This window comes from Paraburkholderia sp. NMBU_R16 (genome assembly GCF_013282575.1).
In the GTDB taxonomy this organism is placed as follows: domain Bacteria; phylum Pseudomonadota; class Gammaproteobacteria; order Burkholderiales; family Burkholderiaceae; genus Trinickia.
Genome location: NZ_JAAAYE010000006.1, coordinates 1 through 56,211, shown reverse-complemented (window position 1 = coordinate 56,211; position 56,211 = coordinate 1). Strand labels below are relative to the sequence as shown.

At 61.6% G+C, this 56,211-nt stretch carries 54 protein-coding genes and 2 pseudogenes; 22 read left to right on the top strand and 34 right to left on the bottom strand.

What is annotated here, in order from left to right; genetic code table 11:
• The first annotated feature begins 247 nt into the window (after window positions 1-247).
• Genes GWC77_RS04470 through GWC77_RS04460 form a run of 3 tightly spaced genes read left to right on the top strand, consistent with a single transcriptional unit; the run spans window position 248 to window position 1,590 of the window.
• The gene (locus tag GWC77_RS04470) at window positions 248-628 is read left to right on the top strand and encodes a hypothetical protein (RefSeq protein ID WP_254366802.1); all 381 of its coding nucleotides are present in this window, start codon (window positions 248-250) and stop codon (window positions 626-628) included.
• 13 nt (window positions 629-641) lie between these two features.
• Complete coding sequence (locus tag GWC77_RS04465) at window positions 642-1,076, top strand: hypothetical protein (protein ID WP_173255650.1); 435 nt, start codon at window positions 642-644, stop codon at window positions 1,074-1,076.
• A gap of 34 nt (window positions 1,077-1,110) precedes the next feature.
• Window positions 1,111-1,590: a lytic transglycosylase domain-containing protein gene (locus GWC77_RS04460; protein ID WP_173255649.1), complete on the top strand. Its 480-nt coding sequence runs from the start codon at window positions 1,111-1,113 to the stop codon at window positions 1,588-1,590.
• Between the two features lie 10 nt (window positions 1,591-1,600).
• On the opposite strand, the gene GWC77_RS04455 is transcribed toward GWC77_RS04460, so the two are convergent.
• The 3 genes from GWC77_RS04455 to GWC77_RS04445 form a co-directional block, all read right to left on the bottom strand.
• Window positions 1,601-2,593, bottom strand: coding sequence for a LysR family transcriptional regulator (locus GWC77_RS04455; protein ID WP_173255648.1), 993 nt, complete (start codon window positions 2,591-2,593; stop codon window positions 1,601-1,603).
• An 83-nt stretch (window positions 2,594-2,676) separates the two neighbouring features.
• Window positions 2,677-3,174: a hypothetical protein gene (locus GWC77_RS04450; RefSeq protein ID WP_173255647.1), complete on the bottom strand. Its 498-nt coding sequence runs from the start codon at window positions 3,172-3,174 to the stop codon at window positions 2,677-2,679.
• 360 nt (window positions 3,175-3,534) lie between these two features.
• Window positions 3,535-4,938 (bottom strand): PLP-dependent aminotransferase family protein, encoded by a 1,404-nt coding sequence (locus GWC77_RS04445; protein WP_173255646.1) that lies wholly within the window; start codon window positions 4,936-4,938, stop codon window positions 3,535-3,537.
• Window positions 4,939-5,052: 114 nt separating this feature from the next.
• Here GWC77_RS04445 and GWC77_RS04440 point away from each other — a divergent pair, with 114 nt between their 5' ends.
• Entirely contained in the window at window positions 5,053-6,378 is a 1,326-nt protein-coding gene (locus tag GWC77_RS04440; RefSeq protein ID WP_173255645.1) for an aspartate aminotransferase family protein, read from the top strand.
• 50 nt (window positions 6,379-6,428) lie between these two features.
• Here the strand turns inward: GWC77_RS04440 and GWC77_RS04435 are convergent, their stop codons facing one another.
• Window positions 6,429-7,883, bottom strand: a complete 1,455-nt coding sequence (locus tag GWC77_RS04435) for an FAD-binding oxidoreductase (protein WP_217283165.1) — start codon at window positions 7,881-7,883, stop codon at window positions 6,429-6,431.
• Complete coding sequence (locus tag GWC77_RS04430; protein ID WP_217283164.1) at window positions 7,880-8,890, bottom strand: cytochrome P450; 1,011 nt, start codon at window positions 8,888-8,890, stop codon at window positions 7,880-7,882. Before GWC77_RS04430 ends, GWC77_RS04435 begins: the two co-directional genes overlap by 4 nt.
• Before the next feature lie 339 nt (window positions 8,891-9,229).
• Between GWC77_RS04430 and GWC77_RS04425 the strand changes: the two genes are divergently transcribed.
• Together GWC77_RS04425 and GWC77_RS04420 are read left to right on the top strand one after the other, a co-directional pair.
• A complete protein-coding gene (locus tag GWC77_RS04425; protein WP_173255644.1) occupies window positions 9,230-10,324 on the top strand; it encodes a terpene synthase family protein in 1,095 nt (364 codons plus the stop codon).
• Window positions 10,325-10,328: 4 nt separating this feature from the next.
• Window positions 10,329-11,690, top strand: coding sequence for an NAD(P)/FAD-dependent oxidoreductase (locus GWC77_RS04420; protein ID WP_173255643.1), 1,362 nt, complete (start codon window positions 10,329-10,331; stop codon window positions 11,688-11,690).
• On the opposite strand, the gene GWC77_RS04415 is transcribed toward GWC77_RS04420, so the two are convergent.
• The 4 genes from GWC77_RS04415 to GWC77_RS04400 all read right to left on the bottom strand — a co-directional run bounded on the left by GWC77_RS04415 (window position 11,644) and on the right by GWC77_RS04400 (window position 17,748).
• On the bottom strand, window positions 11,644-12,018 hold the full coding sequence (locus tag GWC77_RS04415) for a glyoxalase (RefSeq protein WP_173255642.1): 375 nt from the start codon (window positions 12,016-12,018) through the stop codon (window positions 11,644-11,646). The two genes, GWC77_RS04420 and GWC77_RS04415, sit on opposite strands and share 47 nt — an antisense overlap.
• A 135-nt stretch (window positions 12,019-12,153) precedes the next feature.
• The gene (locus GWC77_RS04410; RefSeq protein WP_173255641.1) at window positions 12,154-14,649 is read right to left on the bottom strand and encodes a penicillin-binding protein 1A; all 2,496 of its coding nucleotides are present in this window, start codon (window positions 14,647-14,649) and stop codon (window positions 12,154-12,156) included.
• Window positions 14,650-14,721: 72 nt separating this feature from the next.
• On the bottom strand, window positions 14,722-16,065 hold the full coding sequence (locus tag GWC77_RS04405; RefSeq protein WP_173255640.1) for an RNA polymerase sigma factor: 1,344 nt from the start codon (window positions 16,063-16,065) through the stop codon (window positions 14,722-14,724).
• A gap of 441 nt (window positions 16,066-16,506) precedes the next feature.
• Window positions 16,507-17,748: an MFS transporter gene (locus tag GWC77_RS04400; RefSeq protein ID WP_173255639.1), complete on the bottom strand. Its 1,242-nt coding sequence runs from the start codon at window positions 17,746-17,748 to the stop codon at window positions 16,507-16,509.
• A 122-nt stretch (window positions 17,749-17,870) separates the two neighbouring features.
• Between GWC77_RS04400 and GWC77_RS04395 the strand changes: the two genes are divergently transcribed.
• Window positions 17,871-18,125, top strand: a complete 255-nt coding sequence (locus tag GWC77_RS04395) for a GlsB/YeaQ/YmgE family stress response membrane protein (RefSeq protein WP_173255638.1) — start codon at window positions 17,871-17,873, stop codon at window positions 18,123-18,125.
• Between the two features lie 72 nt (window positions 18,126-18,197).
• Here GWC77_RS04395 and GWC77_RS04390 read toward each other — a convergent pair whose 3' ends face one another.
• Window positions 18,198-19,082, bottom strand: coding sequence for a LysR family transcriptional regulator (locus GWC77_RS04390; protein ID WP_254366801.1), 885 nt, complete (start codon window positions 19,080-19,082; stop codon window positions 18,198-18,200).
• A 196-nt stretch (window positions 19,083-19,278) separates the two neighbouring features.
• On the opposite strand from GWC77_RS04390, the gene GWC77_RS04385 reads away from it, so the two are divergent.
• Complete coding sequence (locus tag GWC77_RS04385) at window positions 19,279-20,514, top strand: MFS transporter (protein WP_173255636.1); 1,236 nt, start codon at window positions 19,279-19,281, stop codon at window positions 20,512-20,514.
• Between the two features lie 27 nt (window positions 20,515-20,541).
• Here GWC77_RS04385 and GWC77_RS04380 read toward each other — a convergent pair whose 3' ends face one another.
• Complete coding sequence (locus GWC77_RS04380; RefSeq protein WP_173255738.1) at window positions 20,542-21,228, bottom strand: MgtC/SapB family protein; 687 nt, start codon at window positions 21,226-21,228, stop codon at window positions 20,542-20,544.
• A gap of 209 nt (window positions 21,229-21,437) precedes the next feature.
• Window positions 21,438-22,250, bottom strand: a complete 813-nt coding sequence (locus tag GWC77_RS04375; RefSeq protein WP_173255635.1) for an alpha/beta fold hydrolase — start codon at window positions 22,248-22,250, stop codon at window positions 21,438-21,440.
• A 137-nt stretch (window positions 22,251-22,387) separates the two neighbouring features.
• Here GWC77_RS04375 and GWC77_RS04370 point away from each other — a divergent pair, with 137 nt between their 5' ends.
• On the top strand, window positions 22,388-22,939 hold the full coding sequence (locus GWC77_RS04370) for a CGNR zinc finger domain-containing protein (RefSeq protein WP_254366800.1): 552 nt from the start codon (window positions 22,388-22,390) through the stop codon (window positions 22,937-22,939).
• 311 nt (window positions 22,940-23,250) lie between these two features.
• Here the strand turns inward: GWC77_RS04370 and GWC77_RS04365 are convergent, their stop codons facing one another.
• Window positions 23,251-24,918, bottom strand: a complete 1,668-nt coding sequence (locus GWC77_RS04365; RefSeq protein ID WP_217283163.1) for a glycoside hydrolase family 28 protein — start codon at window positions 24,916-24,918, stop codon at window positions 23,251-23,253.
• Window positions 24,919-25,302: 384 nt separating this feature from the next.
• On the opposite strand from GWC77_RS04365, the gene GWC77_RS04360 reads away from it, so the two are divergent.
• Window positions 25,303-26,379 (top strand): TIGR03118 family protein, encoded by a 1,077-nt coding sequence (locus tag GWC77_RS04360; protein ID WP_173255736.1) that lies wholly within the window; start codon window positions 25,303-25,305, stop codon window positions 26,377-26,379.
• A gap of 71 nt (window positions 26,380-26,450) precedes the next feature.
• Here GWC77_RS04360 and GWC77_RS04355 read toward each other — a convergent pair.
• Window positions 26,451-26,739: pseudogene (locus GWC77_RS04355) on the bottom strand (IS3 family transposase); the annotation flags it as partial.
• 304 nt (window positions 26,740-27,043) lie between these two features.
• Window positions 27,044-27,160 (bottom strand): annotated as a pseudogene (locus GWC77_RS04350) (IS110 family transposase); the annotation flags it as partial.
• Between the two features lie 168 nt (window positions 27,161-27,328).
• On the opposite strand from GWC77_RS04350, the gene GWC77_RS04345 reads away from it, so the two are divergent.
• The 3 genes from GWC77_RS04345 to GWC77_RS04335 all read left to right on the top strand — a co-directional run bounded on the left by GWC77_RS04345 (window position 27,329) and on the right by GWC77_RS04335 (window position 29,702).
• Window positions 27,329-28,594, top strand: coding sequence for an IS256 family transposase (locus GWC77_RS04345; RefSeq protein WP_173255735.1), 1,266 nt, complete (start codon window positions 27,329-27,331; stop codon window positions 28,592-28,594).
• Window positions 28,595-28,663: 69 nt separating this feature from the next.
• Window positions 28,664-28,882 carry a hypothetical protein gene (locus tag GWC77_RS04340; RefSeq protein WP_173255633.1) on the top strand — a complete coding sequence of 73 codons (219 nt, stop codon included), beginning with the start codon at window positions 28,664-28,666 and terminating at the stop codon, window positions 28,880-28,882.
• A 22-nt stretch (window positions 28,883-28,904) separates the two neighbouring features.
• Complete coding sequence (locus tag GWC77_RS04335; RefSeq protein ID WP_173255632.1) at window positions 28,905-29,702, top strand: hypothetical protein; 798 nt, start codon at window positions 28,905-28,907, stop codon at window positions 29,700-29,702.
• A gap of 205 nt (window positions 29,703-29,907) precedes the next feature.
• On the opposite strand, the gene GWC77_RS04330 is transcribed toward GWC77_RS04335, so the two are convergent.
• Window positions 29,908-30,099 carry a hypothetical protein gene (locus GWC77_RS04330; RefSeq protein WP_254366799.1) on the bottom strand — a complete coding sequence of 64 codons (192 nt, stop codon included), beginning with the start codon at window positions 30,097-30,099 and terminating at the stop codon, window positions 29,908-29,910.
• A 409-nt stretch (window positions 30,100-30,508) separates the two neighbouring features.
• On the opposite strand from GWC77_RS04330, the gene GWC77_RS04325 reads away from it, so the two are divergent.
• Window positions 30,509-31,387: a hypothetical protein gene (locus tag GWC77_RS04325; RefSeq protein ID WP_173255631.1), complete on the top strand. Its 879-nt coding sequence runs from the start codon at window positions 30,509-30,511 to the stop codon at window positions 31,385-31,387.
• A gap of 136 nt (window positions 31,388-31,523) precedes the next feature.
• On the opposite strand, the gene corA is transcribed toward GWC77_RS04325, so the two are convergent.
• From corA to phnG, 8 genes are all read right to left on the bottom strand, one after another.
• The gene (gene corA / locus GWC77_RS04320; protein ID WP_173255630.1) at window positions 31,524-32,501 is read right to left on the bottom strand and encodes a magnesium/cobalt transporter CorA; all 978 of its coding nucleotides are present in this window, start codon (window positions 32,499-32,501) and stop codon (window positions 31,524-31,526) included.
• 67 nt (window positions 32,502-32,568) lie between these two features.
• On the bottom strand, window positions 32,569-33,702 hold the full coding sequence (locus tag GWC77_RS04315) for an alpha-D-ribose 1-methylphosphonate 5-triphosphate diphosphatase (protein ID WP_173255629.1): 1,134 nt from the start codon (window positions 33,700-33,702) through the stop codon (window positions 32,569-32,571).
• A 72-nt stretch (window positions 33,703-33,774) separates the two neighbouring features.
• Window positions 33,775-34,527, bottom strand: a complete 753-nt coding sequence (gene phnL / locus GWC77_RS04310; protein ID WP_173255628.1) for a phosphonate C-P lyase system protein PhnL — start codon at window positions 34,525-34,527, stop codon at window positions 33,775-33,777.
• A gap of 61 nt (window positions 34,528-34,588) precedes the next feature.
• Entirely contained in the window at window positions 34,589-35,359 is a 771-nt protein-coding gene (gene phnK / locus GWC77_RS04305; RefSeq protein ID WP_173255627.1) for a phosphonate C-P lyase system protein PhnK, read from the bottom strand.
• The gene (locus GWC77_RS04300) at window positions 35,356-36,288 is read right to left on the bottom strand and encodes an alpha-D-ribose 1-methylphosphonate 5-phosphate C-P-lyase PhnJ (RefSeq protein WP_173255626.1); all 933 of its coding nucleotides are present in this window, start codon (window positions 36,286-36,288) and stop codon (window positions 35,356-35,358) included. Before GWC77_RS04300 ends, phnK begins: the two co-directional genes overlap by 4 nt.
• Entirely contained in the window at window positions 36,285-37,451 is a 1,167-nt protein-coding gene (locus tag GWC77_RS04295) for a carbon-phosphorus lyase complex subunit PhnI (protein WP_173255625.1), read from the bottom strand. The genes GWC77_RS04300 and GWC77_RS04295 overlap by 4 nt, the downstream gene beginning before the upstream one ends.
• Window positions 37,451-38,065: a phosphonate C-P lyase system protein PhnH gene (gene phnH / locus GWC77_RS04290; RefSeq protein ID WP_173255624.1), complete on the bottom strand. Its 615-nt coding sequence runs from the start codon at window positions 38,063-38,065 to the stop codon at window positions 37,451-37,453. The genes GWC77_RS04295 and phnH overlap by 1 nt, the downstream gene beginning before the upstream one ends.
• A complete protein-coding gene (gene phnG / locus GWC77_RS04285; protein ID WP_173255623.1) occupies window positions 38,062-38,541 on the bottom strand; it encodes a phosphonate C-P lyase system protein PhnG in 480 nt (159 codons plus the stop codon). Before phnG ends, phnH begins: the two co-directional genes overlap by 4 nt.
• Window positions 38,542-38,806: 265 nt before the next feature.
• Between phnG and phnF the strand changes: the two genes are divergently transcribed.
• The gene (gene phnF, locus GWC77_RS04280; protein WP_173255734.1) at window positions 38,807-39,553 is read left to right on the top strand and encodes a phosphonate metabolism transcriptional regulator PhnF; all 747 of its coding nucleotides are present in this window, start codon (window positions 38,807-38,809) and stop codon (window positions 39,551-39,553) included.
• The gene (locus tag GWC77_RS04275) at window positions 39,550-40,287 is read left to right on the top strand and encodes a DUF1045 domain-containing protein (RefSeq protein ID WP_173255622.1); all 738 of its coding nucleotides are present in this window, start codon (window positions 39,550-39,552) and stop codon (window positions 40,285-40,287) included. The genes phnF and GWC77_RS04275 overlap by 4 nt, the downstream gene beginning before the upstream one ends.
• Before the next feature lie 83 nt (window positions 40,288-40,370).
• Here the strand turns inward: GWC77_RS04275 and GWC77_RS04270 are convergent, their stop codons facing one another.
• The 4 genes from GWC77_RS04270 to GWC77_RS04255 form a co-directional block, all read right to left on the bottom strand.
• Window positions 40,371-41,339, bottom strand: a complete 969-nt coding sequence (locus GWC77_RS04270) for a threo-3-hydroxy-L-aspartate ammonia-lyase (protein ID WP_173255621.1) — start codon at window positions 41,337-41,339, stop codon at window positions 40,371-40,373.
• Window positions 41,340-41,363: 24 nt separating this feature from the next.
• A complete protein-coding gene (locus tag GWC77_RS04265; RefSeq protein WP_173255620.1) occupies window positions 41,364-42,335 on the bottom strand; it encodes an ornithine cyclodeaminase family protein in 972 nt (323 codons plus the stop codon).
• 105 nt (window positions 42,336-42,440) lie between these two features.
• The gene (locus GWC77_RS04260; RefSeq protein ID WP_367948994.1) at window positions 42,441-43,754 is read right to left on the bottom strand and encodes a dicarboxylate/amino acid:cation symporter; all 1,314 of its coding nucleotides are present in this window, start codon (window positions 43,752-43,754) and stop codon (window positions 42,441-42,443) included.
• 170 nt (window positions 43,755-43,924) lie between these two features.
• A complete protein-coding gene (locus GWC77_RS04255; RefSeq protein WP_173255619.1) occupies window positions 43,925-45,037 on the bottom strand; it encodes an asparaginase in 1,113 nt (370 codons plus the stop codon).
• Between the two features lie 189 nt (window positions 45,038-45,226).
• Here GWC77_RS04255 and GWC77_RS04250 point away from each other — a divergent pair, with 189 nt between their 5' ends.
• The 5 genes from GWC77_RS04250 (at window position 45,227) to GWC77_RS04230 (ending at window position 49,003) form a co-directional block, all read left to right on the top strand.
• Complete coding sequence (locus tag GWC77_RS04250; protein WP_173255732.1) at window positions 45,227-45,859, top strand: transcriptional regulator; 633 nt, start codon at window positions 45,227-45,229, stop codon at window positions 45,857-45,859.
• Between the two features lie 408 nt (window positions 45,860-46,267).
• Window positions 46,268-47,167 carry a phosphate/phosphite/phosphonate ABC transporter substrate-binding protein gene (locus tag GWC77_RS04245; protein ID WP_173255618.1) on the top strand — a complete coding sequence of 300 codons (900 nt, stop codon included), beginning with the start codon at window positions 46,268-46,270 and terminating at the stop codon, window positions 47,165-47,167.
• Window positions 47,164-48,006, top strand: a complete 843-nt coding sequence (gene phnC, locus GWC77_RS04240; protein ID WP_367948993.1) for a phosphonate ABC transporter ATP-binding protein — start codon at window positions 47,164-47,166, stop codon at window positions 48,004-48,006. Before GWC77_RS04245 ends, phnC begins: the two co-directional genes overlap by 4 nt.
• On the top strand, window positions 48,003-48,806 hold the full coding sequence (gene phnE, locus GWC77_RS04235) for a phosphonate ABC transporter, permease protein PhnE (protein ID WP_254366798.1): 804 nt from the start codon (window positions 48,003-48,005) through the stop codon (window positions 48,804-48,806). The genes phnC and phnE overlap by 4 nt, the downstream gene beginning before the upstream one ends.
• Before the next feature lie 35 nt (window positions 48,807-48,841).
• On the top strand, window positions 48,842-49,003 hold the full coding sequence (locus GWC77_RS04230; RefSeq protein WP_254366797.1) for a hypothetical protein: 162 nt from the start codon (window positions 48,842-48,844) through the stop codon (window positions 49,001-49,003).
• A 13-nt stretch (window positions 49,004-49,016) separates the two neighbouring features.
• Here the strand turns inward: GWC77_RS04230 and GWC77_RS04225 are convergent, their stop codons facing one another.
• Entirely contained in the window at window positions 49,017-49,877 is an 861-nt protein-coding gene (locus GWC77_RS04225) for an aldo/keto reductase family oxidoreductase (RefSeq protein WP_173255617.1), read from the bottom strand.
• A 101-nt stretch (window positions 49,878-49,978) separates the two neighbouring features.
• On the opposite strand from GWC77_RS04225, the gene GWC77_RS04220 reads away from it, so the two are divergent.
• A complete protein-coding gene (locus GWC77_RS04220) occupies window positions 49,979-50,875 on the top strand; it encodes a LysR family transcriptional regulator (protein ID WP_173255616.1) in 897 nt (298 codons plus the stop codon).
• 112 nt (window positions 50,876-50,987) lie between these two features.
• Here the strand turns inward: GWC77_RS04220 and GWC77_RS04215 are convergent, their stop codons facing one another.
• From GWC77_RS04215 to GWC77_RS04195, 5 genes are all read right to left on the bottom strand, one after another.
• Window positions 50,988-51,251 carry a DUF2249 domain-containing protein gene (locus GWC77_RS04215; RefSeq protein WP_173255615.1) on the bottom strand — a complete coding sequence of 88 codons (264 nt, stop codon included), beginning with the start codon at window positions 51,249-51,251 and terminating at the stop codon, window positions 50,988-50,990.
• A 521-nt stretch (window positions 51,252-51,772) separates the two neighbouring features.
• Window positions 51,773-51,973, bottom strand: coding sequence for a copper chaperone (locus GWC77_RS04210; RefSeq protein ID WP_173255729.1), 201 nt, complete (start codon window positions 51,971-51,973; stop codon window positions 51,773-51,775).
• Window positions 51,974-52,258: 285 nt separating this feature from the next.
• The gene (locus tag GWC77_RS04205; RefSeq protein WP_173255728.1) at window positions 52,259-54,253 is read right to left on the bottom strand and encodes a beta-galactosidase; all 1,995 of its coding nucleotides are present in this window, start codon (window positions 54,251-54,253) and stop codon (window positions 52,259-52,261) included.
• An 83-nt stretch (window positions 54,254-54,336) separates the two neighbouring features.
• Window positions 54,337-55,188 carry a carbohydrate ABC transporter permease gene (locus tag GWC77_RS04200; protein ID WP_173255614.1) on the bottom strand — a complete coding sequence of 284 codons (852 nt, stop codon included), beginning with the start codon at window positions 55,186-55,188 and terminating at the stop codon, window positions 54,337-54,339.
• Between the two features lie 13 nt (window positions 55,189-55,201).
• Complete coding sequence (locus tag GWC77_RS04195; RefSeq protein ID WP_254366808.1) at window positions 55,202-56,098, bottom strand: carbohydrate ABC transporter permease; 897 nt, start codon at window positions 56,096-56,098, stop codon at window positions 55,202-55,204.
• Window positions 56,099-56,211: the final 113 nt, after the last annotated feature.

The window sequence follows — 56,211 nt, the reverse complement described above, 5'->3', positions numbered from 1 at the left end:
GATGCGGATTTCCTCCACGATGCGATCGAAGAAGCCCCTTTCCTATTTGGCTTTTGTAATATGAATTGGCGAAACCCTCTGCACCGCTGAAAGGTGAGGAGATGCTATTCAGCGTTCGTGGAATTCCGCGATCCGGCTTCACACCGACGAGCCCCGTGGATTGGGGCTTTCGACGCCTTTCGACGCTAGAGGGCTAAATCATTTCTCCGCGCTGCCGATAAGGCATTCCTTAGCGTGGAGAAGAATCTTGAGACTGCTCGCCAGCGTTTTCGTCGTGGCCGCTTTTGCCGGTTGCGCCCAGTTGCAGGCAATGCACCCCGATGCCGGCAATGCCGACGCCAAAACGCAGCCTGCTTCGGTGAGCGTCGTCGACCTCGTCATTCCGCCGGATGCGCTCGGGGCGCGCGATCCGCAATTGAGCGAGGTGCTTGCCAAGGTTGGCGCCGTGGCCGCAAAGCAGCCACAGCCGACGACGATCGTCGTCGCCGCGCTGGCGCAGGATTTCGGCTACCTCGATCAGGCAGTGCGACGAGGCATCCCGCTTCAGCGCGCAGGGATCGTTCGCATCGACAACGTGGCGACGGGAAGTTGCCAACCCTATAGCGTCAGGGTCAAGCCGACCGAGTGACAGGAGACGATTCATGTTTCGATTCACGATTGCTCTTGCGCTTCTGCACGCCTCGCAATGCGCATTCGCAACACCGGGGAGCACGGACGCTACGCCCGTCGCTACGACGGCGGGCGCACCGGCGATGAAATTCGTCGCGCCTGCCGATCCCGACAAACTGCTGCCGCCCTTGCCGCCGCTCGCGTCGTTGCCCACTTTGGCCGCGCAGGATGTCGAGGATCTGAAGGACGACGTTCCAGTCCCGCGTGGTACTCATCGTTCCAAAAAGGCGTTGCGTGCACGCGCTCATTCCGCCAAGCCCGCCGAGATCGTCGTGCGCACGGTGGTCAGCCCCGAGTCGCGCGCCTACCTCACGTCGATGTCGAGCAAGCTCGATGCGGTATTGCGCGGGACCGCGAACGATGCGCGTTCGGCGGCCGATGCCGTATCCGTTGCCATGACGCGATGATTCGCCGCCGCCAGCGCAAGGGGAGCCTATTGCGATGAAGAACCTTTCACCGGCCGGCCGTCGTTGCCGAAACTCGATATGGATGCGCCTTGCGCTCGCGCTTGCCTGCACCGTCGCATTGAACGGCGCTGTCCACGCCGAGGCGGACTGCTATGAGCAGGCCGGCGCGTATCAGGGCGTCAATCCGCTGATCCTGCGGGCGATCGTTTGGTTCGAATCGAAAGGCAATCCGGACGCCGTGCACCGCAACGCGGACGGCAGCGTCGACATCGGACAGGCGCAGATCAACTCGATTCACTTCAACGAACTGCGCCGCAATGGCGTTCCGCCCGGGGCGCTGAGGAATGCCTGCGTGAATGTCTATGTAGCCGCGTGGATGCTGAAGCAGAAGATGCTGCGTCACGGCAATACGTGGCGAGCCATCGGCGCTTATCACTCCGAAACGCCGCGCCTGCGCGATCAATATGCGCGCGACATTCACGCCGTACTCGTTTCGTGGGGCGCTTCCGAATAACGGCGGCGTCTCAGTCGCGCGAGCGCACGCGCCGTGCCCCCGCTTTCGGCGTTTTCGCCGCTTTCGATGTGTCGGACGCTTCGGTCTGCCGATCCTGCGTGAACGATCGCGCATGCTCGATGAACGCTCGTAGCTTTGGCAGCACCTGTTTCCTGTCAGGGAAATAGAGGAATAAACCCGATGTGAGCGGCGCGTGTCGGGCCAGCACTTCTTCGAGCCGCCTCGAGGCCAGGTGCTCCGCGGCGACGGGCTCCGGTACTTGCGCCAACGCCGCACCGCTTAGCGCGGCCTCCAGCATCGTCGGGAAATCGTGAACGATCAACGAGCCCGACACGCTCAGATCGACCGTTTCATTCCCTTCTTTCAGCCGCCACGTCGCAAGCGCACCGTTGGTGCGCCGTAGCCGAATGCACGAATGCGCGGCGAGCTCGGCCGGTGTGCGCGGACGACCACGCCGTGCGAAATAGGCGGGACTTCCCACCACGATGAATCGAAACGGCGGCGTGAGCCGGATGGCAACCATATCGCTGGCGATCAGCTCGCCCATCCGTATCCCCGCATCGAAGCCTTCCTTCGCCAGATCGACGAGCTTTTCGCTGGCGGCAATCTCGACGGCGATATCGGGGTAGGCGGCGCTGAACGAGGCCAGAAGCGGCTGCAATACGAGCGGTACTGCCGCGCGCGGTACAGCGATACGAAGCAGGCCCGACGGTTTTGCGCCGAGTTCGCGGGCGGCATTGCTTGCGGCAAGGATTTCCTGGAACGCGGGCAGGGCGCGTTCGAGAAAGCGCTCACCGGCTTCGGTCAGGCCCACGCTGCGCGTCGTGCGCGTGAAAAGCGCGATGCCCACGCGCGCTTCGAGTGCCCGGACGGCTTGGCTCACGGCCGATGGGGTCACGCCAAGATCGGCCGCTGCGCCTCGAAAGCTGCGGCGTTCGGCGACACGTACGAATGCCTCGACGCCGTCGAGTGTGCCCCGCTGGACCGCGTAGTCACGCTTCATGGTCTGCTCGTATTCATTCGATTTGCCGAACGCCAACTGGACGTAGCTTACCCGCAGCGCGGCAAATGGGGGAGCGTGCGACCCTACAGGCCCTGCCGCTTGACCCAGTTGGGGTCGAAGGTTTCGGCACGCTCACCCAGCAGCGTCAGATCCATGTCGGGATGTATGGCGATCGGCTCGAACTCGGCGCCCTTCGCGTCATAGCTAACGGTGACGTGCGCGATATAACCGCCGCCGTATGCCCAGCCAGCGCCTTTGTCTCTCGCGGCTTCCCATCTCTGCTCGAGGGCGGGCGCGTTGAAGCGCAATGCGATGCCATCGCCCAGTCGTACCAGATGACAGCCGGTTCGCAGATTGATCGTCACCGGCTCGGTGAGCGGATCGAGCGTCTCGCCAGTCCGCAGTGGATTGGGGCTGCGTACGACCGTAACGTGCATCTTGTCCGGCGGTACCAAGACCATATCGCTGGTGGATATACCCTGCCCACGCAGTGTCTCGTCGGCCAAGTCGAGCAAACGCTGCGCACTGCCATGTTCGACCTGGCGCGAGATGTATAGACCCTGCTCGGCGGCCTTTCGCAACCCTGCGCCGGCTTGACCATCGGCGGCGTCGGCGACGGCGGGTGAACCGGGATGGCCGCGTCGTGGCAGTTGCCGCAAGCGGTCGAGGAGGGGATGAGACGCAGACGCGGACGTCGGCGTCCCGGAATCGCTCGACGTCGTCTCGTTGTTATCGCGCGGCGGCGTCCGTTCCGGCCGGGAAGCCCTGTTCCAAGGTAACCAAGACGTCAAGTGGCGGTCCATAACCGTAGTGGGAAGCCCTGATCCTATCGGCGAGAACCGGCCACTCGCGCGAGCGATGCGAAGCGCGGCGGCGCCCAACGAAGCCTCGACACACCCCTTCGCGCGGGAGGCTAGCAGCGTCATGCGAAGCGCTCGTATCTATGCCGCGAGCCCGCGTATGAATTCCCAAAGCTCGGGCACGTCCGATGTGGCCGCATTGAATCTGAACCAGGCCGATTCCAGCTCGCCCGGGCGGAAATACGACCCGGGCGCGAGCCAGATGCCTTTCGTCAGTGCTTCCGTGGCAACGGCCAAACTATCTTCCGGCCGGATCGGCAGTTTCGCCCAGAGGAAAAGGCCGGCGTTGGGAGTATGAAAGATTTCGAGCCCTGAGCGCAGCATCGATTCGGCGACGCGCGCATGCGCATTGAAGAGGCGCTCACGGATATGCGCGGTATGGCGGTCGTAATGCCCTTCGATCAGTACATTGGCCACCATCCTTTCCGTGACTTCCGAGGAAGTCAGCCCCACGACCATCTTGGTGAGCGCGAGCTTTGAAATGAGTTCTCGGTTGGCGGCGATATAGCCGACCCGTGCGGCCGGCGTGATCGTCTTCGAAAATCCCGACAGATAGATGACCCGCCTCAATCCTTCCATCGCAGCGAGGCACGGCGCGCCGGGCGGTGCGAGTTCGCGCGAGATGTCGTCTTCGACGACCCACAAACCTTCGCGGTCGGCGATCTGCAGCAAGCGGAACGCGGATGCCGCGCTGAGCGACGTGCCCGATGGGTTCTGCAGCGCCGTGTTGACGAATATGCCTTTGGGGCGATGCTCGCGGATAACGGTTTCGAGCTCTTCCGTGTCGATGCCTTCCACCGTGCGAGTCACGCTGACCACATTGATGAACGCGACCTTCAGGATCTGCAGCAGATTGCAGTAGCAAGGATCCTCGACGACGACGGTATCGCCCGGCTGCAGCAACGTCCGCACGATCAGGTCCAGCCCCTGTGTGACGCCTTGCGTCAGCAGGACGTCCGCGGTGCCGACGGACAGCGAATAGCGACGCAACGATCCGCCAATGTATTCGCGAAGCGCGCCCAGGCCATAGGGATGCCCGTAACCGCCGATGCGCGGCCCCGGTGTGCGGCTCACGACGCGCAGCGCATGTTGCAGGCCGCTCTCGTTGACCCAGTCGTTGGGCATCCAGCCGCTGCCCGCTTTGATCGGTATCGATTGATCCGCGAAGACATCCGAGAGCAGCCAGGCTCCATTCAGACTCGGCGCGTGCCACGCCGGCGCGGCGGGCGCCTGGCCCACCGGTGTCGCGACGCGATAGCCGGCGCCCGCGCGGGCCACGATCAATCCGAGGGAGACGAGCCGCTGGTAAGCCTCGGAAACGGTATAGGTGCTGAGGTTGTACGATTTTGCGAGCGCGCGTACCGAAGGTAGTGCGGTGCCGGCGGGATAGGTGGCGTTCTTGAGCTCCTGCTTCACGGACGACACGATTTGCTCGACCAGCGTACCTTCGTTTTTCCGGGACCGGGACAGATTCAGCTTGAACATTTCAATACAGTCGGGAAGAAAAAACCAGTACGGTCTGGGCATTCGTTTTTTGCCGTCCAGTGATTGTAGCCTGCACAGTCGCTAAAGTCGGTCGCACATTGATGGAGATACGCGATGAGCACGATGGAGAACCCGAATCTGTCCAACTTTTGGATGCCCTTTACGGCCAATCGCCAATTCAAGGCCGCGCCGCGTCTGTTCAAGTCCGCCAAGGGCATGTACTACACGACGGTCGACGATCGCTCCGTGCTGGACGCAACGGCGGGGCTGTGGTGCGTGAATGCGGGGCATGGTCGCGCCGAAATCACCGAAGCGGTCTCCCGGCAGTTGGCGACGATGGACTACGCGCCGACGTTCCAGATGGGGCACCCACTGGCATTCGAAGCGGCATCGAAAGTGGCCGAGTTCATGCCGGCCGGGCTGGACCGGATTTTCTTCACCAATTCGGGTTCGGAGTCGGTCGATACGGCCCTGAAAATCGCGCTCGCCTATCACCGTGCGCGCGGCGAAGGTCAGCGCACCCGCTTCATCGGGCGCGAACGCGGTTATCACGGCGTCGGCTTCGGCGGCATTTCGGTTGGGGGTATCGTGACCAACCGCAAGGCGTTCTCCGGCAATCTGATGCCGCATGTCGATCATTTGCCGCACACGCTCAATATCGCCGAATGCGCCTTTACCCGCGGCCAGCCGACCTGGGGTGCGCATCTCGCCGACGAACTGGAGCGGCTCGTTACGCTGCACGATGCCTCGACGATTGCGGCTGTCATCGTGGAGCCGCTCGCCGGATCGACCGGCGTGCTCGTGCCGCCCAAAGGCTACCTGCAACGGCTGCGCGACATTTGTACCAAGCACGGAATCCTGCTCATTTTCGACGAGGTCATCACGGGTTTCGGCCGGCTTGGCGCGCCAACCGCGAGCGAATACTTCGGCGTGACACCGGACCTGCTGACGATGGCCAAGGCGATCAACAATGCAGCGATCCCGATGGGTGCCGTTGCCGCAAGCCGTGCCGTTCACGATACGGTGATCGATGCGGGTCCCGCGAACGCGATCGAGTTTTTCCACGGCTACACCTACTCGGCCCATCCCTCGGCGGCGGCCGCTGCGATCGCTACCCTGGACATTTACAAGCGTGAGCGGCTCTTCGAGCGCGCGAAGGAATTGTCGGGCGCATTCGAGGATGCGGTTCACGAATTGCGCAACTCGCCGCACGTCAAGGACATCCGCAACCTTGGGCTGGTCGCCGGAATCGAACTCGAGCCGCGGGCGGATGCGCCAGGGGTACGCGCTTACGAGGTCTTCCTGAAGTGCTTCGAAGCGGGTGTGCTCGTCCGTTATACAGGCGATATTCTGGCTTTCTCGCCGCCGTTGATCGTCGACGAGCGGCAGATCGATCAGATCTTCTCGACGGTTGGTGACGCGCTGCGCCAGATCGGCTGACCGGAATGGGCCGCCGCGCGCGGCCCGTATCGTCGCTATCTATCCCGGAACTAGGCAACGCCAGCTGCGCGCAGCGATGCGGCAGCCGCTTGAGCCCGGGCGATGTTCTTGTTGTACGACAGCAGGTTGCGCGGATCGAATTCGGCCTTGAGCGCGCACAGGCGTTGCCATTTCTCGGGGGCGCCGTAGAGGTTGCGTAACCATTCGGCGCCACGGTCGGTCGACAAATTGACGTACCCGGTTCGCAGCGAATACGGGTTCAGTGCGTTCATCACACCGTCGACCCAACCTTCGTACTCCGCGTCTTTATCCGGCGCGTCCCATTGACCTAGCACCTCCCAGAGCCAATAGGCACCTTCGCGCGAGTACGCCATCGCATCCTCGCCAACGTCGAAGTTCGCGCCACCCAGACAAGGAAATGCAATCGCGACGCTCGGACCCGGCCCGGTCGGTGCCGGCGCGCGCGATACGAGATCGACGGCAGTCCGGGCGATCTCGGGGGTGATCGCCGCCAGGTACCCGCCGCGGCTATGCTGGCGGCGACCCGGAGGGGCCAACACATCGAGGAGCGAATTCGCTTCCAGCCACGAGGATGGGCGAACCATGTCGGCGAGCGGGCGTGCCAACGGGCGCACGCCTGCGATCGCTTCTTCATACTTCGCCGATTCGCCGGAGTAGACCACGATCAGCACGAAGATCGGTACTCCGATCATGTGCGGGGGCAGTGCCGGCAGCGGTGGCGCCGGCAGAATCACGGGGTACAGCGTTAGCTCGCGCGGGGCGGCGAGCATGACTTCGTCGATTCGGCTGAGGACGGGCACAGCAGCCTCGATGGGATAGACGATCAGCCCGCTCACGATGTCGGGTCCCACCTTGTGCGCTCGATAGGTGAACGACGTCGCGATGGCAAGATTATGGCCGGCGCCGCGCAGTCCCCAGAACAGTTCCGAGTTTTCTTTCGCCGATGCGCTCAGCCTGCGGCCGTCGACGGTTACGACATCGACCGAGAGAAGATTGTCGACTGTCATGCCGTATCGCCGCGTCAGGTAGCCGATACCTCCGCCTAGCGTCAAGCCCGCCGCGCCGGTGCTGGAAACGGTACCTGAGGGCACGACGTACCCGTGTTGTTGCGTCGCCGCGTCCATCTCGCCGAGCAGCACCCCCGCTTCGATCGTCGTGACGCCCGTCCGTGGATCGACCTGGATGCGCTTCATCAACGACATATCGATGACAAACGCATCGTGCGGCATCGCATGCCCGTCGATCGCATGCCCGCCGCTGCGAATGGCGATCGGTTCGCCGCGCCCGGCACAGTACTCGACCGCCATCACGATGTCCTCGATATCGCGGCAGCGCGCGATCAGGGCGGGCTGGCGCGTCGCATATCGCGCGTTGGGAAGGGCTCGAGCCTCCGCATAGCCGGGGTCGCCCGGACGCAAGACGACACCTTTGAAGCCCGCGGGAGGGAAGTCTGAGAACGTCTTCGACGGCATGGCTTGAGTCATTGAACGATCCGAGCGGGCAGCGATTTGATCAGGGCGGTCTCCGAACCGGCAAATTCGTGCTTGACCGCATCGGGTGCTACGAGTTCGATGTCCGGGAGCCTCCGCAACAGCGCACCTAGCGCCACGTTCATCTCCATGCGAGCCATCGGCTGGCCCATGCAGGCGTGTATCCCGAAACCGAAGGTCAGCAATCGGTTACTGCCGAGGTCGCGATCGAGATCGAACGTATCGGGGTCCCGGAACACCTTCGGATCGCGATTGGCGGCCGCCCACATCAGTTGCACCGAGCTACCGGCCGGGATATCGACGCCACCTACCGTCACATCTCGGGCGGTCATCCGATAGATACCGAAAAAAGGCGTATGCAGCCGCATCGATTCCTCGACCGCGAATGGGATGAGGAAGGGATCTTCGGTCAACCGCCTTCGTATGGCAGGGGCGCGCAATACTTCCCATAAAAGACTTGTCAGCCCACTGACCGTCGTGCCGTGGCCCGCGTTCAGAAGACTGTTCATCGTCGCGCCCACTTCCATCGCGGTCAGCGGCCGGTTGCCCAGCCGCGCATGCGCCAGCTTGGTCAGGAAGTCATCGCGCGGTTCCTGGAGCCGCGCACGAACTTCTTCGAGACCAAACTCGGCAAACGCCTGGAAGGCCGCGGCTGCTCTCTGAGGGTCTCCCGAAGCAGCATGCAGTTCGACCGTATAGCGTCGGACTTCGCTGCGCTTGGACTTGTCGAAGCCGATCAGATGACACAGCGCGAGCAACGGAACCTGCTCCGCGAAATCCGCCTGCAGATCGAATGTCCCGCGCCGAGCGACGTCGTCGAGTAACTCTTCCACGTCCTCTCGTACAGCCGCTTCGTGAAGCGTTGCCGTATCGGGGTTCAATACTTCCGCAAATAATTTGCGCCACGACGCATGCTCGGGCGGATCGTATTCGATCGGCGGAAACCTTGGCCGCTCGGCCAGCGGGCGCAGCACCTGTGGGCCGGAACGGTAGGTTTCCAATCGATGTGCGCCGCCTTGACGTCGGCGTGGTCGAGAAACACAAAGTGGCCGCCTTGCGTGTCGCTCCAGAACACCGAGCGCCCGGACGCCCGCGCTTCACGAAATAATGCCAATGCTTCGTCGGGCGTCGTTTCATACGTGCTGAAGCCCGCGAGGCGCCGATCGAGGCTATATGACGATGTCTGCGCCATGGAACCGCTCCTGTCCAGTCGACTTGCACTGTATCTTCATGGTCGGGAATTGCACGCACGCGCAATCGTAGCTTGCGGTTCGCCACGGGGATTCACCTACGGCTTTGATTCGTTCGCAGTCCTAACCCTCGAAGCATACTGAGCACGCGTGAATTCAGGGACGGTGGCAAACGTGCGTGACGAAATGCAGGCGGCTCGAACGCTTCTCGAAGCGCTGGGCACAGATCCATCGCCGGTCAGTGTATGGACTGGACCAGCCGAAGCCTGGGTTCGGGAATGGGCCGTTACATTCGGGCTCACCCGCTCGAAAGTTGCCCGGGACCGATTCGGCAAGACTGCTGCCGGTGCCCTGGCGGGCCGCGTTTATTCCACCGCGATCGATCAGGATCGGCTTCAGACGGCAACCGCCTGGATTGGCTGGCTCTTTCTGATCGACGATCAATTGGATGAGGGCGAAACGGGAAGAGAGCTGCAACTCGTCAGAGAGCGCTTGCGGCCCTTCATTGCGATCGCGGGCGAGATGACGGGAAGGACAGCGGTGCGCCTCGAAGACGGCGCGCGGTCGGCAGGTCCGTCCCGAGAATTGTCATCGTGCCTGCCCCTCGTCAGCGCGCTGCGGGACATCTGGTACCGGCTGGCCGGGCGAATGACGGAGCATTGGCGCGCTGTTTTCGCGCGACATTATTTGGGCTACCTTTCGGGCTGCGAGTGGGAAGCGGCAAATCGAGGGCGTGGCCGCATACCGCCGATCCACGAGTTCGTGCCGAACCGTCGTCATGCGGGCGCGATCTGGCCGTCGCTCGATCTGCTCGAATATGTGGCCGATGCGCCGCTGCCGGACGATGTTCGCAGCCATCCGCTGCTGCTGGAAGCTCGGACCGCATGTGCCGATGTCGTCTGCTGGAGCGACGATTTGCTCACAGTTGCCAAAGAGCGCGCGCATGGCGATGTGCACAATCTCGTCATCGTTCTCGAACACCAGACAGGATGCGATGAACCAACGGCATTGCAGAAAGTGATCGAGCGGATTGCATCGCGTATCGCCGATTTCGATGCGTCCCGCCAAAGAATATTCGCAACGGATTTCGGCGGTCACTCACGCGATGCCGTCGACCGGTATGTCCACGGATTGCATCACTGGATGCAAGGTCATCTGGATTGGGGCTTACAAACGATACGATACGATGCCGAGGCTGCACTGGGGCTGCCCTACCTCGAAGATCTCCTGAGCGCAGGCGAGTAGCGCGGTGATCACGGGCGAACGTGTCATCGTCGTGGGCGCCGGCGTAGCTGGCCTCGCCGCGGCCTACCGGTTGAACAAGGCGGGGCTTCGCGTGACGGTGCTGGAGCGCATGGGCGAGGTCGGTGGCCGCATGTCGACGCATCTTCGGGACGGCTACCGCATCGACATTGGTGCGAGTCTTTTGCCGACGAGCTATCGGCACATGTTGGCGTTGATCGAGGAAGCGGGTCTTGCCGATCAGATCGTGCCCACGTCGAGCCTTTTCGGTCTCGTGCGCGACGGCAACGTGCACCGCTTCGAGGCGGGCAATCTCAAGGATATGCTCGGAATTCCGCTTTCCACTCGCAGCAAGGTGACGCTGTTGCGCGCGGTATGGGATTGCATACGGCTCGGAGACAAACTCGACTGGTTCGATCTTTCGCGCGCGCATGCCGCCGACCGTGAAAGCGCTCCCGAGTACGCAATGCGGCGCCTCAATCGCGAAATTCGCGACTACCTCGTCGAACCGACCTGCGCGAGTATGACGCTCAATACCGCCGAGGACAATTCGGCGGCCAGTTTTCTGTTTTTCATTCGCCGCGTGCTCGCGACACGGGGGCTCTTCAATTCTCCGTCCGGCGTGGGCTTCCTGCCGAGGGGGCTGGCGCGCCATCTCGACGATGTGCGGCTGGGAGCGACCGCACTCGAGGTTGAGCGCACGCGAGCGGGAGTCACCGTCACGTGGCGCGATGCCCGCGGGACGCTGCACGGCACGGAGGCCGCCGCGTGCGTCATTGCATTGCCTGCGCGCCAGGCAGCGCAGCTTTATCGAAACTGGACGCCGGATCAGCGCGCGTTTCTCGAGAGCGTGCGCTATGGCAGGTGCGTCAATGTCTCGTTCGCGCTATCGGTCCCGCCCGCGGAGTCGGCGTGCTTTCTGCTCGTACCCCGCGTCGAACAGCCCGACCTCGGGGCGGTTGTCCTCGAACACAACAAGGCACCGGGTCGAGCGCCCGCCGGCCGCGGCTTGGTCACGACGTACTGGCGGCAGACCTGGAGCGACCCGCGGGCCGATCTCGACGATGACGCGATCGGCAAAGCCGCGCTCGATACGCTCGTCAGCGCACTGCCGCATCTGGTGACAGACGTGCAATGGATCCATGTACAACGGTGGAGCCCATCGATCGCGGTGAATGCTCCCGGACACCTGTCGGCGCTGCGGCGCTTCGTTCATTCGGTCGATGCCGGCTCGCCGGTGCAACTGGCCGGGGACTACTTTTCCGGTTCGACGACGAACTCGAGTCTTTGCTCTGGAGAGAGGGCGGCGGCAAGTGTGCTGGCTAGCCTCGCGAAGGGGGGCGCAGGCGCGTCGGCCACCCCACTCTGACCAACACGTCATCGGGGGCGTTCAGCGCGAACTCGTACATTCCCCACGGTTTGTCGCTCGGGTCGCCGCTTCCAAGGATTTCGCGACCGAACAGGGCGGCGAGTTCGTCTACATCCTCGCGGTAGAGGTAAAGCCCGAACGGATTGCGACCGGGCAGGAGCCACCCTTCGACAGCCGGATTGAGATGGACTTGCCCACCGAGACCGTCGGCGAGCATTCGATAGTCGCCGAGACTGCCCGTCTCGCGCTTGAACCCCAGCCGTGCGAAAAACGCCTCGGTGCGGTCAAGGTCGTTGCAGGGCAGTATGGCGGTGAGGGTCGGTTGCATGTCGTCAATCTCGCGTGAAGAACTGGTAATAGCTCTGCATCAAGCAACGGAACAAGAACGAAACAAGCTTGCCAGCCCATCGAGCTGAGCGGGGGTCCGTGTACTCGCGGCTACCCCGAAATCGCGCAGCGCCGATCACTGCTGTTGAGGGCCGCTTTCACGCTCCATATCCGCCGGTTCGGACGGCACCGTTTGCGCCGGTTCCGACGCCGCGCCGCCCGCATCGGGCACCGCGGGGAAGGGCGGCGCGGACGCTGCTTGCGACGTACTCGCCGGCGCCGACGCAGCGGCAGCCGCAGCCGGCTGTGCCGGCGTCTCGATAGTATCCAGCGCCGCGGCGCTGGCGGATTCGTTGCCGTTCGTTGCAGCGCTCGCCTCTTCGGTCGCACTGGCGGACGGCGGCCGCGAAGCCTCGGGAGTCCGAACCGCGCCGGTTGCGGCTCGTTGCCGCGGTGCGCCGCCGAAGAGCGCCTCGCGCCATCCTTGCAGCCGTTCGCTCAAGCGCGAGCGGAATTGTTCGAACGCAGAAGGCTCCGCTGCCGTATCGAATCGCACGCGCGCATCGACGATTCGCGCACGCAACGCCCGCTGAAAGAATTCGCCGACGATCGGTAATGCCGTATGCGCGCCTTGCGCCCAATAATCGCTGCGCAGGGTGACGCGCCCGTCGTCGAACCCTACCCACGCGCCCGCGACCAATTCCGGATGCATGAGAATGAACCATCCATCCGCGCCGTCTTGCGTCGTGCCCGTCTTACCGGCAACGTCAGCGCGAATGCCGAAGCGGCTGCGAATCGATGAACCGGTGCCGTAGTTCACGACATCTCGCATTGCATCGACGAGCGTACGATCGACATCCGGGGCAAGCGCACGCTCGGCTTGTGCCGGAGCGAATTCGGCGAGCACGTTACCGTTCGCATCGTCGATTCGCGTGACCATCTGCGGTGCGCGGTACACGCCGTCGTCGGCGATGGTGCCATAGGCCGCAACCATTTCTTTCAGCGTCACGGGACTGGTGCCGAGCGCGAGCGAGGGCACCTCTTCGAGTGGACTCTCGCGCACGCCCATCGCGCGGGCCAGCCGGGCGACCTTTGCGGGGCCGATGCGTTCGATCACCTGCGCGGTGATCCGGTTGCGCGAAAGGGCGAGCGCTCGTCGGAGCGTGAACGCGTCGCCATTCGCGGGTGTTTCGTCGGCAGGGCGCCAGATTTCCCCGCCTTTGAGCGCGATTGCGACGGGTTGGTCGACGAGCTTGTCGTCGGCTTTCGCGCCGGCCGCAAAGGCGGCGCCGTAGACGAACGGTTTGAACGTCGAGCCAGGTTGCCGCCGCGCTTGTTGAACGTGATCGAACGGCTCGTGCGAGAAGTCGCGGCTACCCACCCACGCGCGGATTTGCCCGGTACGCGGGTCGATCGCGAGAAAACCCGCCTGAATGTCGGTCTTCGCAGTGCAGAGGGCGCGCGTGAAGGATGGGTCGCGCGCCAGTTGCTTTACGGTATCCGGCTCGCTTTGGCCCGCCGCGCGGGCGGCGCGGTATAGATCGGTCTCGCGCATGAACGCGACGAAAGTCGGACTGGCCGCGGAGCAGCCGTCTCTTCCCGACCAGGCGCGGTTCGCTATGCTCTGCAACTGACTCGTCTGCCATGCGACTGCCTGCGTTGCCATCGTCTGCAGTCTGGCGTCGATCGTCGTGTGCACGACCAAGCCATCCGCATAGATGTTGTAGTCGTTGCGATCGGCCCAAACGATCAGCCATTTGCGCAACTGCTGCGCGAAGTGAGGCGCGGGTCCGGGCGGCTCGGTCTGCCGCTCGAAATCGATGCCCAGCGGACGCGCTTGCAGCGACGCGTACTGGGCCGGCTTGAGCCGCCCGTATTTGACCATCTGAGCAAGCACCGTATTGCGCCGCTGCAGCGCTCGCGCGGGGTTGAGCCTCGGATTGTAGTAGGCATTGCCTTTGAGCATTCCGACGAGCGTCGCGGCCTGGCGCGCGTCGAGTTCGGCGGCCGACGTGTCGAAATACGTGCGCGCGGCCATTTCTATTCCGTACGCGTTATAGAGGAATGGCACCGTATTGAGGTACGTTTCGAGAATCTCGTTCTTGCGGTAGACAGCCTCGATCTTCAGCGCGGTAATCGCTTCCTTGAGCTTGCGCGTGAGCGTTGGCGCACGTCCGATTTCATCGGGATAGAGATTGCGGGCGAGCTGTTGGGTGATCGTAGAGCCGCCTTGGCGGTCGCCCGAGAACGTATGGAGCGCCGCACCGATCGTGCGCCGCCAATCGATACCGTGATGCTCGTAGAAGCGATGGTCCTCGGTGGAGATCAGCGCATCGATGACGCGCGGTGAGATATCGGCCAGCTTGACCCATTCGCGATTCGACGGCTTGAATTCGGCCAGCAGCTTTCCGTCGGAGGAAAGAATCTGCGCGGGTCGGTCGACGCGTGCCTTGCGGATATCGCCAATACCGGGAGTGAACGGGATCAGCGCCAATACGTAGAGCACAAACAGCACGGGGACCGCCGCGAGCGCGAGCGCGATGCCCCGCCGCGTGGGGCGCCGCAGGCGTGCGCATCCGGCAAGCGCCAGTTTGCGCGCTGAGAGAAACAAGTGCTGGACGGACTCGATCATCTATCGGTACGCGGCAAAACGAGAACGAAAGCCGCGATCGTACCAAAAGAGGAGCAGAGCATCGCCGCCCGGTTAGTGACCGAGGGTCGACATCGCACGCCGCAAACTGTTTCGGGCGCGGTGCAGGATTGCTTTGACGGTGGCTGGCGGCCTATCGATGATGTCGGCGATCTCCGTCATGGAGTGGCCTAGCACATAAGCGAGCGACATGACCAGGCGCTGTTCGTCCGGCAGCAGGTTGAGTGCTTTGGAAATGAGATCGCTCGATTCGTAGTCGTGCCAGTAGTGCATCAGTGCGTACGAATCGTCGAGCGGTACGAGCAGCCGGGTGTGACGCTCCCGGCGCAATGCGCTCAGCGCGCAGCGGTACGCGATACTCATGATCCAGGTCGACGCGGCGCAGTCATAGCGGAATTGCGCAGCCTTGTTCCAGACAACCAGGAACGTGTCGTTGATCACCTCCTCGATCAACTGCTCGTTCCAGCTCATGCGATTGAGAAAACGCGTCAAACGGCGGTGATAAATCCTGTAAAGCTGCGCGAGCGCAGCCGCGTTGCGTTGCGCGATGCGCTCGACGAGGGGCGCGTCGGGGTCGATTGCCGGAGCGGTCCCGTGTGCGCCGCCGAGTTCGGCGTTGATTTCGCGGGCGACCGATTGAAACTCGGCATGCGTATCGCGCAGGCCGCGCACATCGGCAATATCGTGCATGGCGCCGACGATGCCGGCGATGCGGCCGGCGCCGTCGCGAATCGCGCTTTTGAAAAAGCGGACCATGCGAATCTTGCCGCTGGCGTGCCGCACGCCGGTGGCATAGCTTTGGAGCCCACCCGAGGACACGAGGTCCAAATCGGCACGATGGTAGGTCAGTGCAAGCTCCGACGGCGCGACGTCATACACAGTCTTGCCCTGAATGGCCTCGCGTCCGAAGCCGAGAAAATTCTCGAATCGATCGTTGCAGCCGATATAGGTGCCATTGGCGTCCTTCATGAAGACGGGCGAACCCATGGCATTCGCGTGAGCCTGCATCTGAGCGAACCCGGCGCGCGCGTCGAGTGCGAGATCAATCAAGCCAGCATGCCCTTTCGCGTCCCGAATGATGCCTTCGGGGTGTTCGATGTCCCGTTCAGTGACTGCATCGTTGGCGCCGTGCGCGACGAGAGAAACGACACTCTCCGGCGTGAGCTGGCGCACGACGGGAATGAGATAAGGTTTGGGGCCGGTCTCGACCCGCATCTTCGCCAGCTCGATTGCTGCATCGGCCTCACGGCAATCGAGGAGAACGACGGCAGGCTCGCTGTTGTTGAGCTCGCACGGCGATGCAAGCGCAACGGCTCCATACGCTTGAACGTTGGCAGGTGCGGCGTGTGCGCGCGGACTGAACCAGAACAGGTGGGGTTCGTCAGTACAACTCATCATGACTCGTTCTCGTTTTGCGATGCAATGGTTCAGGGTATTCAACAACTCAAAAGATGTAGATCAGTGGATTGTTTGATATGCGATTGATTGAATTGAATTCGCGGACAGTGGCCGCAATGCCCCATTTGGCGTTTCGCCGACAGATTCGAGTCAGACCGGGAGACATCGGGCAGCGGTCGTTAAACGATACGGCGCTTTGCGAGAAATAGTAAGAATTGGTGCCGTAGGGATTTCCGTATTGTTGCGTCATCCACACTGAAACCGGGAAGATTCCCTCTATCGCGGTCAAATATTGAGACAAGGGGAAAATGTACCGATGCGCGAGTGGGCGGCTATGTGACGAATCGATGACACAGCTTGCGGCGAATGCAATGTCGCACGCGCGCGTTCAGGCATTCGCGCGCGGACTCGATTTTTCGGCGGACAGCGGTTTCGAGACTGTCAGTGCGGCGATGCTCCGGTTCGGACGTGCACGCGCCGGCCCGCGGCATAACCGAATCCCGCCGATACGGAACAGACGGCGGCGCACAAGGCTGCGAGACTGTAGAGCGAGCCCGTTGCATGCAGGAGCGAACCTGCGATGAACGGGCCGCTCGACGCGATCAGATAGCCGACGCCTTGCGCCATACTCGAGAGCTGAGCGGCAACATGCGAATCGCCCGAGCGCAACCCGATGGCCGTGAGGGCGAGTGTGAAGGCGCCTCCCTGCGCGATGCCGAGCAACACTGCCCAGCCCCACATCGTCGAGATCGGCGCGAAGAAACAACCCACGAGGCTCAGCCCGGTCAGCAACAATGCGCCGACGTTCACCCAGCGCTGGTCCGGTAGCCGCGCGATCAGAAATGGCAGCAGCAGCGAAGCTGCAGCCTGAGCCATCACGCTGAGCGAAAGCATGAGCCCCGCATCGACCGCGCTCATGCCCCGCATGCGCAAAACGGTCGGAAGCCAGCCGAATACGATGTACGCCAATGACGATTGCGAGCCCATGAACAGCGTGACCCGCCAGGCGAGCGGGTCTCGCCATAAACCTCGCACGACTCGTGAAGTCCTTTCGATGCGCGTGCCGGCGGGAGGGAGTTGAGCGCTCCACATGAGTATCGCGAAAACAGCGGGCAGGGCCCACATCGCCAACGCCCATGCCCACGCATTGCCGCTCGCGTTGCCGAATAGCTGCCCGATCGCGTTTGCGGCTGGTGCCGTGACTGCCGCGGCGGTCGCTGCGCCCGCGCACATTGCGGCACTGTAGAACCCGGTCATGAGCGCGACGTGATGCGGAAAGTCGCGCTTGACGACGCCGGGAAGCAGCACGTTCATCAAGCCGATCGAAAAACAGGCCACCACTTGACCGAGATACAAAAGCTGCCAGGACGGTATCGCCCGCAATGCCGTGCCCGCGGCAAGCAGCGTCAGCAGTAGAAGCAACGCCCGTTCGCTGCCCATACGACGAGACAGCATCGGCGCAATCGGTCCGAACAACCCGAAGCAGAGCGATGGAAGGGTAGTCAGCAAGCTCGCGCCGGTGGTCGTCAGCCCTGTTGCGCGAACCGCTTCCAGCAGGATCGGGCCCACGCTCGTAATCGGCGTGCGAAGCGAGAAGGCGATCAAAGCGAGGCTCGCCGCCAGGGCGATGCTGCGCGTGCCGGTGCGGTTTCGCGCCGTATCGGGGGTGTCGGTTGCTTTCATCTGGCTCCTGCGGTGCTAACAATTTTTGACAGATTTCTTCGTTTCAAGCCGCTACCCTACATCGCCCGACACAGCGAGGGCATACCGGGGAGTGCCACGGTGACGACAAAAGGAGAATGTAAATGGCAGCACATGGAATTATCGTTTGGCTCGTGATCGGCGCCATCGCAGGCTGGCTGGCAGGCTTGATCGTGGGCGGCGGAGGCTTCGGGCTACTGGGCGATATCGTCGTCGGTATCATCGGCGCGTTCGCAGGCGGCTGGCTCGCGGGGGTGCTGGGCATTCACATTGGCGGTGGGTTCATCGCATCGATCATAACGGCGACGGCCGGCGCGGTCGTGCTGCTCGTACTTTGGAAACTGATCCGTCGGGCGTAGATCCGGCCTCGACGGGCGTGGCCGACGGCCGGCAATTGTCGTGGCCGTCGGTGCGCGGATTGCCTGAATCCGCTATAGCCCGCCTATCGCAAGCGGGACGGCCTCACGCATCAGCGCGACAAACCGCAGCAACCGGGATGGATAAAACTGTGCGTGCGGATAGATGATGTAAACGGGGAGTGCCGCGGCCTGCCACTTTGGCGCGAGGTGGATGAGGCGCTGCGCGGCGAGATCGTCTGCAAGCAGCCAAGCCGAACTCGCGCATGCACCGATGCCGAGCAGTGCCGCGCTGCGAAGCGCGTACAAGTTATCCGTGCTCATGCGCGGATTGATCGAGATGCGGCGCGTCTCGCCCGTTTCTTCATGTGTCAGCGTCAACTCGGTTCGGTAATACGTCCGCAACGCGAGCCACGGTAGAGACATCAGTTGTTCCGGTTCTTCGGGCACCCCGCCGTATTCGAGCAACGACGGCGAAGCCGCCACGATCCTCGAGACGTTCGACAGCCGGACTGCCACCACGGCCGGATCGCTGGGCTCGCCCACCTGGATCGCGCAATCGATGCCGTTGGCGATGAAATCCCGCACGTCGTCGCGCAGCAACCACTCGACCGATACGCGCGGGTGATCGTTCAAATACGTCGCCAGCGGTTCGACCAATCTGTGTTGACCGAATGCATGCGGCACCGCCACTCGCAGCAATCCCTCTGGCTCCTCTTGCGCTCCGCGTACGTCGGCCTCGAACGATGCCCAACTCGCCAGCAACGCCTTGGCGCGCTTGAAGCACCGTTCGCCGTCGACCGTCAGCCGCATGGCGTGCGTCGTGCGCTGCAGCAGTCTCACGCCGAGCGACCGTTCGAGCGCCTGCAAGCGGCGGCTGATCGTGGGCTGTGTCGTTCGCATTTGCGCCGCGGCAGCCGACAAGCTGCCGGCCTCGACTATACGCACGAACGTTTCCATGAGCTCGAAACGCTGACTTGCACTGTCGGCGAAACCTTCCGAAGTGCGCGAGCGGGCGCCTGGGGCCGTGAAAGGGCGAGGTTTTGTTGTCATACGCGCAGCGTATAACAAATCTTCGTGCTGCGGTACTACCAGGGCGATGACAGGAACGTCACACTCGCGTCCATTGCTTCGACACGCGAATAAGGATCCGACGATGTCCACTCCACAGACCCTGCATGTAGCGTCCCCGGCTTTATCGCAAACCGCGCGGACGCAAGCCTCGACAGCTGCGCTCAGTCCTCGCCTGGTGTTACTGCTCGCGGCTGCCGCCGGGCTTGGCGTTGCCACGCTTTATTACAGCCAGCCGATGCTCGGCATACTCGAGACTCATCTCGGCGCGTCCACACGCGTCGTTGGAATGGTGCCGATGCTGACGCAGCTTGGCTACGCGCTCGGCATCTTGCTGCTTGCGCCACTCGGCGACCGGTTCGATCGGCGCCGCGTGATTCTCGTCAAGGCCACAGCGCTCGTCGGCGCTTTGTTGCTAGCGGCGGTTTCCCCGTCGATCGGATACTTGCTGGCAGCCAGTTTTGCGATCGGCTTATCGGCGACGATGGTCCAAGACATCGTGCCTGCGGCGGCCACGCTTGCGCCCGACGCGAGTCGCGGCAAGGTCGTCGGAACGGTGATGACGGGATTGTTGCTCGGCATTTTGCTGTCGCGCGTGGTGAGCGGTTTTGTCGCCGAGCATGCGAGCTGGCGGGCAATGTTCTTCGCTGCGGCAGCAAGCGTCGCAGCGATCGGCGCGGCTGCCTGGCGGGGGCTGCCGTCGTTCAAGCCGACGACGCATCTGTCGTATCGCGCCTTGATCGGCTCGCTCGCGCATCTGTGGTGGCATCACCGCGCGTTGCGTCGCGCCGCGTTCGCGCAAGGGCTGCTTTCAGTGGGCTTCAGCGCGTTCTGGTCGACGCTGGCTGTCATGCTGCACGGCGCGCCGTTTCACCTCGGCAGCTCGGTAGCGGGCGGATTTGGTCTTGCCGGTGCGGCCGGCGCATTGGCCGCACCCATTGCCGGGCGCTTGGCCGATCGCCGCGGGCCGGAGTTAGTCACGCGCATCGGTATTGCTATTGCGACGCTTTCGTTCGCGGCGATGGCAATCGGTCTCACGATGGCGCCTCATACGCACCTCGTCGTGCTTGCGCTTGCGACGGTCGGCTTCGACCTCGGTGTCCAGGCGACGTTGATTGCGCATCAGACGATCGTCTACGGCATCGATCCTGCGTCGCGCAGCCGTTTGAATGCGGTGCTGTTCGTCGGAATGTTCATTGGCATGGCGGCGGGGGCGGGCATCGGTAGCTTGGCGCTGGCGCAATGGGGCTGGGCCGGTGTGATCGCGCTTGCGGTGGTGTCGTCGATGGCCGCGCTCGCGGTACGGATGTGGCCGCGCTGAGCGGTGATCCGTGGCCCGAGAGGGCCGTCATCCGGCGTTTCGGCATTCGCGAACGCCGGACATTGCCGCCAGTCGTGCACAGATAGCGGCGAAGTCGCTATCCGCGGTGCGGGACAGTCCGATCTGCACGTCGTCGAGTTCGGGATCGTCTTCGGACTGCTGGACGATGAACTGCTTGACTCGGACGCTACCCGTGCCGAGGGCATCGTGAACGCTATCGAGCGACACGCTGCCGCGCTCGACCAGCATGTGGATGTTGCGCTGTTGCTTGACCGAAATGAAACGACGTTCGAGCGGTTTCACCCCGGCAAGAATGACCAGGATGATGATCGTGGCGCCGATAGCGGCGGTGTACATTCCACCACCGACCGCCAAGCCGACGCCTGCCACGGACCACAGGCTTGCGGCCGTTGTCAGTCCACGCACGATCTCCCCGCGCAGAAGAATCGAACCGGCGCCGAGGAAACCAATGCCTGATACGACCTGGGCGGCGATCCGTGACGGATCGAGTACGACGTTCTCTTCGCCCAGCACATCGGCGAATCCGAACGCCGAGACCAACATGATCAACGACGAGCCCACGCACACGAGCATGTGTGTGCGCAATCCGGCGGCCCAGTTCAGCCTTTCTCGCTCGAAGCCAATGGCGCTGCCGAGTAGCGCTGCCAAAACGAGTCGGCCTAATAGATCGAAGTTGCTTATCGTGTGTTGCATGTCAATAGACTGTTTCGCATTCGCTCGAAAACCGAATGAACATCTCTGTCCTTGCCCCCTGCCGCGGGCGATAGAACCGGTCATAGGGGGATTATGGATCATGCGTGGATGATTTCGCGAGTAGCGGTGCCCGAATGCTAAAACCTCCAAGACGTAATGGCGGCGCAAACGACTAGGAAAGCGCGTGACGAAGCGCAAACAGGTGACGTTCAACGGCCGGCTCCGCCGAGCACTGCGCAGACGATCGCTTCGGGCGCATCCTCCTGGACGAGATGCCCGGCACCCGGCACCTTGATCAGCATGCCCTGTGCGATTCGGTCCGCGAGCGCCTGCCCCTGTTCGAGCGGGATCCAGGCATCGCTCTCACCCCAGACGATACGGACTGGGAAATCCGGCGGAACATACCGCGCCTCGGCCTCGGCGACATAGCGCTGATCCATCTGCGCGATCTGCCGATAGAACGCGGCCTGGCCGGACGCCGCAAGCCACGGCGACCGATGGATCGCCAACGCTTCCTCGCTCAGCGGGCGTGCAGTCGCATTGCCGATATATGCCGATACGAGGGCGCGATGCGCATAGGGCGGCAGCCCAGTGAATGCCGCTTGATACTGCGCGACATGCTGCACGAATGGGGAACCTTGCGGCGTGATCCCGACAGGGTTCACGAGCGTCAGCTCGGCGTAGTCGATGCCATCGAGGAAATGCGCACGCAGCACTGTCGCGCCGCCGTAATCGTGTGCAAGCACCTGCGGGCGCTCGATGCCCCATTCGCGCAGCATCGCGCCGAACAGCCTGTTCTGCATGCCCAGCGAGACGTCCGCGTCCGGCATGTCGGATTGGCCGTACCCGAGCAAATCGTAGAAGAAAACGCGGCGCCTGAGAGCGAGCCACGGTGCGATCCGGCGCCAGACCTGCGACGAGAACGGCGTGCCGTGTACGAGCACAAGGGGCGGGCCGTCGCCTAGCTTGCCCCACGCGATCCGATGGCCTTCGAAGTTGAAGCGGTTTGTGAGTTCGAGCATCGTTTCACCTGTCAGTAACCTGTTATTGACGTATAATAGGTTGCTCGTCGTCTGATACAGGCGCAACCTTCAAATCGAAATTAATGGTTACTTCGAGTCAACGTTCGCCTCAAGGGAATCGATGGAGCGACGCCGACTTGGTCGGTGGTCACCCTGCGTTGGATTTCCTCAATACGGTGGCCGACAAGGGCAAGACGCGCATCGAAGAGAAGCTGGAGCAGTGGCACGACGTGCACACTTGGGCTGCCGCTGCAGGGCTACTCGCGCCGGCTGACTTGACGCTTTTCCGTCAGCATCCGGAATGGGAGGGTACGGAGCAACTGACAGCGCTCCATCGTTTCCGTGAAGACGCGTACGCGGCGATCGTCCATGTGACGAGCGGGATTGGCGATGGGCGAGCCTTGGATCGGCTCGTCGCGGCGATCCAGGACGCGATCGGTCGCAGCACGTTCACGTCTTTCGACGGCCGATTCGTATGGCGGCCCGACGTGCAGACGGCATGGCGCTGGATCGATGCAGTTGCGCTCGCTTTCGAGCACCTGATGCGCAGTGAAGACTTGGGTCGGGTACGGCAGTGTGGCCGCTGCACCTGGTTCTTCGTCAATCGTGGCCGCGGCGCCGGGCGGCGTTGGTGCGATATGCGGACCTGCGGCAATCGCGCGAAGGCCGAGGCGTTCCGCGAGCGGTGAGTCGCGAGGCAGGCGGTCAAACACTGAGTCGTCGGCACGCTGTAAGGGGGGGCGCTCGTCGCCCGCGCGCACGCGAGGCGCAGCGCGTCTTCGAGCACGCCCGCCAAGCGGCGCTCGATACGGCTGCGGCCACGGCGGCCTGGGCGCTCATGGAGCCGGGCCGCAATCGCCGCCTCGCCGAGCTCGCCAGACATTTCATTCACGGCTCCTCCCGGTGGGGATGTGATGCCTCCATGCAATGTTGACTGATGACGTAACCGGGTTATTGGAACAGACCGGCCGACGAGTAGCCGGCTGGGCGAAACGTGAAATCAGATCGGCGAATCGGGCAGCACCGACTTCAATGGAATGAATGCACCGCTGCAATCGACAGGAGCCGCATTGCCGGGCGAGCCCGATACGGTCACGTCGGCAGCTGTCGATGTCACGATCGAGTTGGCAAAGCTGACCGGGCCCGGTCCCAGCGTGAAATGGGTATAGGCCGGCAATACGGACGGGCCGCCGTTATGCCCTGTCGCAAGAGCCGGTTGCGTACCGTCGAACACCACATTGTCGAGCGTGATCTCCAGCGGCTTCACGACGCCGTTCGTGGCATACCCCGAAAAGGTCACCTGGCTGCTCTGCGAAGCGCTGCCCAGATCGCGGAACCCCCTGATGACGATGCCGGTGAAGCTCGGATACAGGGAGCCTTTGGCCGAACTGTAGTACGGGTCGAACACGAGCGGTTGGCGAACATTGCGCATGCAGACCTGCTCATAACGAACATTGCTCACCATGCCGCCGCGCGAGGAATCCGACTTGATGCGCAGGCCGTTTCCGTTGGGGCTGTCGTAGCCGTCCATCGTCAAGTCCGTGACGGCGACGTTACGGACGCCCGAGTTCGTTTCGCTGCCGATCGACATGCCGTGCCCATAATAAAAATGGTTGTGGGCGAAGGTCAGATTATTGCTGGCCGGTGCCTTGCTCGCCTTGACCGCAACGTCATCGTCGCCCGTACTGATGTAGGAATAAGCGAGCAGGACATTGCTCGATTGACCGGGATCGAAACCATCGGTGTTCTTGACGGTGTCGGGCGTAAAGCAAGTCGCGGGCGTGTGCGCATCGGGCGTCGTGCCGCTCGGGCACGCGTAACGCGCTTTCGTGTATTCAAGGCTCGGCGAGAGAATCTTGATGCCCCAAGCAGTGACGCCGGCGACGCTATCGAGTACCACGTGAAAGTTCGGCGAGTTTTCGAGCGTGATGTCGTGCAGCGTGAAGGCCGAACCCTTCGAAACCTGAACGAGCCGAGGGTTCTGCTGATTGAGGCCCATCGTCTTGTTCTGATACGCGACGTCCCACCAACTGCGCTTGCCCGCGTTCGGCCCGCTGGTCAGCAGGCTACCGCCGCGACCATCGATCACGCCCCTCCCGACGATCCCGCTACCTGCCGTGTCGCTCGCGAGTATCAACGGATTGCACGACTTGGTTTTGGAAGCCGTTGCCGTACCGCACGTTCCCACGCCGTTGTCATAGTTGGCCGGGTTGCGCGAAGCGAAGAGCGTGACACCCTGGTCGATCCACAGTGTCACGCCGGACTTGAGCCGGAGCGGGCCGCTGAGAAAGCCCGACTCGCCGGAGTAGCCCGCCGTCAACTTGACCGCTTGGCCGGCCGGACAAGCATCGATCGCCGCCTGGATGCGGGCGGCATCCGGTTGGGAATTGGCGGGGTCGGCGTCGAGCGTGTCGATGGATCCGCCGACGGGCGTCAGTTTTGCCTGCAACGGCGCTCCGCAGACCGTCGCCGGCAATGCTGGTTCGCTGACGGCGCCCCATTGGGTCGCGACGGCTGGCTCCGAGCCAGTCGGCGACGGGTAGGTGACGGGCGTCGACGCATCGGACGACGTTTTGTGGTGTTTCTTGGAAGTGTGCGCGTAGCACGAAAAGGCGGTAACGAGCGCCGCAATGCCGATAACGGCGTGTGATGCACGAGTGGTGTTCAAGTTGTTTCCCGGGCTGTCAGCGGATCTGTGTGTCCAAGGCAAAACGAGGCAGAACGCGAGCTGCTTATCGGTTTCGGCATAGTGTCTCGTCGGTCGGGTTGGTGATGAGCGGTATTTGCACAACGCCGATCTGGGCGTCCGACTCTACGTTTTGCGTGGCCTCGAATGGTCCGAGCCGGACGAAAAATTGCCGCCGATGGCGAACTATATGTCGCGCGACCACTGGAAATAACCACCGCAACGTGCGCTCTACAAAGCGCTGTCGCCGTCTTGCTCCGCCAATGCCGAGCGCAACGGCGCCAACCGCGCACCGAAGGAATAAACGCGAGGGCGGATTCGTTTAAAGGCATCTCGGACACACGCGCGATCCGCAGGAGCGCAATCATGAAACACGTCCATACGGCGGGGATCGTCGCATTGGGAGCAGTGATAGTAGCTGGCCTCGTAGCGTGCGGAGGCGGCTCATCGCACGGTCAGCATTTCCACGTGACCGCGCTCGTCTCCGACGGAAACATTCCGGCTGCCCACATCGACGCCAATCTAAAAAATCCATGGGGTATCGCCTTCAATCCAAAAGGTTTCGTCTGGGTAGCGGATAACGGCACGCAGAAGGCGACACTCTATGACGGTAACGGCGTGGCGCAATCGCTTGTCGTGTCGATCCCAGCGGGGTCGAGCGGCGATGCCAATCCGACTGGCATCGTGTTCAACGGCACGGCGGGTTTCCTGGTGAGCCAGAATGGAAAATCCGGGCCAGCAGTTTTCATCTTCGCGGGAGAGGGCGGCACCCTTACCGCATGGTCACCCACCGTCAACCCGACGGCGGCCGTGACGGTATTCGATAGTGGCGGCAGCGCGGTCTACAAGGGACTTGCGATGGCGAGCAGCAACGGCGCGACCTTCCTCTTCGCGGCCGATTTCCACAACAACAAGATCGATGTATTCGACGATACGTTCACGAAAGTTGCGCTTCCGGGCGCGTTTCAGGACTCGACGCTACCCGCTGGTTTCGCGCCTTTCGGCATTCAGGCAATCGACTCGAAAATATTCGTCGCCTATGCGATGCAGGATGGGGCCAAGCATGACGATGTGCCTGGAGCTGGCCTGGGCGTGATCGACGTATTCAGTACTTCCGGACAGTTCATTCAGCGTTTCGCGACCGGTGGTCCGCTGAATGCGCCTTGGGGCATGGCGCTCTCGCCCCGCGACTTCGGCCCGTTCAATAATGCTCTTTTGATCGGAAATTTCGGCGATGGAACGATCCACGCCTTCGACCCCAACACAGGTATGTCGATCGGGACCCTGCGGCATGCGGACGGTACAGCGATTGTCGAACCGGGGTTGTGGGGTATTGCATTCGGCAACGGGCTCAACGATCAGCCGACCAACACTTTGTTTTTCGCTGCCGGCCCGAATGATGAAGCGGATGGGGTGTATGGCCGCATCGATATTGGCCGATAGGGTTAAAAAGCAGCGACCAACGCGCCTTGATTACGAAAGCTACGACCAAAACCGGCGTCTGCTTTTTATCAGTTGTATAGCGTTGGCCTGCTTACGCCTATCTTCTCGGCGAGCACGCGCGCACCGCCGTTTCTGGTGCATAGCTCAATGGCCGCTTCCTGCTTCAACACCGGGGACAATGGCACCTTCGGAGCATTGCTGACAAGACGTTGCCGAACCGCCCACCTCGATGAACGCACGGTACCATCGCGCCAAGTTCTTGCGCGAAGGATATCCCAGCTCGCGAATGGTCGCCGCTGCGCTCCTACCGTATTTGATGTAAAGCTGAACCGCTCGAACGCGGTCTTCGTACGAGTACATGAACTACCTCCAGGTAGTCCAACTTTTCGTCCGCACCCTCGGAAGCGGACATTACTTATATGGTCGCCTCCCATTTGCAAGGTGATTGTGTGTGGCGAGGAGGGTGGTTGCGGACTTATATCCGGACTCGATCGCGGGACATGCCCGCCGGCCCCGATGGATTTCGCCGCAAAGGTCCTAATCTAAAAGGCGGACTCAAGGTCCGAGTAATGTCTCAGGGTTGCCTTTGCGCGGTCCAACCTGTCTTGCCATCGTTCAATACACCTGTGCAACCGTGAATGGAATTACTGGCTTTGAAGCGCGATCATTGTGACGGCGCTGGCTCATACGTTCGGCCATACGCAAGCAGTGCCCAGATTGTCCGTGCCATCTTGTTTGCAAGCGCAACAGCAACGACGTTCGTTGGTCGTCGGGCCAGCATCTGGCGCAAACGCTCCGGCAAGTGCTTTGAACTGGAGATTACCGATCGCTGAGCTAAAGTCGGAACTGGTGTACGGGGGAGTTGAGGCGGGAGATTGAAGGCGGCGGAGGTTTCAGCCGAGAATCTGATTGTCGAAGTCGGAAACCAGCAAACAACAAACCATCCACAATGAGCAAGTTTTCGGAAAAAGCAGTTGTCGGTCTATCGGAAGTCGGTCTGGGCCTGGACGAATTGGTGCGACACGGAGCGCGGCAAGTGATTCAGCAGGCAATCGAAGCGGAGCAGTCGGCGTTGCTGGAGCGATTCGAGAACGTCAAGACCTTGCATGGACAACGCGCCGTGGTACGCAACGGCTATCTGCCGGAGCGAGACGCGTTGACGGCAGCCGGGCCGATTCCAGTAAAGGTCCCCAAGGTTCGGGATCGATCAGGATCCGGTGTGAAGTTCAATTCCTCGATTGTGCCGCCGTATGTGCGGAAGTCGCCGCGCGTGAGTGCCGCGCTGCCGTGGCTTTATCTAAAAGGCATCTCGACGGGCGACATGAGCGAAGCGCTGAGCGTGCTGCTGGGTGAGGACGCCAAAGGCTTGTCGGCCAATGTGGTGAGCCGTCTGAAGGCGCAATGGGCCGATGAGCACGCCAGTTGGAGCCGGCGTGACCTGTCGAAGTCGCGGTACGTCTATTGGTGGGTCGACGGCATTCACACCGGGCTGCGCAGCGAGAACTCAGACGGCCAGTGCCTGCTGGTAATCATCGGCATGAGGCCCGATGGGCGCAAGGAACGAGTCGCAATCGGTGACGGTTATCGCGAATCGAAGGCATCCTGGCAGGAATTGCTGCTCGATCTGAAAGCGCGTGGCTTGCAGGCAGGTCCGCTCTTGGCAGTCAGCGATGGCGCCATGGGCTTCTGGGCCGCGTTGGAAGAAGTGTTTCCCACGACGCGCGGCCAGCGCTGCTGGTTCCACAAGATGGGCAACATCCTGAACGCGCTGCCGAAGTCACAGCAGGGCAAAGCCAAAGCCGATCTGCAGGCCGTCTGGATGGCCGCCACGCGAGCCGACGCGTATGCGGCGTTTGATCGTTTCGTGACGGTCTACGCAGCGAAATATCCGAAGGCCACGGAAACGTTGAAGAAGGATCGGGAGAGCCTGCTGGCTTTCTACGACTTCCCGGCCGAACACTGGCAGCACCTGCGCACAACAAACGCGATCGAGTCGACGTTCGCGACGGTGCGCTACCGTACTACGCGTACGCGCAACTGCGTGTCGCGACCGACCTTCCTCGGTCTGGCATTCAAGCTAATCGAGGAAGCGGAAAAAACTTGGCGCCGGATCAACGGCCCCGAACAGATCCAGCTGTTGCTGGAGGGCATTGCTTTCCAGGACGGCGAGCCGGTGCAAGACGATCAACCGGGTCAGCAGAAATTCGCCGCTTGACGTCGCTCTGCTATTCAATTCTTCGCCAGTGTTTCGACTCAAAAATGGATTAATGTTATTGAGCTGGATGTGCCCACTGAGTTCAGGCCACCGCCATCGATAAATCCTCACTGCCAGCAGGGCGTCGCCGCAGATCTGCTCGATCCCCTGCTGGAGCTGTTTCGCAGACGCGCTGAAGCGGGGTTCGGCCACGAGGACATCTCAGGCATCTTCGAGTTGATCTGGCGCCATGACAGTAAGCGGCATGAATTCGACGACGGCACCACCACAGCAATGGCCATTGCTTAGCATAATTTGACTTGCATGCTGCTTGGCCGCGTTACAGCTAACCGTGTACAACAATCAAGCAACGGAGCAACGAAATGAGCACATTTCGCGTTTGCCGAATATGTCCCCGGTCACGGCCGATGTGCGGCCGGACGTTCAGAGCCCGGGGCACGCCGACGCATCGCAGGTGCGTCCGCAAGAGCGTCAATTGCGTGGCGCGTTAGGGGGCCTCGCCCGTCCCCCCGCTCGTCTCGACAGCAGTCCGTCGTCGGGCAGCCGAGCCGCCACTGCCAAATTCAGCGCACCTGCCGTCCAGCACGCCGGTCAAGCGGTGGCCGCGCAAGCCAGCGCCCTGCAAGCCCGGTTTCCTGAGGCATCCGCGACGGCGATTCAGGGCCTTGCGGCAGAAGGATTTTCCGCTGATGGCATCGCACGGATCGTCGGCAGCGAAGGGGGCGCTGCGGCGCTCGCTGAACTCTATGACAACAAATATCTGTCAACGCTCAGAGCCGTGGGCTTTTCCGATGACGATATCGTGGAATTCGCTGCATCGGGCAACGGTGAACAAACAATCCACCAGGCCCTGCAAGTCTATAGCGCCCTGGCAAGCGCTAGTGAGAAGGCCACCGGCGAGGCGCTCACCGGCTTTCTTAAGATTCATGACGACGATATCATGCGCGGTATCCGCGATGCCGTTGGTACGCCGAGATTCGCCAGAATGTGCTCGTTCGTAAGGTCCGGGCGATTGCGCGAGCTGCAGGTCTTGGCAGTGTTTGGCGACGCCGATCATCTGATCCGAGACGCCGCGCGCGGCGTCATGCCGCCCTATACCCCACGTTAGGGCGCCCTCGCAAGCGCTACTGACAAGGCCGCCGGCAAGTCGCTCACCGGCTTGCTTGAGAATGGGCGGCCCGAAAAGATCGAGCTGTCACTTGACGGCATTACCTTCAAGGACGGCGAACCGGTGCACGACGATCGGCCGGTTCAGCAGAAACTCGCCGCTTGAAATTGACTGTCATGATGCTGCCCATACACCACTCTTGACGTTAGCTCCGAGCCCAGTGATGCGCGCTGCCGCAGGCTTCCATAACGACGCGGCTAGCAGGCCGGTTGACGAAGAACGGCACAAGCTGAGCACGTTTGAGCGCCTTGCTATGGATCGCGCCGGTCTCGGGTTCGACGTAATGAATCTGGAAAACGCGTTTGGCCAGGTCGATGGCAATGGTCGTGGGTTCCATCTGGTTCTCCTTGGCGGCTGGACTGCCGAACCAGCAATGTCGCATGCTCTGGATGCGAGCCTGCGGCGCTGGACGGCCCGTTGAGGCGGGACGCGACCATTCCATCTACTTGGTTCTAACACCCGAAAAGTTGATAATTAGGATTATGTTAAATAGCTGACGCATGGATGACGGCGGTGTCCGCGACGCCCAATTTTGGGGCGACCAACGAGCCGCCGCTGCTCCGGGATCGGGCCGCCGATTGAATTCATCGACTTGCCGATCTCCTGCCCCACACATTTTTCGCCATTTTTTCGCGTTGGGACGCCGCCACGCCGACGCGCGTGATCAAAAATCCAATCGCGTATTCAGAAACGCCAAGTTCCCCATTGCGCGGCAGCCCGCCGCGTTTGCAACAGGAGTAGAAGCAATGAGCCGAATCGGCCGCGGCAGCGGCAGCGAATGGAGCGAAGCCACTTCGAGTTCGCCGAGCTCACCGTCGAACCCGCGCAACCAGGAACGAGCGCCCTCGAGCCGGCGCAGCGGCATTTCGAGCCTCATCGACAATCTATCGTCGTGGACATTCGGATCATCCTCGCGCCAGAGCAATCGCAGCGGCGCGGCGGCGCCGTCGAACCGCCCGGCGACGGGGCGCAATACGGCATCGAGCGCGTCGGTGCTCAGCGACAGGAGCGAGGGATCTGCCCGCTCGGGAGGGTCGAGCTACTCGGGGACGAGCCGCCGCACGTCGCATGCGCCGGGGGAGAACCTCGGGCTGGGCTCGCATCGTGAAGAGTTGAGCCGACGCACGTCGGGTCTACGGCCGGCGCCGACGATAACCCAACGCGCTTCGTCATCTTCCAATCGAGTCGACTTCTCTTCCCAGCGTGTTGAATCGCAGACCATCACCGAGCGCGGTCGATCGCTGAGGACGACCGGGTTGGATCTATGCACCGGCGTCGCCGTCGGGGGGATACGCCGGGGTTCTGATGGCAGTGTCACCTCCTCTTCCGCGTCTGTATACCATTTGCTGCCCGGCGTGCGGAAGCCTGGGTTGCAGGTTGCCGCGCAGATCAACTCGCTGCGTTCGGAAGGCTACGAGGTCAGTGCGTATGTGGCTGGTGGCGACAGCACTTCGCAGGCTGGCATGCAACAGCGAGAAGCAATGGAAGCCATGCTGCGGGGTATGGACGTGCCCTACGGATCGGGGCCGGCCTCCGTTGGGGGATTTACCAAATACTCCCAATATCTCTCGGCAGAGATTGAGGACGATGGGCAGGTCAGCTATCGTCGGCATGTGGATCAATGAGCGAATCGCTTCCACTGAGGCGCGCCAATGGCCGGTGGCGCCGTGCGTGCGCGACAGGGGCGCCGCATTCCCGCCTATCAGGCCATTGGTCCGGACGGCACGGTTCAAACGTGGCCGCGGTTTTACGGCTGGTAAGTCACAGCCACCCCGCGGCCTTGAACCGCCACCACAGGAAAATGTCGATCCCGAGCATTGCGGCGAGACAAATCGGATACCCGTACGCATAGTGCAACTCGGGAATGCTCTGGAAATTCATTCCGTAGATTCCCGCGATCATCGTCGGTACGGCGAACAGCGCCGCAAACGCACCGAGCCGTTTCGTTACCTCGTTCTCGGCCAGCGAGATGATGCCGAGGTTGACCTGGATTGCGGTCACGATCATTTCGCGCCGCCCTTCAATCGTCCTGATGATCCGCTCCAAATGATCGGAAACGTCGCGAAAATATGTGCTCATTCCGAGGCAAATGCGCGGAATGCGGCCGCCCGACAGCTTGCTGACGCTTTCCAGCAACGGGGCGATGTGGTGATGTAACGTGACCAGTTTGCGCTTGAGCAAATACAGATCTTCGATGATCGCGCGCGATGCCGCGAGACTGTGCTTTTCGAAGATCCGGTCTTCGATCTCCTCGAGCTTCGCACCCAATGCCTCGAGCACCGGAAAATAACGATCGACGATATTGTCGATGAGCGCATACAGCACGAAGGCCGAGCCCTCCTTCAGCAAATGCGGCTCGTGCTCGCAACGCGTACGGACATCCTGGAAGCCGAGACGCGTCCGGTTGCGCACGGAAAGCACATAGTTCGGTCCGACGAATACATCGACCTCGCCAACCAGCAGTTCGTTGTCGTCACCGGTTTCGATCGTATGCAGCACGGCGAACAGCGAGTCGCCATACTCTTCGATCTTCGGACGCTGATGTCCATGGCGCACGTCCTCGAGCGCAAGCTCGTGCAAACCGAACTCATGTTTCATGACATCGAGTTCGCCGGCGTCCGGGTCCTTCAATGCGACCCAAACGAAGCACTCAGGTTTGGCGAGATAGACGCTGATGTCATCGACGTGGATGTCGGCGAGCTTTTTGCCGTCTTGATAGACGACGCAATTGATCAACATGGGGGGCACCGGCGGGCTGATTCGAACTTCCGCAAGCGTACCTCATCGGTGGCCCGCTGTGTCCACCCTACGCGACTCGCACCCCACGCACGTAGGTCGCACGCGGTACGGGAAAAGCATCGCTCAAGCCCACGCGCACCATATCGGCCCGCAGTCCGATACCGATCGCTCCTCTATCGTCGAGCCCAACGGCGTTGGCGGGTTCGCTCGATACGGTGGCGATCGCACGGGGGAGCGACCACCCCGCCTCTCGCACCAGTTGAAACGCCGCCACCATGAGGCTCGACGGAACGTAATCGGACGACAGGATATCGAGCAGACCCTCGTTCGCAAGCTCGAGCGCCGACACGTTGCCCGAGTGCGATCCGCCGCGCACGATATTGGGCGCTCCCATTACCGTGACCTGACCGTGCCGGCGCGCCGTCCGGGCGGCCGCCATCGTCGTCGGAAACTCCGCGATCGCGATACCGTCGCGCACGGCCTCTTCCACGTGTTCGACGAGCGTGTCGTCATGGCTCGCCATCGAGATGCCGAGCACCTTGCAGCGATCGACGATACGACGTCGATGCGCTTGCGCGTAGCGCGCCTGTAGATCGGACAGTTCGATCAACGCAGCTTGAGCCTTTTCATCGCTCCACTTCCCATTGCGCTCCTGGTACTGACGCCACTTCACCGGATCGCTCCACTGCCGCTGACCCGGTGTGTGGTCCATCACCGAAGCGAGTTCGACGAGCGGATGACTGCCGAATTCTTCGAAAAGATCGACGACGTCTTCGGTACCGACCTCGCAGCGCAAATGCAGGTAGTGCTGCGCCCGCAGGAAATCGTGCGCCGCAAGACGATCGAGCGCGGATACCGCATCGCGATGGATCTGGCTACCGCGTAGCCCTGCATCGGTACGTGAACCGATTGCGAGCGAATCGAACACCGTCGTGATGCCAGCGGCGGCGATCTGTGCGTCGTGGATGACGAACGCCGCATCGACGTTCCACGTGACGCCCGGACGCGGCGCGAGATGCTTCTCGAGATTGTCGGTGTGCAGCTCGACGAAGCCAGGCAGCAAATAGTCCCCCCGCCAATCGTCCGCCCCGGGCACGCTCGTCGTACCGGCCGCAACATCCCTCACGAGGCCATTCTCGACCCGCACCACGCCGATGAATTCCTCGTCGCGCGTAACGATCCGCGCATTCCTGATCAACATAGGTTGCTCCGTATCCGCTATACGCGGCGTTCGTTCGCACCGCTGGTCGACTGCCGGCCGCCCCAATGCGCGTCAGGCGGCAGCGAGCACCGGCAGAGGCTCCAACTCGAGCTGCCGCGTGCAGACTTGCGCGCGCGTGGCCTCGTCGTGGAAGATACCGACGATCGCGGCGCCGCGCCGGCGTGCTTCAGCGACGACCTCGGCAACGACTGCGCGGTTCGATGCGTCGAGCGATGCGGTGGGCTCATCGAGCAGCAACACCGGGTGCTCGGCAACGAGGCCGCGTGCGATGTTCACACGTTGCTGCTCGCCTCCCGAAAACGTCGCCGGAGCCAGGTTCCAGAGCCGCGCCGGGATGCCCAGGCGGGCGAGCCATAGTTTCGCACGCTGCCTCGCTTCATCGCCGTCGACACCGCGCGCAATCAGCGGCTCCGCGACGAGTTCGAGCGCCGGCACGCGGGGAATCGCGCGAAGAAACTGGCTCACGTACCCGACCACATCCCGGCGAACCCGCAGCAGTTCGTGAGGGCTCGCGCCAGTCAGGACGATGTACCGGCGCTCGAGAGTTTCGTCGCGTAGCTCGATCGATCCGGCGCTTGCCAAATAGTTTCCATAGAGGCAACGCAGCAGCGTGCTTTTTCCGGCGCCCGAGGGCCCGACGAGTGCGACGCACTCACCGCGCCGCAGCTCGAGATCGACGCCGCGCAGCGCCGGAATGACCTGCCCGCCTTGCGTGTGCAGCACGAACGTCTTGGCCAGACCGCGCGCACGCAGCATCAATGCTTCATCGTCTTCAAAGCGGCAGTCGATTCGTTCATCGCTCATTCGAACGTCCCCTCTTGTTTCAACGCGCCATGCGGCGCGCGATTCGTCGCGTGAACAGGCCCTACGCGGGCAGCACCGACGACACGAGCAATTGCGTATAAGGGTGCTGCGGATCGTCGAGCACTTGATCCGTCAGCCCTGTCTCAACGACGCGGCCCGCTTGCATCACCATCAGCCGATGCGCGAGCAAGCGCGCGACGCCGATGTCGTGCGTCACGATCACACAGGCCAGATGCAGCTGTGCCGTCAGCGTGCGCAGCAGATCGAGCAGGCGGGCCTGGACGGAGACATCTAGGCCCGCAGTCGGCTCGTCCATCAACACCAGCCGCGGACCGGTCACCAGATTGCGCGCGATCTGCAGACGCTGCTGCATGCCACCCGAAAACGAAGTCGGAAGATCGTCGATGCGTCCGGCATCGAGTTCCACACGCCGCATCCAGTTCGACGATGTCTCACGGATTCTTCCGAAATGACGCGCACCGACAGTCATCATCGGTTCGCCGATGTTTGCTCCGGCCGATACGGTCATGCGCAAGCCGTCGCGCGGATTCTGCTCGACGAACCCCCATTCGGTACGCATCAGGTGGCGTTGGCGCGCCTCGCTGAGCGCGAACAGTTGCAGCGACTCGCCCTGGGCCGCCGTGTAGGTCACACTGCCCGACGCCGCGCGCAGGCGCAATGCGATCGTATTCAGCAAGGTCGTCTTGCCTGAGCCCGACTCGCCGACGACGCACAGTACTTCGCCGGGATAGAGGTCGAAGCTCACGTCTTCGCAGCCCGGCCGTTCGCCGTAGTATGTCGTCAGACCACGCGCGCTCAACAGCGGAGTCATGAGCGCGCTCCGTCGGGTTCGGCCACGGGCGTGCTGTCCATTTCGCGTTTTGCGACCTGCTGCCGGCAGTAGTCGCTATCGGAACAGATGAACATCCGCTTGCCTTTGTCGTCGACGATCATCTCGTCGAGAAAGCTTTTGCGCGAGCCGCATATTTCACAGGCATGCTCCCATCGTTGCACCTCGAACGGATAGTCTTCGAAGTCGAGGCTGCGTACGCTCGTGTAGGGAGGAATGGCGTAAATTCTTCGCTCCCGACCTGCACCGAATAGCTGCAGCGCGGGATTCATATGCATCTTCGGATTGTCGAACTTGGGAATGGGCGATGGCGCCGCCAAATAGCGATCGTTGACGATCACAGGATAGTCATACGTCGTGGCGATGCTCCCGTGGCGAACGATATCCTCATAGAGCTTGACGTTCATGAGCCCATACTCGGAGAGTGCATGCAGCTTGCTGCACTCGGCGAGCCGCGGCTCGAGCCGGTAGAGCGGCTCGGGCATCGGCACTTGATACACGAGAATCTGCCGATCGGAGAGCGGCGTTTCCGGAATGCGGTGACGCGTTTGAACGATCGTGGCTTCGACGGTGCGCGTCGTGGTCCGGATCCCGGCCGTACGGGCGAAAAATCGTCGGATATTGACGGCGTTGGTCGTATCGTCCGAACCCTGATCGATGACTTTGAGCGTGTCGTCGCGGCCGATGATGGCCGCCGTCACTTGGATTCCACCTGTACCCCACCCGTACGGAAGCGGCATTTCGCGCGAGCCGAACGGTATCTGATGGCCCGGAATCGCGATCGCCTTCAGCAGCGCCCGACGTATCATCCGCTTCGTCTGCTCGTCGAGGTAAGCGAAGTTGTAGCCTTCGACCGCTTCATCCGCCCGATCCGTCGCGTTAGCCGCGTATGCTTCATGCGGAGCGTTCATGCAGCGTCCTCCCCTTCCCTGGCCCGCTGTCCCGCCGGGTGCGCAGCCCGCAGGCCCCGCACCAATTCGAGTTCCGCTTGGAAATCGACATAGTGCGGCAACTTCAGATGTTGCACGAAGCCTGAGGCCTCCACGTTATCGCTGTGATAAAGCACGAACTCGGGGTCCTGCGCGGGTGCCGTCACCGCTTCGCCCAACTCCTCGGCGCGCAGTGCGCGATCGACGAGCGCCATGGCCATGGCTTTGCGCTCCGAGTGGCCGAAGGCCAGGCCATAGCCCTGGGTAAAGCTCGGCGGGGCCTTTTGCGTACCCGAGAACTGGTTGATCATCTGGCATTCGGTCACTTCGATGTCCCCGAGTTCGACGGCGATACCGAGCTCCGGAATCTCCATCTCGACGGCCACGAGGCCGTTGCGGATTTCTCCCGCGAACGGATGGTTGCGTGCGTATCCGCGCTGCGTCGAGTACCCCATGGATAGCAGGAAGCCTTCGTCGGCACGGGCGAGGTTCTGTAGTCGCACGGCACGTTTGGCCGGCATCAGCAGCGGTTCGACTGCCAGGTCGATAGGAGGCTCCACGTTCTCCGAAGGCTGTTCCTGCTCGATGAGCCCCTCTGCATCGAGCAACGCCACGACGCGCGGCATGGCAGCCGCCGATGCCTCGTCCACCGTTGGCGGCTCCTCCGATGCGATCGCCCCCGCTTGCAGCGACGCCTGAGGCGAGGCGCACTCATCGCCGGATTCAAGTGCCGGCTCATCAGCCAACAAAGAAAAGTCGAGCAATCGCTGCGTGTAGTCGTAGGTCGGCCCTAACAGTTGTCCGCCGGGAACGTCCTTGAATGTGGCGGAAATCCGGCGCTGTATCTCCATGCGCCCGGTTTCGATGGGCACCGTGTAGCCAAAACGCGGCAACGTGGTGCGATAGGCACGCAACAGAAAGATCGCCTCCACGAGGTCACCGGCCGCCTGCTTGATGGCAAGTGCCGCCAGTTCCTCGTCGTAGACGGAGCCTTCCGTCATGACCCGCGCAACCGCGAGCCGCATTTGCTGACGAATTTGCGCGGTGGTCAGCTCGGGCACGGTGCGATCGCCACGCCGCGCTTTTTCGAGCAGACGCCACGAGGCCTCGATCGCGCGCTCGCCTCCTTTGACTGCAACGTACATCAGTTGAGCTCCACTCGAGTCGTGCGCGGAATGCCGATGACGGACCGCCCGCAGAACAGATAACAATCGACGCCGCACGGCGCTTGCGCATCCAGCAATGCGCGCTCTCGCCAAAACGAATCGGCCAGACCGAGCGGGGCGATATCCAGAACCGACGGGATGCCCGGGCCAGAGAGCGCGATGGGCCGCCCCCCCTCCAATGCTGCGACACGGATCAGGAGCGTGGCGGAATTCTGGGGCGCCTCGGGCGTGCCGTGCGAAAACGCCTCGAGCGATGGCATGTCCGAGGCGTTTTCGATGTAGACGAAGGCGGCGTGAGCCGATTGCTCTGCCAGTGGCGCTCCCGTGTGAAAGCGAATGGCCTGGACAAGTGCCTCGTCGCGTTGTTGAAACCAGACCGGCGTCGAAAAATCGAAAAGCGTCAGCATGGCGGCAAACACCGCGGCCGGCCATGCGCCATGCGCGTCGTCGGCGACGTTCACGTCGATTGCGCCGATGGTGCCCGGTCGCGCAAGAACGTCGAGCAGCACCCGAAACGAGATCTGGGCATCGTGGACGGGATCGTCGAACCCGCGCACCAGCGTTCCCAGCGAGGCTAATTTGCCGATCATCATTCTCCCCGCACCATGGTATAGAAATCGACCCGCGTCGATGCCGTGCTGACGGCACGCTCGCGTTGCGCTGCCTCACGCCGTTTCGTAAGCGGCTCGATCAGTTGCAAGCGAACGGCATCGCGCCAGCGCGGCGATTGCAACATCGCGTCGGTTAGCGCGGCCAGTTCCGCCCGCCGCTTGTCACGTCCCAACTGATAGGCAATGCCGACGGGGCCTGAACCGTCGTCCGATTTGAGCCGCAGCACCGCGCGCGTCACCGTAGATTCACCGATATTGAACGCATCGCCCGTACCGCCGATCCGTCCGCGGACCATCGCAAGTCCGGTTTGCGGAACGCGCAGCCACTCGAACGCCGGGAGTGGCGCCCCGCCGCACACCGCGGCGAGTGCAGATTCGAGGGTGACGCGCGGCGCCCGCGCAAGCTCTGCAAGCCAGAGCTGCCGTTCCGGTCCAACTGCGCAAGATGAGGTCGTCATACGCCCGATTCCGCTGAGTTTTGTCGTCAAGTGACATCTAGTCGTCTAGATGACTAGACTCAATGTGAGGCATGCTAGCATATCGCGGTCGGAAACGTGCGGTAGTGCGGCAGCAAACTTATGCAACGATGTCGACCGTTCGATGCTTCGTGAACAGACTATTGCTGCCGCCGGTACGACGGCCTATGAATAAAGCATTCGAACTGATCGGAATGACACAACGATGAAACGCAGCAACAACGGGCGCGTCACCGAGCCCGGCGGCATGCCCCTTACAGCGAGCGCGGTGGAGCGCGGCGCCGGCGTGGCGGTGTGGCGGCAGATCGAACAGATGCTGGCCTCGGAAATCGCCGCGAGCGGATTCGGTGAAGACGGTCGCTTGCCGAGCGAGGGCGAGCTCGCGAAGCGCTTCGGCGTCAATCGCCATACTGTGCGGCGCGCCATGCTAGGGTTGGCGGCGCAAGGGCTGGTCAGCGTCGAACAGGGCCGCGGTACGTTCGTCCAACCGGGGGCAATCGACTATACGATCGGGCGCCGTACGCGGTTCACTGAAAATCTGCGCGAGCAGGGCCATTCGGCATGCGGCACGGTGCTTTCGTCCGCGTCCATGAAAGCCGAACCGAAGATTGCCAAGGCGCTGGGTTTGCGCACGGGAACGCTCGTGTATCGGATCGAATCGCTGCATGCGGCGGATGGCGTACCGCTGACGTACGCGCTTGCCTGGTATCCGGCCGCGCGCTTCGCGGGATTGCCGCAGGCGCTGGAGCGAACGAATGGCGGCTTCTCGGCCGCGCTCGCCGAATATGACGTCATCGACTACGCTCGGCGCTGGAGCAGGATCGGCAGTACGCTGCCCGACGCGGAAGTGGCGCGCCGCCTCAATATCAACAGGCAGCAGCCCGTGCTTTGGGTCGAGAACGTCGATGTCGACGCAGACGGTACGCCGATCAAGTACGGCTTTACGTATTTCGCCGCGGACCGGGTACAGCTTCTGGTGGAGCAAAACGTATGAGCGATGGCTCGAAGACGGTTTCCGAGTGGACCGACCAAAGCCGATTCGCGATTTACTACGCGCCTGCGCGCGGCTCGGCATGGTGGGATATCGGTTGTAGGTGGCTCGGACGCGATCCCGAATCAGGACAAATGCTCGTTCCACCGGTGCTCCCGGCGCTCACCGCGCGTTTGCGCGATGTGCCCGGCCTCTCGCGCGCGCCGCAGCGCTACGGTTGGCATGGGACATGGGTGGCGCCGGCCCGGTGCGTGGCGGGTGCGGCGCTCGAGGACGTTTTCCGGGTGGCGCATGTCTGGGCAAGCCGCCAAGAACCGTTTGATTTGCCCGTCGAGGCGGCGGCGCTCGAACGATTTGTCGCCATCCGTCCGGCAACGGCTGACGGCGCCGCCGCCATGCGGGCGCTTGCGGCTGACGCATTGCACCAGTTCGCACCTTTGCGCGCGATGCCGAACGAAAAAGAGCGGCGCCGCCGGCTCAACGGTCAATTGACGGAGCGGCAGCGTGAATTATTGGACCGCTGGGGCTATCCGTTCGTGCTCGACGAATTTCGCTTTCATATGACGCTCAGCGATCCGATAGATGCCAACGAGCGGCAGATGCTGGTTGACTGGTGGAACGCACAGATTCCGCAGCTAGGCCCCCTGCGGATCGAAGGTGCGGCAGTTTTCGCCGAGTGCGGCCCTACCCAGCCGTTTGTGCTCGTCGCGCGTTTTCCTTTCGAAGGCGCGCGATGAGAGGGCCTGCGGCTCGCATGCGGCGCGGCACGTTCGCCTGAAACAGAGGTCTGCCAGCTTGTCGAACATGGGCGTCATCATGCTTACGCCGACGCTACCGCGCAGAAACGTTCAAGGTCGATGTTGCCACCGCTGATGAGAACGCCGACGCGCTTTCCTTTGAGAGAGTCCTTCATATTCAAGGCGGCAGCGAGCCCGAGGCATCCGGTCGGTTCCACGACCATCTTCATGCGGGCAGCGAAGAACTTCATGGCGCACACCAGATCGGAGTCCGGTGCCGTCAAAATGTCGTTCACATCGCGTTTGATGATACCGAACGTGTAGTGTCCGAGGTGCTGGGTCTGCGCGCCGTCCGCAATGGTTTTCGGTGTCTCGATATGAACGATTTCGCCACTCCGGAACGATTGCTGACCATCATTACCTGCTTCCGGTTCGACGCCGTACAAGACACATTGCGGCGCCAGAGCACGGGTCGATAGCGCGCTACCTGACAGCAGACCACCACCGCCTAACGGCACAAACAGGTAGTCGAGCGCACCCACGTCTTCAAAGAGCTCCCTGGCGGCAGTACCCTGCCCCGAAAGGATGTCCGGGTGATCGTAGGGCGGAATCAGCGTGAGGCCATTTTCGTCTGCGAGACGCCGGCCAATCGCTTCGCGATCCTCGGTGTAGCGGTCGTACACAACCACGTTCGCCCCATATCCCTTCGTCGCCGCCACCTTCGCCGCGGGCGCATCATGCGGCATCACAATGGTCGCAGGGATGTTGAGAATCTTCGCAGACAAGGCAATCCCTTGGGCATGGTTGCCCGAGGAGAACGCAACCACGCCGGCTTTGCGCTGTTCGGGCGAAAATTTCGAAAGCGCATTGAACGCCCCGCGAAACTTGAACGCGCCCATGCGTTGGAAGTTCTCACACTTGAAGAACACTTCCGCGCCGATCATTTCGTTCAGCGTGCGTGAGGTTTGAACCGGGGTGCGATGTGCGACGCCGGCGATCCGGGAGGCAGCCGCCTCAACGTCAGCGTAGGTGGGAAGCTCGAAAGTAGTCATGTCAGACTCGAAAGTAGATTTGATTCACCAAGGCCATGCAACGGACGTCCCTAGCTGTTGCTCCGTGGCGTGCCCATAGAGGAAGCGCGCGACCGTGAGATCCTGCAGAGCGAGGCCAGTCATATCGAACACAGTGATGTCGCTCGGAGACCGCTGGAACGAGCTTGTGCCAGAAAGGAGGTCGCCTATTTCCCTGCATGGCAACGTCGGTGCCCACTGGCATTCGCCGATGCTGCGTGCCTGAATCTCATCATCGACGAAAATGCGCGCACGCGCCAACACACCGTCAGGCAGTTCGCGCTTGCCAGCCGTGTCGGCACCCACACATGTCAGGTGCGTTCCAGGTTGAACCGCATCTGCTTCGAACAACGCCCCACTTCCAGGCGTCGCGGTGATGACCACGTCACTGTTGGCTACGGCATTGTTGCGGTCCATCGCCATGCTGATGGCGCACCGGTCCCGAAATCTCGCTTCGAAACCGGGCTCGGCCTCGCCGGTGACGGTCACATATTGGACCGTACAGTGCTGAGGCAGTAGCTTCAGCGCGTACTGAAGTTGGACGCTCGCCTGAACCCCGGTGCCGAAGATGCAGATCCGCGTACTGTCGCATCGCGCGAGCTGTTGCAGCCCCAAACCACCGGCGGCGCCGGTCCGCGCAGTGGTGATTGCATTACCGTCCATGATGCAGAGCGGTCGCCCCGTCGAAGGATCGAACAGCGCAACGGTCGCTTGATGAGGCTCACCGCCAACGCCACGGTTGCCCGGCCAGAATCCGGCCGCCTTGAAACCGAGAAGATTCTGGCTTGCCACATCGCCGGACTTGATGCCGAACACCCCACCCGTATGCAACGTCTCGCGCACGACAGGAAAGACTCGTCCGGCTCGCCGGCTGTGGAGGATAAATGCTTCGCGAACCGCAGCCATGACCTGCTCCGCTTGCAGAGCAGGTTCCACAACATCACGGTCGAGCAGGAGAAGCTTCGCGTCTGTCGGCATGGTCGTACGTTTTTCCCAATCGGACGGCTAAAACCATAAATTATGTCCAACAATGGACGAAATATCAACATAAGCGTACCGAGCAATGCAAGGCCCTTTCCCGGGTCACGACGAGCGAACATTCCCATAATCCGGGACAGGCTCAGTACTTGCGCTTTGCAACGCTTGGCCCTGTTCATGCGTCCCAGCGGGTGACAGTTCACCTTCCCATCTGGCCACAACAGCACTGGCGATGCTGTTGCCCAGAACATTGGTTGCCGTGCGGCCCATGTCAAGCAGCTGGTCAATGCCCATCACCAGCAGCAAGCCGGCTTCCGGAAGGTGGAACATCGGCAGGATCGCGGCAACCACAACCAGCGAGCCTCGCGGAACCGCCGCCATACCCTTGCTGCTGATCATGAGGATGAGGAGCATCGTTATTTGCGTGCCGATGGGCATGTGCACGCCAAACGCCTGTGCGATGAAAATCGCCGCGAATGCCTGATAGACCATCGAACCGTCGAGATTGAACGAGTAGCCAAGGGGCAGCACGAAACCGACAAGGCGTCGATGCACGCCGAACTCGGTCAACTTTTCCGTCAAAACCGGAAAAGCGGCCTCGCTGCTGGCCGTCGAGAACGCAATCATCATAGGCTCACGAATCTTCTTGACCAATTCAGGCATACGACGGCCCAAGGCTGCGCGTCCAGCGAAATAAAGCGCCGTCCAGAGTGCGAACAATGCCACGTAGAACCAGCCAATGAGCTTGCCGTAGGTGACGACCACGCCAAGGCCTTGCACGGTGACGACACCCGCGATGGCAGCAAAGATACCGACAGGCGCGAAGGCCATGACCGCGTTCGTCGCGCGAAGCATCGTCTCCATCAGCCCATCAACGGCACGCTTCAGGAACACGCCAGGCTCCCCCGGAACCTTTCCCAACGCAATACCGAAAAACAGCGAAAACACCAGAATCTGCATGATCTGGTTTCCCACCATTGCTTCAGCAATGCTGCTCGGCACGATATGCGTCAGGAAGTCCTTCACGTTAAGTGCGCTCGTTTGCAGATGCGTCGAAGCGTCCGCTGGCGGCAGTGGCATATTGAGACTGGCACCGGGTTGAGCGATATTGACGAACAACAGCCCGATGCTGAGCGATACGAGCGAAGCGACGATAAACCAGCCGAGCGCCTTCGCGCCGATTCGCCCGATGGACTTTCCACTGTGCATGCTGGCAATGCCAGAGACGAGTGTCGCGAAGACCAACGGCGCGATAATCATCTTGATCATGTGCAAGAAAATCGTCGTCACCGTGCCGAAGTCGGCGGCAATGGACTTGGCAGCGGCCTCGTCTCCCGCATATTGATGGCAGGCGTAGCCTACGACGATGCCGAGGATCATGCCGAGCATGATCCAATGAGAAAGCTTCCATTTTTTCACGATGGTATTTCCTTCGATCTTTTTTGATCTCAATGGGCCGAAGCCAAAGCTACGGCTTCCACCTCGACGGCTGCCCCGTAATGGCAAGGATGTTGGCTCCGCTACAGCGCGAGCCGGCTTGTGAGCGCCGATCCACTCCGCATAAAGGCGAGCCGCGCACGAAATGGAATTCAGTACGTTGACTGGAAGGCTTTCTGAACCTTGTCCGGCGACGTCACGCCGTTGGCGATGAGCAGTTGCGTGAGAACACGCGACTTTTGAGGGCTCAGGTCATAGGACGAAACGAAGCCGCTCTTGTCGTCGGGTACCTCGACATTCCGATTGACGAATCCGCTGCCCACGCGTGTAGAACGGACCACGACGATGCCCTTGCGAGCAGCCGCTTCCATTGCGTCCAGTGCAGCCTTCGACGCATTTCCATCGCCGACACCGGCGAGAACGATGCCCTTTGCGTCATGTCGAACTGCGTCCTGAATCTGCGTCGCGTCCATGTCCGCGTGCGCGTACACGATGTCCACGCGGGGTAGCCCGCCGCTCGGCAGCTCCAAGGCCTTCTTGTGGCCGGTCGGCGCCGGAGAGAGGTAGCGGATCGAGGCAGGGTCGACGTACCCGAGCGGGCCGGCGTTCGCGCTCTGGAAGGTCTGCAACGACGTAGTGTTGGCCTTGGTTGCCCAACGCGGGCTGTTAATCGTGTCATTCATCACCATCAGCACGCCACGGTTCGCGGACTGGGGGCTGGCAGCAACTTCCACCGCTTCGTAGAGATTCATCGGGCCATCCGCGCTCGTCGAACTACCCGGACGCATGGAACCGACGAGAACAACCGGCTTGCTGGTCGAGAGGACGTGATCGAGGAAGAAGCCGGTTTCTTCCATTGTGTCTGTGCCGTGCGTAATCACAATGCCGTCAACCTCGTTCCGGTCGACGGCCTGTTTGATGCGGTCCGCGAGCTGATACCAGATCTTGTTGTTCATGTCCTGCGAGCCGACATTCGAAATCTGCTCCGCGCCGATGGACGCGAGCTTGTCGAGACCAGGAACGCTCGCGATGAGTTGACCGCCGGTAATGCCCCCAGCGTTGTAGCCAATTGCCGAACGGGGATCGGAGCTGCTGGCAATCGTGCCGCCCGTTGCCAGCACGAGAATCCTCGGCAGGTTTTGTGGCGGGTTGGCGCTGGGCTGCTGTGCATCGGCGGCGGTCGTGAAGGCCCCCACTGTCAGCGACAAAAGCGCCGCACACAGACCTCGCGCCAAGGCGGACTGGCATACGTGTTTTCCTTGCATTGCGTATCTCCTGATGGTGTCTATTTGGGGGCAGGGACCGAGCGGCGCGCTCAAAAAGGACACTGACCGGCTCAAGGGCTATACATATTATCCAAAGTTAGACGTTCTGCATAAAATAGGGGAATGCGAGGATTTCACTTTGGGCGCCAAGAGCCTATACAATGTGGAAAAATGTAGATGAATCATCCAATGGCTAAGAGCAAACTCACCAGCGAGCAGCAGACAATCCTCAATCAGGTCAAGCACATCGCAGCGGGATTGGGCGAAACGCTTGCGCCATTTACGGAGGTGGTGGTTCACGACCTCCTTCATCCGAAAAACGCGATCCTTGCGATCCACAACAACCTGTCTGGGCGGCAGGTGGGCGATCCTGCGACCGAACTCGGCCTGGCACGGATTGCCGATGCCAAGTACCCGCAAGTCCTCGCGAACTACGCAAATCGTTTCGCGGATGGCCGGCAGGCCAAGAGCACATCAATTGGCATCAAGGATTCGGACGGGCATTACATTGCCGCGCTCTGCCTGAACGTCGATGTGACGCTGTTCCGCAGCATCACCCACCTGCTGGAACAGTTTTCTACGCTCAAGACTGATGTGGTCAAAGAATCGCTGGACCCATCGAGCGCAGAGTCGCTGCGTGAGCGAATCGATCGATTCGCGGTCGCTCTCGCGACGACGCCGCAGGCGCTGCGCACTGATCAACGAAGGACTCTGATGCAAGCCCTTAGAGACGAGGGATACCTTGATTTGCGACGATCAATGGAGACGGTCGCCCAACATCTGGGCGTATCGCGCGCGACCGTGTACAACGACGCCAAGTGAGAGGAAATGCTGCGTGTGGCGGCAATTTAGTTCAGCTCCTGGTCGCCCGAGATTTGCGCGAGAGAGCCTCGATTCTTCGAGGATCTCGTGGATTCCCGTCTGCTGCTCGAGAAATGTCCCGACGGCAAGAAGCAAAATGCAGCGGATGTCCGATTGAACCGAAGAACGAAACCTGCCATTACGCTGCTCGTCCTCCGTGCGGTGGTTCGGTGAACGCCCGCGTGCGCCTGAAACACATCTAGACGTCTGGATATCCATTCGCAAGTTGCCAGCTCAACAGCGGCGCGCACCTTTTTCACAAATTCATCATCTATCCATCCCACAATGCGCCAGACGCGACGCATGGATGTGCCGCCCGCGTTCAGCCGATTCGCAACCGACACACCACCACTCGGGGAAAGGGACGATATGAAGCTGTTGAAAGTTGCCGCTGCCGCCGCGCTCGCCGCGAGCTTCGCTGCCGCCAATGCGCATGCCGAAGGAACGTGCCCCAACAACGGCGTCGTGCGTTTCGGCGTCGAACCGTACGAATCCTCGCAGCGTCTGCTGCCTGTGTATCAGGACGTTGCCAAGCTGATCGGCGACAAACTCGGCTGCAAAGTGGAGCTTTTCGTCGCGACCAGCTACAACGCCGAGATCGAGGCGATGCGCAACGACAAGCTCGAAATCGGTCAATTCGGTCCTCTCGGCTATGTGCTCGCGCATCAGGTCGCCCACGCGGAAGCCGTCGCAACGTTCGCGGGCGAGGATAACAAGCCGGCTACCTATACGGCGTCGATCGTGACCTGGCCGGGGTCGGGCGTCAAATCCCTCGCTGACATCAAGGGCCGCTCGTTTGCCTACTCGGATCCCAGCTCGACGTCGGGCCACCTCTTCCCGGCCTACGGTCTGAGCAAGAACGGCATCGATCCGGACCATGGCGTCAAGGCGATTTATGCGGGTAGCCACACAGCGTCGTTCGAGGCGCTGCGCAACCACAAAGTGCAGGCCGGCGAGCTCAACAGCGAAGAAATCGCAAGCGCGAAGCTGCATAACGAGTTCGACGCGAATGCCTACGTGACGCTTTGGCAATCGGAGCCGATTCCACTCGATCCCATCGCCGTGCGCGGCAACCTGCCTGCCGAGTTCAAGCAACGTCTGGCGAAGATTCTGAGTTCGCTCGATTTTCATGAACTGCCGGAAGCCGATCAGAAGTTCCTTGCAGCGAACGAGAATCCGGCGCTCAAGACCACGGTACAAACCGATGCCGCCTACGATCAGATCCGCGATCTGGTCAAGACGCGGCACGTCGACCTGGCAAAACTGTGAACTCCATTCTCGGAGCGCCCGCCGCTGAAGCATTCGGGCCGCACAGCCGGCCACACGATCGCACGGCGCCGCGAGGGGGCGCTCGCGCCCGCGGTGCGACGCTGGCAGTGCGCAATCTGACGATGCGGTATCCGAACGGGCATGTCGCCCTTCAAGACGTGACGCTGTCGGTGGAGGCGGGAGAGATGGTCGTCGTGCTCGGCAGCAACGGCAGCGGGAAGTCGACGTTGATGAAGTGTGTGGTCGGCATGAACCGACCTAGCGCCGGCAGCGTCGAAGTGGCGGGCCGCGATCTCACGTTGCTCTCCGGCAAGGCGTTGCGCGAAGCGCGGCTGCCCCTTGCCCTGATCTCGCAGCATGCGAATCTGGTGCGGCGCCGCAGCGTGCTTGCCAACGTCTGTTGCGGGACGCTCGGCCGGCATCGCACGCTTGCGACGACGCTCGGATACGTGCCGCGCGACGAAGTCGGTCCGGCGCTGGGCCACCTCGCCGAAGTGGGGTTGGCCGAGCTTGCCGGTCAGCGCGCTGGAACGCTGTCGGGCGGTCAGGCTCAGCGTGTCGCCGTTGCTCGGGCGCTCGCGCAAGCGCCGCAGGTGCTGCTCGCGGACGAGCCCGTCGCGAGTCTCGACCCTGAAGCCGCCGACGAGGTCATGCGGCTGCTGCGTCGCCTTGCCAGCCACGATGGCCTCGCCGTGGTTTGCGTGCTGCATCAGCCCGAACTTGCGACGCGCTACTCGGACCGGCTCGTCGGGCTGCGCCGTGGGCGTATGGTGTTCGACCGGCCCGCGGCAGAGGTCTCGCAGCGCGAGATTGCCGAGCTGTATCAGGCGGACGCATGATGAGCACCACGTACAAAGGTCCAATCGCGGGCGGCCCCTCGCTGGTTCGTCAGGTCGGTATGATCGCCGCGGTCGTGCTGATCGCCGCGCTGTTCGTTCAGGCGTGGATCGTCGTGCAGGCGCGGCCCCAGGACCTCGTGACGGGTGCTCATGGGATGGCCGATATCATCTCGCGCGCCCTTCCCCCGGCCTTCGATCAGTTCAAGCCGACGTTACTGCCCGTGCTGGAAACGATCGATCTGGCGATTTTCGGCACCGTATTCGGCGTCTTGCTCGCCTTCCCGCTCGCTATTCTCGCCGCAGGGAACCTGACGCCCGCCAAGCCGCTCTATTACGCGGCGCGCGCGGTCATTGGCGTGGCGCGGGCCGTGCCCGACCTCGTATGGGCGTTGCTGTTCGTGACCGCTGTCGGCCTGGGGCCGTTTCCCGGCGCGCTGGCGCTCGCGGTTCATTCCGTTGGCATGCTCGGACGGCTCTTCGCCGAAGTCATCGAGGATATGGATATGGGTCCTGTCGAAGCACTGACGTTGACAGGAGCGAGCCGGATACAAGTGTTCACGCACGCCGTCGTACCGGGCGTCCTTCCTTCGCTGTTGGGCATCTCGCTGTACCGCTTCGATGAAAACCTGCGATCCTCCCTCGTATTGGGGTTTGTCGGCGCCGGCGGTATCGGCTTCCTGTTGCTGACGGCGATGAATCTGTTTCAATATCAAACGGTCGCGTTGCTGCTGATCGTGACTTTCGTGCTCGTCGCGTGCGCCGAGCGGATTTCCGCCTATCTTCGAACGCTGGTCGCTTGAGAAGGCTCGCTTCGAAACAGTGCTGAGGCAAGGCCATGTACATCGAAAAAATAGGCGGCGTCGACGTCGACGAACGCACGGCGGAGCGCCTTCAGCGGATCGCGTGGTGGGACTGGCCTCGGGAGCGACTCGATGCCGCATTGGCCGACTTCCGCACGCTCGATGCCGCCGCGTTCGCCGAGAAGTACGACGGCTGATGTGAGCGCCCCGTCAAAGAGCGTCCAGCCGACGTATAGCCTGCTCGGGCAGCATGAGCGCCGCTGCGGCAAGGTTTTCGCGCAGATGCGCAACCGACGATGTGCCTGGAATCAGTAGTAGGTTGGGCGAACGGCGCAGCAGCCACGCCAGCGCAACCTGCATTGGCGTCGCGGCGAGTTCATGCGCAACTTCGGAAAGCGTCGACGACTGCAGCGGGGTGAAACCACCCAGCGGGAAATACGGCACGTAAGCGATGCCATCGCGTGCGAGTTCGTCGATGAGCGCGTCGTCGTCGCGATGCACGAGGTTGTAGTGGTTCTGCACGCAAACGATCTCGCAGATCCGCCGTGCCTCCTCGATCTGCGCGCGCGTGACGTTACTCACGCCAATGTGCCGAATCAAGCCTTGCCGTTGCAGCTCGGCCAGCGCGGTCAGCGGCGCCTCGATCGAGCCCTCCGCCGGTCCGTGGGCGTCGAACATGACCCGCAAGTTCACCACATCGAGGACGTCGCGTCCCAAATTGCGGAGATTGTCATGCACTGCCTGAGTTAGTTCCGCGGCTGAATCCGCTCGTAACCACGAGGCGTCCTCCCCGCGCCGCGCACCGACTTTCGTGACGATAACAACGTCATCGGGATACGGGTGAAGCGCTTCGCGAATCAACTGGTTGGTGATGTGCGGCCCGTAGAAATCGCTGGTGTCGATATGATTGACGCCCGAACCGACCGCTTCGCGCAGTACTGCCAGCGCGGCGTCCCGGTCCTTCGGCGGACCGAAGACTCGCGGCCCCGCGAGCTGCATCGCGCCATAACCGAGCCGTCGCACGACGTGCTGGCCGAGCTCGAACGTGTTGGAAGAATCATGGGTGCTCATGATGGCTATCTCTTTCTAGGAACGGGAAGCCAAAGATTACGCGTTGCGTCGTTGCGCGATAAGCCGTCATAATCCGCACGGGTTGTACGAAAAGGCGAACAATGCAAATCGATCTGGCCGATTTGAATGCATTCGTGATCGTGGCGCGTGCCAAGGGGTTTCGTGACGGCGCGCGCCTAGCCGGCGCAAGCGCCTCGGGACTCAGCGACGCGGTGCGCCGGCTCGAGGCACAGCTCGGCGTCAGGCTGCTTCATCGCACGACGCGCAGCGTCGCGCCGACAGAGGCGGGCGAGCGCTTGCTCGCGCGGCTCGGCCCTGCTCTGACGGAGGTCGAAGCAGCGCTCGATGAGATCGATGGCTTTCGCGATCGGCCTGCGGGCACACTTCGGCTCAATGTGCCGCTCAGTGCTGCGCGATTGATACTGCCCAGTATCGTCCCGCCGTTTCTCGAGGCCTATCCCGAGGTACGACTCGAAGTCACGACCGATGAGAATTTCGTCGATGTACTCGCGGCGGGCTGCGATGCGGGCATCCGTTACGACGAACGGCTCGAGCAGGACATGATCGCGGTGCCGATCGGACCGCGGATTCAGCGCTTTGCGACAGCGGCCGCCCCGTCCTACCTGGATCGCCGCGGGCGTCCCGAGCATCCGCGCCAGCTTCTCGATCACGCGTGCTTGCGCGGCCGTTTTCCGAGCGGCGCGATGCCGCCGTGGGAATACGAACGCGATGGAGAAGTCGTGCGAGTGGAGCCGACCGGTCCGTTGCTGGTGCAAATCGGCGCAGGGATCGATTTGATGATCGATGCCGCGCTCTCCGGCTGCGGCATCGTTCATCTTTTCGAGGGATGGTTGCTCCCTCACCTGCAGCGCGGCGCATTGGAGCCGGTGCTTGAATCGTGGTGGCGACCGTTTTCCGGGCCGTTCCTTTACTACTCGGGGCGGCGCCTCGTGCCCGGGCCGCTGCGTGCGTTTATCGAGTTCATCAAGGCCGGCTAACCGATAGGCACGTCAGCGCTTGGATTCACACTGCCATGGCCGATATCGACGCGTGGCGCAAGGCCGTCGCACGCGTTCCAGCCGTGACCACCGGCGGGTCCGCACCGCACGATCAATCGACCTCGGACACAGGCTTGCCAATCAGCACTCGCCACAAGTCTGGGCGCCCCTTTCCGCATTGCCACCAGAAGCCGTCCGGCAACTCGGCGGCAAATTCCTCGAGCAACGGTTCGGGATTGTGGTCCGATACGAGCTCGAGCGCCTGGCCGGGGGACAGTCTTGCGAACGTGTCGAACACCATTGAGTGGCGTTCGGTCGGATCAACTGTGCCGATGTCGACGACGATTACGGCAGCAGGGGTTGGGAGGGCTGACATTTTCGTACTCCAGAATGAAGACTGACAAACACAACGAGGTGCGCGAGAAATCTCGATGGACAGGCCAGCAGAGCGGCGCGCGCGCCGCGTCGCGCATCGACCGTATGACTCGCTCCTTTCGGGACTGCCGGGAAAAGGCTCGGCGTGGTGCTTACCGGGCCGTTAAATATGCGCCATCAATGTATCTTTTAGCACACGGGCGGATACGCGAACATGATCTGGGTCAATCGGTCGCACACGGACAAAGGACCCGCCGGTCAACGCTCAAGGGGGATGAGGGGCCGTGTGGTGGCTACGTGGATGCCCCGCTCGTAAGAGCGTCGGCCTTGCTGGACGTATTCGGAAGGAAGTGGCGCATGTGCGGGACTGGCTGCTCCCAGAGATGTGCGCTGACATGGCCTGCGTGAGGGATCGATATCCGTTTCTGCGTGATGCTCTTTCCGCTTGAATCGGGTCCGCGCATCAAGACTCCGCTGTTTGCATTTACGGCTCGAGATCCCAATCTGGATCGTAGAGGAAGACTAGCGTTGAGCTATGCGGACGTCATACCCGGCATCGTAGAACGCAACGAGGAATTCCTCGGCGAACAGCCAGGAGTTGACGTCCACCGTGTTCCCTGCCACATCTGTCGCTACCTTCGCATCGGGGTCAACCGAAATAACCGCGTTCGCAATTTTCGGTATATCGTCGTCGCCGAGTTTTTTCAATGTTCTGAATTTCATGGTCTCGCCTCTCTCGTTCGATGACATGGGTACGCCCAGTGTCGCATCGCGGGTGGCGGTGCGGCGAACGGGAAAGGTATCGATGCGATTCCCCGTTCCGTCAAGGAGTCCCAAGTCACCGCGTGCATTTGAACCGCGGGAGTGTCCTAACCTTACCTTGACGGAATGGGAGAACATTGCGTTAGATCAAGATGCCCGATATATATCACGATGTGATATTGATTGCCGTTGACCGTCACAGCTCGACATTGAAATCGATGCGAGTCCTGTTCAAGCCGACGGTCCTCACAAAGAGGGGACTTGAACGAGTATTTCCACGCCGCCCGGAGCGAGCTTCACGTTGCCGCCCGAAAAGCTGCTGCCCGACAGCGCGCTTACGCAATTGACGATCGGAATCGACACTTCCTTCGACTCCTTCGAGAGATTCAGTACAAAGATCAACCGTCGCTCGTCGGACTGTCTTATCGCGACTTCCACACCATCAGGGAGTTCGAGGCCGCAGTCGATGCCTGCGTCACGCGCTATGCGACGCATCAAAACCTGGCTTGCTCTTTCGTCAAGCACCGTACCGATGTAGTAAACCACGCCCTTACCGTGCGCGTTTCGCGTCACGGCCGCCTTACCCGTAAAGTATTCACTCGAGTACGTTGCCGTCGTTTCGGCCGTGACAGGTGTCAGGATGTCGCACCATTGACCGCATGAGAGACATTCGCCGCTCTCGAGACGCAGCGTCTGCGAATCCTTTCCCACCGGATCGTATTCGTCGACATACGCGCCGGCGAGTTCCGTCAGCAGATTCGGCAGCCGGTCCGGCAAGCAGACGTTGTTCAGGTTCTTGACACCGGATCTCGTGGTCAGCACGAGCACGCCTCCGTTCTCGACATACTGCTTGAGCTTGCCGGTAATTTCCTCGTCGATCAAATACAGCATCGGTGCGATCACGAACTTGTAACCTTGGAAGTCTTCTCGCCAGTTGACGACGTCCGTTCCAACGCCCATTCGAAGCAATGCTGAATGAAGCCGTTTGATGTTTCCCAGGTAGTCGAATCCATCGGCCTGCGGTTGTATCTGGAAGGCATTCGATTGCTCATGCGAAAAGAGCATGGCCACATCGTGCTTGAGCGTGGTTCCCTCGAGAAGCGGAGCGAGTTTTCTAGCCTCCGTGCTGAACTGAACGAACTCTTCGAAGCGACGCCCGGGCTGCCCGTGGTGATCCAGAAGCCCGTGCCAGAATTGCTCTGCGCCAATTCGCGCCGAGCGCCAACGGAACTGGATGATGGTGTCGGCACCGCGGGAGACGCTCTGCCACGCGTAAGCGCGGATCATGCCCGGAAACGGAGTACGCGACATCGGGTACCAGCATCCCGGTGTTCCGCTGAGCTGCTCCATGACCCAGAAGTTCTGTCGTTTGACGCCACGGGTGAGATCGAGCGTCAATGCGCCGTGATACATCTTCGACTTGGAGTCGTCCTGGAGGTCGGTTGCCGGATAGTAGTCGACGGATGCGAAGTCCATGCTGCCGAACATATCGTAATAGTCGGCGCTGACCGGATATCCCCACAAATTGTGCGTCACGAATTTTCCCGGACTGTTCTGCCTGATCAGTGCCGCCTGGAAACGGTTGAATTCGGCCACCGCGTCAGAAGAAAATCGTCGAAAGTCGAGCAAGAACGAGGGGTTGAGATACGGCGAACCACCGAGCGGCGTCGTTACTTGATCCCAGTCACTGTACTCCCCGCTCCAAACAACGGTGCCCCACTCGCGGTTCAGGGTCTCCAACGAGCCATATTTTTTCTGCAGCCAGCCGCGGAACAAGCGCGTGCAGTTCGCGCAATGGCAATCGTTCGCTGCGAGTTCATTGTCCGTTTGCCAACCGATGACGGCCGGATGCGATGCGTAGCGTCGCGTAGTTTGCTCGATGATTCGCTCGCCAAACTTGCGCAGTGACGGGCTGCTGTAGCAGCGGTGCAGGCGTACGCCTGCGAAAACCGCATTTCCCTTGTTATCCACGGGAAGGACGTCGGGATAATTGTGCGTGAGCCAGACCGGCGGCGTCGCAGTCGGTGTCCCAATCACCACGCCTATTTCATGCCGTGCCAACACAGCAATGGCTTGGTCAAGCCATTCGAAGTCGAATTCGCCCTCCGTGGGTTCGAGACGTGACCATGCAAACTCGGCCAGACGAACGATAGTGATGCCGGCTTCCCGCATCTGCCGAGCGTCTTGCTCCCACAGCGAAACGTCCCAATGCTCCGGATAGTAATCGACACCCACATTCATGGAGAGATTCCTTTCGTTAAATGTTAGGGACGCACAGCGCCCTGCAGGCCAGGCGCCCGCATCGAATGTCAATGAGCGATCGCTCAGCCCTTCGTGGCGCCGAATGTCAAACCGGCTACGAAATGCTTTTGCATGGCGAAGAAAATGACGACGGACGGAAGAGCTGCGAGCAGCGAGCCCGCCGACACAAGATTCCAGGCGGTCGTCCACTGCCCCTTGAGCGCGGCGACTCCCACCGTGATGGGCGCTACGTCATCTCCCTGTGTCAAGCACAGTGCCCAGAAGTAGTCGTTCCAGACGAACGTAAACACGAGAATGGCCAGCGCCGCCAGAGCCGGTGCGATCAACGGCAGGATGATGCGATAAAACAACTGCCACTCGTTGGCCCCTTCGATGCGCGCTGCTTCAACGAGCTCATACGGCAGTTCCTTGATGAAGTTTCGCAGAAACAACGTGCAAAACCCCGTTTGGAATGAAATGTGAAACAGCACGAGCCCTTCGAGCGTGTTGAATAACCCGAGGTGAAGCGTCAGTTGACGAACGGGGATCATCAGAATCTGGATCGGCACGAAGTTTCCGGCCACGAAGATTCCTAATATGCCGTTGTTTCCTTTGAAGGGATAAGTCGCCAGCGCAAACCCTGCCATTGCGGCAAGCGCAATGGATCCGACTACCGAAGGCACGGTGATCAGGCAACTGTTCAAGAAGTAATGAAGCATGGGTGAGTTGAACAGTACCGCGCGATAGTTTTCCATGAGCGCGAACTTCTCGGGCCATCCCCAGTAGTTGCCTTGAACGAGATCGTCCGTCGAGCGCACCGACGTGATGAAGACCGCGATCAACGGAAGCAACCAGATGACGAGAGCGATCGGGAGCGAAGTTTTATAAACCTTGCGGCCTATCGGATTCCAACGGCTCACCGGAGTGGGATACATACGTTCTCCTTTGTTATCGGTCGCTGTGAAGAAGCCGGCGTAGCTGATACACGATGAACACCAGCATGATCGAGAACAACACAACCGCAATCGCAGCCGAATAACCGAATCTGAAGTACTTGATGGCTTGGTCGTACATGAAATAGGCCAGTACGGTCGAGCTGTCGAACGGCCCTCCTCCAGTCATCACCGCGATCAAGTCGAAGCTTCGGAGTGCACCGATAATGGTGAGCACGACAGAGAGGAACGTCGCAGGACGCAGTTGAGGCAGCACGACGTGCCAGAGAAGCGACCAGCCCGTTGCCCCCTCCATACGGCCGGCCTCGATGATTTCAGGATTGATGCTCGTGAGGTTGGTGAGATACAGCAGCATGCAGAACGGGATCTGCGGCCACAGCGCTGCGGCGATCACACCGAACGTGGCGTAACGCTCGTCTCCCAGAACCGGAATGCCATGCCCCACGATGAGCTTCAACAATCCAAACGCAGGATCGTAGAACCAACTGAAGATCAGTCCGACCACGACTCCCGATAGCACAAACGGCGAGAAGAACAGCGACTTGATCAGTCGCATACCCTTCACGTTCTGATTGAGATAGAGTGCGAAAGCGAGCCCGATCGGAGGAGCGAGCAGAAACAGCACGAGCCATAGGACGTTGTTCTTCAATGCGACATAGAACGTATCGGTGCGTAGCAATTCGCCGTAGTTCGCAAGTCCAACAAAAACCTTTTCGCTCATCCCGTCCCAGTTGTAAAGACTGAGTACGATGCTGCTGATAATCGGGTAGATCACATAAATGCAGAACATCGCGCAAGCGGGCAGCAGAAACAACAACGCAGCTCGCTTGCGTCTGGCGACGAGCGGTGCGGGCACCCGTGCCCCTGGCGGGCGGCGCTGACCTGCCCCCAACAAACCGGGCCAGTCAGAACCTAGTAAAGTTCGTTTTCGGAGAAGAAGACGAACATGAAGAAGCGTTTTACGGAAGAGCAAATCATCGGGTTTCTGAAGGAAGCCGAGGCCGG

What these genes read in the sequence shown, in the direction of transcription:
- phnE (WP_254366798.1), top strand. Translation starts at nt 48,003, where the DNA reads ATGATGAGCACCACGTACAAAGGTCCAATCGCGGGCGGCCCCTCGCTG.
- GWC77_RS04230 (WP_254366797.1), top strand. Translation starts at nt 48,842, where the DNA reads ATGTACATCGAAAAAATAGGCGGCGTCGACGTCGACGAACGCACGGCG.
- phnK (WP_173255627.1), bottom strand. Translation starts at nt 35,359, where the DNA reads ATGACTCCGCTGTTGAGCGCGCGTGGTCTGACGACATACTACGGCGAA.
- GWC77_RS04460 (WP_173255649.1), top strand. Translation starts at nt 1,111, where the DNA reads ATGAAGAACCTTTCACCGGCCGGCCGTCGTTGCCGAAACTCGATATGG.
- GWC77_RS04380 (WP_173255738.1), bottom strand. Translation starts at nt 21,228, where the DNA reads ATGCAACACACGATAAGCAACTTCGATCTATTAGGCCGACTCGTTTTG.
- GWC77_RS04220 (WP_173255616.1), top strand. Translation starts at nt 49,979, where the DNA reads ATGCAAATCGATCTGGCCGATTTGAATGCATTCGTGATCGTGGCGCGT.
- GWC77_RS04275 (WP_173255622.1), top strand. Translation starts at nt 39,550, where the DNA reads ATGAGCGATGGCTCGAAGACGGTTTCCGAGTGGACCGACCAAAGCCGA.
- GWC77_RS04400 (WP_173255639.1), bottom strand. Translation starts at nt 17,748, where the DNA reads ATGAAAGCAACCGACACCCCCGATACGGCGCGAAACCGCACCGGCACG.
- GWC77_RS04265 (WP_173255620.1), bottom strand. Translation starts at nt 42,335, where the DNA reads ATGCCGACAGACGCGAAGCTTCTCCTGCTCGACCGTGATGTTGTGGAA.
- GWC77_RS04455 (WP_173255648.1), bottom strand. Translation starts at nt 2,593, where the DNA reads ATGAAGCGTGACTACGCGGTCCAGCGGGGCACACTCGACGGCGTCGAG.
- GWC77_RS04390 (WP_254366801.1), bottom strand. Translation starts at nt 19,082, where the DNA reads ATGGAAACGTTCGTGCGTATAGTCGAGGCCGGCAGCTTGTCGGCTGCC.
- GWC77_RS04375 (WP_173255635.1), bottom strand. Translation starts at nt 22,250, where the DNA reads ATGCTCGAACTCACAAACCGCTTCAACTTCGAAGGCCATCGGATCGCG.
- GWC77_RS04215 (WP_173255615.1), bottom strand. Translation starts at nt 51,251, where the DNA reads ATGTCAGCCCTCCCAACCCCTGCTGCCGTAATCGTCGTCGACATCGGC.
- GWC77_RS04210 (WP_173255729.1), bottom strand. Translation starts at nt 51,973, where the DNA reads ATGAAATTCAGAACATTGAAAAAACTCGGCGACGACGATATACCGAAA.
- GWC77_RS04465 (WP_173255650.1), top strand. Translation starts at nt 642, where the DNA reads ATGTTTCGATTCACGATTGCTCTTGCGCTTCTGCACGCCTCGCAATGC.
- GWC77_RS04225 (WP_173255617.1), bottom strand. Translation starts at nt 49,877, where the DNA reads ATGAGCACCCATGATTCTTCCAACACGTTCGAGCTCGGCCAGCACGTC.
- GWC77_RS04255 (WP_173255619.1), bottom strand. Translation starts at nt 45,037, where the DNA reads ATGCAAGGAAAACACGTATGCCAGTCCGCCTTGGCGCGAGGTCTGTGT.
- GWC77_RS04385 (WP_173255636.1), top strand. Translation starts at nt 19,279, where the DNA reads ATGTCCACTCCACAGACCCTGCATGTAGCGTCCCCGGCTTTATCGCAA.
- GWC77_RS04300 (WP_173255626.1), bottom strand. Translation starts at nt 36,288, where the DNA reads ATGAACGCTCCGCATGAAGCATACGCGGCTAACGCGACGGATCGGGCG.
- GWC77_RS04415 (WP_173255642.1), bottom strand. Translation starts at nt 12,018, where the DNA reads ATGCAACCGACCCTCACCGCCATACTGCCCTGCAACGACCTTGACCGC.
- GWC77_RS04395 (WP_173255638.1), top strand. Translation starts at nt 17,871, where the DNA reads ATGGCAGCACATGGAATTATCGTTTGGCTCGTGATCGGCGCCATCGCA.
- GWC77_RS04250 (WP_173255732.1), top strand. Translation starts at nt 45,227, where the DNA reads ATGGCTAAGAGCAAACTCACCAGCGAGCAGCAGACAATCCTCAATCAG.
- GWC77_RS04245 (WP_173255618.1), top strand. Translation starts at nt 46,268, where the DNA reads ATGAAGCTGTTGAAAGTTGCCGCTGCCGCCGCGCTCGCCGCGAGCTTC.
- GWC77_RS04205 (WP_173255728.1), bottom strand. Translation starts at nt 54,253, where the DNA reads ATGAATGTGGGTGTCGATTACTATCCGGAGCATTGGGACGTTTCGCTG.
- GWC77_RS04325 (WP_173255631.1), top strand. Translation starts at nt 30,509, where the DNA reads ATGAGCCGAATCGGCCGCGGCAGCGGCAGCGAATGGAGCGAAGCCACT.
- GWC77_RS04435 (WP_217283165.1), bottom strand. Translation starts at nt 7,883, where the DNA reads ATGACTCAAGCCATGCCGTCGAAGACGTTCTCAGACTTCCCTCCCGCG.
- GWC77_RS04410 (WP_173255641.1), bottom strand. Translation starts at nt 14,649, where the DNA reads ATGATCGAGTCCGTCCAGCACTTGTTTCTCTCAGCGCGCAAACTGGCG.
- GWC77_RS04445 (WP_173255646.1), bottom strand. Translation starts at nt 4,938, where the DNA reads ATGTTCAAGCTGAATCTGTCCCGGTCCCGGAAAAACGAAGGTACGCTG.
- phnL (WP_173255628.1), bottom strand. Translation starts at nt 34,527, where the DNA reads ATGAGCGATGAACGAATCGACTGCCGCTTTGAAGACGATGAAGCATTG.
- phnG (WP_173255623.1), bottom strand. Translation starts at nt 38,541, where the DNA reads ATGACGACCTCATCTTGCGCAGTTGGACCGGAACGGCAGCTCTGGCTT.
- corA (WP_173255630.1), bottom strand. Translation starts at nt 32,501, where the DNA reads ATGTTGATCAATTGCGTCGTCTATCAAGACGGCAAAAAGCTCGCCGAC.
- GWC77_RS04360 (WP_173255736.1), top strand. Translation starts at nt 25,303, where the DNA reads ATGAAACACGTCCATACGGCGGGGATCGTCGCATTGGGAGCAGTGATA.
- phnF (WP_173255734.1), top strand. Translation starts at nt 38,807, where the DNA reads ATGCCCCTTACAGCGAGCGCGGTGGAGCGCGGCGCCGGCGTGGCGGTG.
- GWC77_RS04295 (WP_173255625.1), bottom strand. Translation starts at nt 37,451, where the DNA reads ATGTACGTTGCAGTCAAAGGAGGCGAGCGCGCGATCGAGGCCTCGTGG.
- GWC77_RS04440 (WP_173255645.1), top strand. Translation starts at nt 5,053, where the DNA reads ATGAGCACGATGGAGAACCCGAATCTGTCCAACTTTTGGATGCCCTTT.
- GWC77_RS04315 (WP_173255629.1), bottom strand. Translation starts at nt 33,702, where the DNA reads ATGTTGATCAGGAATGCGCGGATCGTTACGCGCGACGAGGAATTCATC.
- GWC77_RS04405 (WP_173255640.1), bottom strand. Translation starts at nt 16,065, where the DNA reads ATGATGAGTTGTACTGACGAACCCCACCTGTTCTGGTTCAGTCCGCGC.
- GWC77_RS04270 (WP_173255621.1), bottom strand. Translation starts at nt 41,339, where the DNA reads ATGACTACTTTCGAGCTTCCCACCTACGCTGACGTTGAGGCGGCTGCC.
- GWC77_RS04200 (WP_173255614.1), bottom strand. Translation starts at nt 55,188, where the DNA reads ATGTATCCCACTCCGGTGAGCCGTTGGAATCCGATAGGCCGCAAGGTT.
- GWC77_RS04345 (WP_173255735.1), top strand. Translation starts at nt 27,329, where the DNA reads ATGAGCAAGTTTTCGGAAAAAGCAGTTGTCGGTCTATCGGAAGTCGGT.
- phnH (WP_173255624.1), bottom strand. Translation starts at nt 38,065, where the DNA reads ATGATGATCGGCAAATTAGCCTCGCTGGGAACGCTGGTGCGCGGGTTC.
- GWC77_RS04330 (WP_254366799.1), bottom strand. Translation starts at nt 30,099, where the DNA reads ATGGAACCCACGACCATTGCCATCGACCTGGCCAAACGCGTTTTCCAG.